This window comes from Antarcticimicrobium sediminis, from assembly GCF_004348975.1.
Classification (GTDB): Bacteria; Pseudomonadota; Alphaproteobacteria; order Rhodobacterales; family Rhodobacteraceae; genus Antarcticimicrobium; species Antarcticimicrobium sediminis.
On sequence record NZ_SMFP01000011.1, the window covers coordinates 1 to 57,671 of the forward strand.

Annotated in this window: 49 protein-coding genes and 2 tRNA genes (1 of these 51 running past the window's edge); 34 read left to right on the top strand and 17 right to left on the bottom strand. The window is 62.6% G+C overall.

The features are described 5' to 3' along the window. Positions 1–26: 26 nt before the first annotated feature. The 5 genes from E1B25_RS15590 to E1B25_RS15610 form a co-directional block, all read right to left on the bottom strand. Positions 27–479 (bottom strand): ABC transporter permease, encoded by a 453-nt coding sequence (locus E1B25_RS15590; protein WP_280960253.1) that lies wholly within the window; start codon positions 477–479, stop codon positions 27–29. A 60-nt stretch (positions 480–539) separates the two neighbouring features. Beyond that, positions 540–2,054: an ABC transporter substrate-binding protein gene (locus tag E1B25_RS15595; protein WP_132830451.1), complete on the bottom strand. Its 1,515-nt coding sequence runs from the start codon at positions 2,052–2,054 to the stop codon at positions 540–542. Then, positions 2,051–3,223 (bottom strand): ABC transporter ATP-binding protein, encoded by a 1,173-nt coding sequence (locus E1B25_RS15600; RefSeq protein WP_132830452.1) that lies wholly within the window; start codon positions 3,221–3,223, stop codon positions 2,051–2,053. The genes E1B25_RS15595 and E1B25_RS15600 overlap by 4 nt, the downstream gene beginning before the upstream one ends. Next, positions 3,220–4,221 carry an ABC transporter ATP-binding protein gene (locus E1B25_RS15605; protein ID WP_132830453.1) on the bottom strand — a complete coding sequence of 334 codons (1,002 nt, stop codon included), beginning with the start codon at positions 4,219–4,221 and terminating at the stop codon, positions 3,220–3,222. Before E1B25_RS15605 ends, E1B25_RS15600 begins: the two co-directional genes overlap by 4 nt. A gap of 155 nt (positions 4,222–4,376) precedes the next feature. Then, on the bottom strand, positions 4,377–5,312 hold the full coding sequence (locus E1B25_RS15610; RefSeq protein ID WP_132830454.1) for an acetamidase/formamidase family protein: 936 nt from the start codon (positions 5,310–5,312) through the stop codon (positions 4,377–4,379). On the opposite strand from E1B25_RS15610, the gene E1B25_RS22185 reads away from it, so the two are divergent. After that, positions 5,298–5,525, top strand: coding sequence for a hypothetical protein (locus E1B25_RS22185; RefSeq protein ID WP_165937640.1), 228 nt, complete (start codon positions 5,298–5,300; stop codon positions 5,523–5,525). The two genes, E1B25_RS15610 and E1B25_RS22185, sit on opposite strands and share 15 nt — an antisense overlap. Beyond that, on the top strand, positions 5,522–7,036 hold the full coding sequence (locus E1B25_RS15615; protein ID WP_132830455.1) for an ABC transporter substrate-binding protein: 1,515 nt from the start codon (positions 5,522–5,524) through the stop codon (positions 7,034–7,036). The genes E1B25_RS22185 and E1B25_RS15615 overlap by 4 nt, the downstream gene beginning before the upstream one ends. 160 nt (positions 7,037–7,196) lie before the next feature. Here the strand turns inward: E1B25_RS15615 and E1B25_RS15625 are convergent, their stop codons facing one another. Next, complete coding sequence (locus E1B25_RS15625; RefSeq protein WP_132830606.1) at positions 7,197–9,023, bottom strand: adenine deaminase; 1,827 nt, start codon at positions 9,021–9,023, stop codon at positions 7,197–7,199. Positions 9,024–9,416: 393 nt separating this feature from the next. Here E1B25_RS15625 and E1B25_RS15630 point away from each other — a divergent pair, with 393 nt between their 5' ends. Continuing rightward, positions 9,417–10,172, top strand: coding sequence for a class II aldolase and adducin N-terminal domain-containing protein (locus tag E1B25_RS15630; RefSeq protein WP_132830457.1), 756 nt, complete (start codon positions 9,417–9,419; stop codon positions 10,170–10,172). Between the two features lie 286 nt (positions 10,173–10,458). Here E1B25_RS15630 and fzlA read toward each other — a convergent pair whose 3' ends face one another. From fzlA to E1B25_RS15655, 5 genes are all read right to left on the bottom strand, one after another. After that, on the bottom strand, positions 10,459–11,124 hold the full coding sequence (gene fzlA / locus E1B25_RS15635; protein ID WP_132830458.1) for an FtsZ-binding protein FzlA: 666 nt from the start codon (positions 11,122–11,124) through the stop codon (positions 10,459–10,461). Between the two features lie 61 nt (positions 11,125–11,185). Continuing rightward, positions 11,186–11,920, bottom strand: a complete 735-nt coding sequence (gene mtgA / locus E1B25_RS15640) for a monofunctional biosynthetic peptidoglycan transglycosylase (RefSeq protein ID WP_132830459.1) — start codon at positions 11,918–11,920, stop codon at positions 11,186–11,188. A gap of 118 nt (positions 11,921–12,038) precedes the next feature. Next, positions 12,039–16,571, bottom strand: a complete 4,533-nt coding sequence (gene gltB / locus E1B25_RS15645) for a glutamate synthase large subunit (protein ID WP_132830460.1) — start codon at positions 16,569–16,571, stop codon at positions 12,039–12,041. A gap of 2 nt (positions 16,572–16,573) precedes the next feature. Beyond that, positions 16,574–17,014: a GFA family protein gene (locus E1B25_RS15650; RefSeq protein ID WP_245510735.1), complete on the bottom strand. Its 441-nt coding sequence runs from the start codon at positions 17,012–17,014 to the stop codon at positions 16,574–16,576. Positions 17,015–17,145: 131 nt separating this feature from the next. After that, entirely contained in the window at positions 17,146–18,585 is a 1,440-nt protein-coding gene (locus E1B25_RS15655; protein WP_132830461.1) for an NAD(P)-dependent oxidoreductase, read from the bottom strand. Between the two features lie 228 nt (positions 18,586–18,813). Here E1B25_RS15655 and E1B25_RS15660 point away from each other — a divergent pair, with 228 nt between their 5' ends. Further along, entirely contained in the window at positions 18,814–19,617 is an 804-nt protein-coding gene (locus tag E1B25_RS15660) for an undecaprenyl-diphosphate phosphatase (protein ID WP_132830462.1), read from the top strand. Between the two features lie 43 nt (positions 19,618–19,660). Here the strand turns inward: E1B25_RS15660 and E1B25_RS15665 are convergent, their stop codons facing one another. Beyond that, on the bottom strand, positions 19,661–20,644 hold the full coding sequence (locus E1B25_RS15665) for a complex I NDUFA9 subunit family protein (RefSeq protein ID WP_132830463.1): 984 nt from the start codon (positions 20,642–20,644) through the stop codon (positions 19,661–19,663). Between the two features lie 211 nt (positions 20,645–20,855). On the opposite strand from E1B25_RS15665, the gene E1B25_RS15670 reads away from it, so the two are divergent. The 9 genes from E1B25_RS15670 to msrA all read left to right on the top strand — a co-directional run bounded on the left by E1B25_RS15670 (position 20,856) and on the right by msrA (position 26,914). Further along, positions 20,856–20,941 (top strand) — tRNA-Leu (locus E1B25_RS15670). 327 nt (positions 20,942–21,268) lie between these two features. Next, complete coding sequence (locus tag E1B25_RS15680) at positions 21,269–21,556, top strand: HU family DNA-binding protein (protein ID WP_132830465.1); 288 nt, start codon at positions 21,269–21,271, stop codon at positions 21,554–21,556. Positions 21,557–21,711: 155 nt separating this feature from the next. Then, entirely contained in the window at positions 21,712–22,599 is an 888-nt protein-coding gene (locus tag E1B25_RS15685) for a cation diffusion facilitator family transporter (protein ID WP_132830466.1), read from the top strand. Positions 22,600–22,832: 233 nt separating this feature from the next. Further along, a complete protein-coding gene (locus E1B25_RS15690) occupies positions 22,833–23,507 on the top strand; it encodes a phosphatidylserine decarboxylase (protein ID WP_132830467.1) in 675 nt (224 codons plus the stop codon). An 11-nt stretch (positions 23,508–23,518) separates the two neighbouring features. Beyond that, on the top strand, positions 23,519–24,271 hold the full coding sequence (gene pssA / locus E1B25_RS15695; protein WP_132830468.1) for a CDP-diacylglycerol--serine O-phosphatidyltransferase: 753 nt from the start codon (positions 23,519–23,521) through the stop codon (positions 24,269–24,271). A gap of 4 nt (positions 24,272–24,275) precedes the next feature. Continuing rightward, positions 24,276–24,896 (top strand): class I SAM-dependent methyltransferase, encoded by a 621-nt coding sequence (locus E1B25_RS15700; RefSeq protein ID WP_132830469.1) that lies wholly within the window; start codon positions 24,276–24,278, stop codon positions 24,894–24,896. Positions 24,897–24,994: 98 nt separating this feature from the next. After that, a complete protein-coding gene (locus tag E1B25_RS15705) occupies positions 24,995–25,873 on the top strand; it encodes a DMT family transporter (protein ID WP_132830470.1) in 879 nt (292 codons plus the stop codon). A 78-nt stretch (positions 25,874–25,951) separates the two neighbouring features. Next, complete coding sequence (gene msrB, locus E1B25_RS15710; RefSeq protein ID WP_132830471.1) at positions 25,952–26,395, top strand: peptide-methionine (R)-S-oxide reductase MsrB; 444 nt, start codon at positions 25,952–25,954, stop codon at positions 26,393–26,395. 3 nt (positions 26,396–26,398) lie between these two features. Further along, the gene (gene msrA / locus E1B25_RS15715; RefSeq protein ID WP_132830472.1) at positions 26,399–26,914 is read left to right on the top strand and encodes a peptide-methionine (S)-S-oxide reductase MsrA; all 516 of its coding nucleotides are present in this window, start codon (positions 26,399–26,401) and stop codon (positions 26,912–26,914) included. Positions 26,915–26,917: 3 nt separating this feature from the next. On the opposite strand, the gene mtaB is transcribed toward msrA, so the two are convergent. Next, positions 26,918–28,180: a tRNA (N(6)-L-threonylcarbamoyladenosine(37)-C(2))-methylthiotransferase MtaB gene (gene mtaB, locus E1B25_RS15720; RefSeq protein ID WP_132830473.1), complete on the bottom strand. Its 1,263-nt coding sequence runs from the start codon at positions 28,178–28,180 to the stop codon at positions 26,918–26,920. Further along, positions 28,177–29,025, bottom strand: a complete 849-nt coding sequence (gene dapF / locus E1B25_RS15725) for a diaminopimelate epimerase (protein ID WP_132830474.1) — start codon at positions 29,023–29,025, stop codon at positions 28,177–28,179. Before dapF ends, mtaB begins: the two co-directional genes overlap by 4 nt. Before the next feature lie 218 nt (positions 29,026–29,243). Here dapF and E1B25_RS15730 point away from each other — a divergent pair. Beyond that, positions 29,244–29,319, top strand: a tRNA-Lys gene (locus E1B25_RS15730). 333 nt (positions 29,320–29,652) lie between these two features. On the opposite strand, the gene E1B25_RS15735 is transcribed toward E1B25_RS15730, so the two are convergent. Both E1B25_RS15735 and E1B25_RS15740 read right to left on the bottom strand, forming a co-directional pair. Beyond that, positions 29,653–32,751 (bottom strand): efflux RND transporter permease subunit, encoded by a 3,099-nt coding sequence (locus E1B25_RS15735; protein ID WP_132830475.1) that lies wholly within the window; start codon positions 32,749–32,751, stop codon positions 29,653–29,655. Positions 32,752–32,777: 26 nt separating this feature from the next. Continuing rightward, positions 32,778–33,941: an efflux RND transporter periplasmic adaptor subunit gene (locus E1B25_RS15740; protein ID WP_132830476.1), complete on the bottom strand. Its 1,164-nt coding sequence runs from the start codon at positions 33,939–33,941 to the stop codon at positions 32,778–32,780. A gap of 142 nt (positions 33,942–34,083) precedes the next feature. On the opposite strand from E1B25_RS15740, the gene E1B25_RS15745 reads away from it, so the two are divergent. From E1B25_RS15745 to E1B25_RS15775, 7 genes are all read left to right on the top strand, one after another. Next, complete coding sequence (locus E1B25_RS15745) at positions 34,084–34,734, top strand: TetR/AcrR family transcriptional regulator (RefSeq protein WP_132830477.1); 651 nt, start codon at positions 34,084–34,086, stop codon at positions 34,732–34,734. 326 nt (positions 34,735–35,060) lie between these two features. Beyond that, positions 35,061–36,713 (top strand): ABC transporter ATP-binding protein/permease, encoded by a 1,653-nt coding sequence (locus E1B25_RS15750; RefSeq protein WP_132830478.1) that lies wholly within the window; start codon positions 35,061–35,063, stop codon positions 36,711–36,713. Continuing rightward, a complete protein-coding gene (locus E1B25_RS15755; protein ID WP_132830479.1) occupies positions 36,710–38,386 on the top strand; it encodes an amino acid ABC transporter ATP-binding/permease protein in 1,677 nt (558 codons plus the stop codon). Before E1B25_RS15750 ends, E1B25_RS15755 begins: the two co-directional genes overlap by 4 nt. Before the next feature lie 132 nt (positions 38,387–38,518). Next, a complete protein-coding gene (locus tag E1B25_RS15760) occupies positions 38,519–40,132 on the top strand; it encodes a cytochrome ubiquinol oxidase subunit I (protein WP_132830480.1) in 1,614 nt (537 codons plus the stop codon). A gap of 5 nt (positions 40,133–40,137) precedes the next feature. Then, positions 40,138–41,295, top strand: a complete 1,158-nt coding sequence (cydB, locus tag E1B25_RS15765; protein WP_132830481.1) for a cytochrome d ubiquinol oxidase subunit II — start codon at positions 40,138–40,140, stop codon at positions 41,293–41,295. A 15-nt stretch (positions 41,296–41,310) separates the two neighbouring features. After that, complete coding sequence (gene cydX / locus E1B25_RS15770; protein ID WP_132830482.1) at positions 41,311–41,430, top strand: cytochrome bd-I oxidase subunit CydX; 120 nt, start codon at positions 41,311–41,313, stop codon at positions 41,428–41,430. Positions 41,431–41,769: 339 nt separating this feature from the next. Next, complete coding sequence (locus E1B25_RS15775) at positions 41,770–42,210, top strand: DsrE family protein (RefSeq protein WP_132830483.1); 441 nt, start codon at positions 41,770–41,772, stop codon at positions 42,208–42,210. A 95-nt stretch (positions 42,211–42,305) separates the two neighbouring features. Here the strand turns inward: E1B25_RS15775 and E1B25_RS15780 are convergent, their stop codons facing one another. Next, complete coding sequence (locus tag E1B25_RS15780; protein ID WP_132830484.1) at positions 42,306–42,914, bottom strand: TetR/AcrR family transcriptional regulator; 609 nt, start codon at positions 42,912–42,914, stop codon at positions 42,306–42,308. A gap of 290 nt (positions 42,915–43,204) precedes the next feature. On the opposite strand from E1B25_RS15780, the gene E1B25_RS15785 reads away from it, so the two are divergent. The 13 genes from E1B25_RS15785 to boxC form a co-directional block, all read left to right on the top strand. Continuing rightward, complete coding sequence (locus E1B25_RS15785; protein WP_132830485.1) at positions 43,205–44,080, top strand: branched-chain amino acid ABC transporter permease; 876 nt, start codon at positions 43,205–43,207, stop codon at positions 44,078–44,080. 4 nt (positions 44,081–44,084) lie between these two features. Then, complete coding sequence (locus E1B25_RS15790; RefSeq protein ID WP_132830486.1) at positions 44,085–45,182, top strand: branched-chain amino acid ABC transporter permease; 1,098 nt, start codon at positions 44,085–44,087, stop codon at positions 45,180–45,182. Then, the gene (locus E1B25_RS15795) at positions 45,179–45,946 is read left to right on the top strand and encodes an ABC transporter ATP-binding protein (RefSeq protein WP_132830487.1); all 768 of its coding nucleotides are present in this window, start codon (positions 45,179–45,181) and stop codon (positions 45,944–45,946) included. The genes E1B25_RS15790 and E1B25_RS15795 overlap by 4 nt, the downstream gene beginning before the upstream one ends. After that, positions 45,946–46,719: an ABC transporter ATP-binding protein gene (locus E1B25_RS15800; RefSeq protein WP_132830488.1), complete on the top strand. Its 774-nt coding sequence runs from the start codon at positions 45,946–45,948 to the stop codon at positions 46,717–46,719. The genes E1B25_RS15795 and E1B25_RS15800 overlap by 1 nt, the downstream gene beginning before the upstream one ends. A 4-nt stretch (positions 46,720–46,723) precedes the next feature. Continuing rightward, a complete protein-coding gene (locus E1B25_RS15805) occupies positions 46,724–48,604 on the top strand; it encodes an AMP-dependent synthetase/ligase (RefSeq protein WP_132830489.1) in 1,881 nt (626 codons plus the stop codon). Positions 48,605–48,642: 38 nt separating this feature from the next. Then, entirely contained in the window at positions 48,643–49,803 is a 1,161-nt protein-coding gene (locus tag E1B25_RS15810; protein WP_132830490.1) for an ABC transporter substrate-binding protein, read from the top strand. Positions 49,804–50,167: 364 nt separating this feature from the next. After that, positions 50,168–51,211, top strand: coding sequence for a TRAP transporter substrate-binding protein (locus E1B25_RS15815; protein WP_132830491.1), 1,044 nt, complete (start codon positions 50,168–50,170; stop codon positions 51,209–51,211). An 88-nt stretch (positions 51,212–51,299) separates the two neighbouring features. Next, positions 51,300–51,884: a TRAP transporter small permease gene (locus tag E1B25_RS15820; RefSeq protein ID WP_132830492.1), complete on the top strand. Its 585-nt coding sequence runs from the start codon at positions 51,300–51,302 to the stop codon at positions 51,882–51,884. After that, on the top strand, positions 51,881–53,377 hold the full coding sequence (locus E1B25_RS15825) for a TRAP transporter large permease (protein WP_132830493.1): 1,497 nt from the start codon (positions 51,881–51,883) through the stop codon (positions 53,375–53,377). Before E1B25_RS15820 ends, E1B25_RS15825 begins: the two co-directional genes overlap by 4 nt. A 268-nt stretch (positions 53,378–53,645) precedes the next feature. Then, positions 53,646–55,184, top strand: coding sequence for a benzoate-CoA ligase family protein (locus tag E1B25_RS15830; protein WP_132830494.1), 1,539 nt, complete (start codon positions 53,646–53,648; stop codon positions 55,182–55,184). After that, a complete protein-coding gene (locus E1B25_RS15835; protein ID WP_132830608.1) occupies positions 55,184–56,011 on the top strand; it encodes an alpha/beta fold hydrolase in 828 nt (275 codons plus the stop codon). Before E1B25_RS15830 ends, E1B25_RS15835 begins: the two co-directional genes overlap by 1 nt. Positions 56,012–56,046: 35 nt before the next feature. Next, positions 56,047–56,472, top strand: coding sequence for a DUF309 domain-containing protein (locus E1B25_RS15840; RefSeq protein ID WP_132830495.1), 426 nt, complete (start codon positions 56,047–56,049; stop codon positions 56,470–56,472). Positions 56,473–56,641: 169 nt separating this feature from the next. Then, positions 56,642–57,671, top strand: partial view of a 2,3-epoxybenzoyl-CoA dihydrolase gene (gene boxC / locus E1B25_RS15845; protein ID WP_132830496.1) — the 5' portion only. 629 nt of this gene lie beyond the right edge of the window; only the first 1,030 of its 1,659 coding nucleotides appear in the window; the start codon lies at positions 56,642–56,644; the stop codon falls past the right edge of the window.

A 57,671-nucleotide genomic window follows, 5' to 3' on the forward strand; every position in this document is an offset into this window, starting at 1 on the left:
GCAAGCAAAGCCCCCAGACGGACTCGCTATATGAGGGCGGCCCGTCTGGGGGCTTTGCCCTCTGAACGACGGGTCAAAATCAAACGCTGAAACCGGGTCAGTTTTGAACGCTCATTGACAGACAGGATTCCGGTCGGAATGCCGATGATCAGGGCAAACGCCATCGCCATCGTCGCCAACTGGATCGTGACAGGAAGCTTCTGTCCGATCAGTTCGAGCACCGGCTGGTTGGTGCGCAGAGAAATACCGAGATCGCCCGTGAGCACCCCGCGGACCCAATTCAGGTACTGCACCGGAACCGGATCGTTCAGGTGATATTTTTCGCGCAGGAACTCCATCGTCGCGGGGTCACGATCCTCGCCCGCCATCGCCAGAACCGGGTCGCCGGGCAGCATCTTTTGCATACCGAATACAAAAAGCGAGATCAGGATGATTGTCGGGATCGCGATCAAGGCGCGGCGCAGAATGAAGGACAGCATGGGTTGACCCCTTGAGAGTTGGTGATGCGAGCGCCGCCGGCGCTCGCATCCGGTGTCGGATTAGTCAGTGGTGCTGACACCTTCCAGCCGGATCATCCCGTCGGGATACGGCGTAAAGCCCTGCACATCCTTGCTCACCGCCCACAGCCAAGTGTCGTGCCAGAGATAGACGATCGGCAGATCCTTATCCAAGATGCCACGGGCCTTTGCGTAATACGCCTTGCGTTCGGCGGTGTCATTCGTGGCGCGGGCATCATTCAGGGCCGTGTCCACCTCCGGGTTGGAGTACTTGGAATCGTTGATGCCGCCACCGGTGGTCATGAACTGGTGAATGTTGCCGTCGGGGTCGATCCGGCCAGACCATCCAACCAGCGTGGCGGTATAATCGCCCGCGGACTGATCGGACAGCATGGTGGCGAATTCCTTGGATACGATCGATATCTCGATGTTTGCTTCGGCGGCCATCGACTGGATGACCTGCATGACCTGCGCGGAATCCGGCGAATTGGGGGCCTGCACCTCCAACGTGACGCCATCCGGGTAACCAGCTTGGGCCAACAGCGACTTGGCCTTTTCGATGTCGCGGGCCGGGACCGGGTAATCATTCGCGTAGAAGGTTGAGCCGGGGGCGTATTGCTGGTTGCCGGGGGTCGTGACACCGTCGAATACGACGTTGCTCAACGCTTGGCGGTCGATGGCAAAGCTCAAGGCCTGACGCAGCAGCTTGCCGTCCTTTCCAAAGGGGTTGTCGGCACGCTCGCCATTGCCCACGTTGAACGTGATGCCGTCATAGCCGAGCGATACCGCGCGTTCCACGTTGATGTTCGGGTCCGCCTCTGCCTGCGCCAGATCTGTGGCGGACAGTCTTTCGATCATGTCCAGATCACCCGATTGCAAATTCGCCAGACGCACGGTGGTGTCAGGGATCGGCAAGTAGGTCACCTTGTCCAGCTTGATCTTGTCGGCGTTCCAGTAGTCAGGAAAAGCCTTGAGCACGATACGGTCCTGCGAAACCCGCTCCACAAAGGAAAACGGTCCCGAACATACCGGATGCAGACCGAAATCGGCACCCGCGCTTGCGGCCGCTTGCGGAGACACCATCATGCCGGCACGGTCGGCAAGCTGTGACAAAAGCGTGGCGTCGGGCGCATCCATGTCAAAGCGGATCTCGTATTCGCCCAAGATCTCGACATTTGTGATCGAGGACAGTTCAGACTTGCGCCGGCTTTCTTCCATGTTCTGAGACCGGTCGATATTGGCGGCGACGGCAGCGGCGTTGAACGGCGCGCCGTCATGAAAGGTCACACCCTCGCGCAGCGTCATGGTCAGCTGGGTGTTGTCGTCGCTCCAGCTCCAATCCGTGGCCAACTGCGGCACGAGGTCAAGCTGTGGCGTGATATCGACCAGCTTGTCGCATAGCGATGCATAGACTATGCGGCCGACAAAGGTTCGGGACTGGTCGGGGTCCAGGATGTCGGGGTCTTCCTGCAGGCCGATCCGCAAGGACTGGGCCTGTGCGCCGATCGCTGTCGCGCTCAACAAGGCAGCGACAAGTGTGAGGGAACGGATTTTCATGTTAGCGTCTCCTTGTGCGAGGGGGTGGCAGCCCTTTCGACGGGCCGTTCTTCTTGGTGTTTGGTGGGTGTTGTCTGGGGTCGTATCCGCGTGCGCCCGGCAATCGCATCGGCATACAATGCAAACCGATCACGGGCCCCATCAGACCGCGGGTTGGATGCGACGTTCGTCGTGACGCTGGCCTGCTGCGCGATCTCTTCTGTAAAGTGGCAGGCTGCGCGATGACCGCGCCCGCTGCCTGCGTCGCGTAAATCCGGCGCGTCGATATGGCAGGCCTCGCGGGCAAACGGGCAGCGGGTGTTGAAGTTGCAACCCTTGGGCGGGGCCATCGGGCTGGGCATTTCACCGGTCAGCGCGATCGTGTTGCGGCTTCGGCCGTATTCAGGGATCGGAATGGCCGACAACAGCGCCATGGTGTAGGGATGGCGCGGATTTTCAAAGATTTGTCGGGTCTCACCCTCTTCCACGATGCGACCCAGATACATCACGGCGACGCGGTCGCTCATGTGACGGATGACTGCCAGATCATGGGCAATGATGATGAGGGTCAGGCCCAATTCGTCGCGTAGATCCGCGAGCAGGTTGATGACTTGCGCCTGCACACTGACATCCAGAGCCGACACGGGTTCGTCTCCTATGATCAGCTTCGGTCCGGAGGCCAGGGCACGCGCGATGCCGATGCGCTGGCGCTGGCCGCCGGAGAATTCGTGCGGATATCTGTCCGCATGTTCGGGCCGCAGCCCGACCTGCGCCAGCAGCGTCCCCACTTTGGCGCGGCGTTCCTTTGCGGACAGCTCCGGCATGTGGGTCTCGATCGGCTCCCCCACCAACCCGCCAACCGACATGCGCGGGTTCAGCGAACTGAACGGATCTTGAAAGATGAACTGCATGTCCCGGCGCAAGGCGGTCAGGGCGTGGCCTTCGATTTGATCGATCTGCTGCCTTTCGAACAGCATTTCACCGGATGTCGGCCTGTCCAGACGCATCAACATCCGCGCCAGTGTGGATTTGCCGCAGCCTGACTCACCGACGACGGCCAGCGTTTCACCGGCCTGCACGGACAACGACACGCCGTCGACCGCACGCAGGCGCTTGGGGGCCTTGAACAGCGATCCGCCAACCATGAAGTCACGGGTCAGGTCCCTCGCGTCCAAGATGCTGTCAGTCATTGCACGCGCTCCAGTTTTTCATTCAGGGGGGCAAAGTGGCACAGCACCCGGTGGCCTTGACCAAAGTCCTGTTCTGACGGCGGCGTGGCGCAGATCGGCTGGGCAAAGGGGCAGCGGGTCGAAAACCGGCATCCCTTTGGCATCGTTTCGATCGTCGGCACCGTGCCTGGCACGGTGGACAACCGTTCGGACGGCCCCGTCATCTTGGGCATCGAGGACATCAGACCGATCGTATAGGGATGCTGCGGGTCGTTGAAAATGCGCTCTGCCGGTCCTGCCTCGACGATGATGCCAGCATACATGACGGCGACCTTGTCAGCGATTTCGGCCACGACGCCCAGGTCGTGGGTGATCATGATCGTGCCCATGCCAGAATCGCGTTGCAGGTTGCGGATCAGGTCAAGGATCTGGGCCTGGATCGTCACGTCGAGCGCCGTCGTCGGTTCATCCGCGATCAGAAGCGCCGGGTCGTTGGCCAGCGCCATTGCGATCATCACGCGTTGGCGCATGCCGCCCGACAGTTGGTGGGGATATTCGCGCATCCGCTGTTCCGGCGCGGGAATGCCGACGCGACGCAACATCTCGATCGCGCGGGCGTCTGCCTCTGCCTCGGTGACATCATTATGGGCGGTCACGGCTTCCGCAATCTGGTTCCCGATGCGGAATGCGGGGTTCAGCGAGCTCATCGGTTCCTGAAAGATCATCGCGATGTCGGATCCCCTGAACCGGCGCATCGCTTTTGTATCGTGCAGGTCCAGCGGGACGCCGCGAAACTGCACATCAGCCTCGTCGATCGTGACGGCACCGGCAGGCAAAAGGCCCATGATCGCCAGCGAACTGACGCTTTTTCCACATCCGCTTTCACCAACGATGCACAGGGTTTCCCCGGCGTCGACGGAATACCGGACCCCCTGCAACAGATTGGTGTCGGACTTGCCGAAGCGAAGGCTTATGGCCCGCACATCCAGCAAGGGGCCCGAAGTGGAAAGTGTCGTCATGTCGTGTGGCCCCCAACCATTCCGTGATTGGTTGAACTTGAAGGACCGCCTGGAAGAGGTCAACACCTATGCTTGGACGCGCGCCCCAAACCGGTCGACTTGCAAATTCACGCGCGCGACTGCCCAAAAAACGGGCAGTCGCAGTCTGGAGACGGTCAGATCAACAGGTTTTTATCCAGCATCATATGAACGCCTTTACATATGTTGACCGTCTGGGTGACTCGCAGATCGCCAGCAAGACTGCACAGGGTATAGGCATCGGCCCAGTTCAACCCCGCCTTGTTTTGGATCAGCGCGATCATGTCGCGCAGGGCCATTTCGACGCAAATATCCAGATCGGGGTTCATACCCATCGTGATCCAGTGCGTCGGCGTTTCTGCCTGTGGATAGGACAGGTCCAGATCATCGCGCACCGTCAAGCGAAAGCTGCCGCGCAGCGCGGTTTCGATTGCTGTGACGCAGACCTCCCCGTCGCCCTGTGCGCCGTGGCCGTCTCCGCAGGAAAACAGGGCGCCCTCGGTCTGGATCGGCAGATAAAGGGTGGTGCCCGCCACCAGTTCCTTGTTGTCAATATTACCACCGTGGACCCGTGGTTGGATGGAGGGGATCAACCCCCATTCCTTTGGCGGCGCGAGGCCCATGACGCCGAAAAACGGATGTAGCGGCAGTTCGAGCCCCCAGGGGAGGCGGGCGGTGTTGGCCGTGCGGTCCAGGGGAATATTGATCAGGCGAGCGTTCGGCACATCATAGGGCAGGGTGCCCGATAGCGGGCGCATCGCGTTATAGCCCCAGTCCTGACGCAGCTGGACGTCTTCAATCGCGACTTCCAGCACTTGACCGGGCAGCGCGCCGCGCACCGCAACGGGACCGGTAAGAATGTGACCCTGCACTGGGCGCGGGCTGCGGGCGTGGATGTCCAGCAGCTCAGGCGGCACCTCAAACCCATCGCCCGGGAGGGCCTCTGGCCCGCCCGATACCGTATCGATTGTCACCAGATCGCCGCTGTCGATGGTCAACACGGGCGCGCGGGCGGCATCGAAATAGCCCCAGGCGCAGGTGTCCACGGATGCGGGCAAATGATGATCTGTCATGGTTTTCCTTTCGGTAAATTCGCCACAGCCAAGGGTTTGGCTGAAAGCTTGCTTATTATCGCGCCGTTCCGCCGCATTTTTTGGCAGGCCGTTCGGGGTGAAGACCCGGCGCAGCCTCCGGTGTTGACCTTGCGCGCAGCTGGGTCACAACTCTGCCATATCCAACCAATTACGGATTGGTTTCAAGCCAAATATCGAATGGAGCTCTCATGACGGCTTTAAAGCTTTTTGCCACGGCATCCCTCATTGCCCTGTCTGCGGCAGTCGCCGCGCAGGCGCAGGAATTGCGGATAGGCCTGCAATCGGACGCCGATGTGCTGGACCCGGACCAGTCGCGCACCTTTGTCGGCGAAATCGTGTTTACCTCGCTTTGTGACAAGCTGGTGGACATCACGCCGGATCTGGAACTCGTGCCACAGCTGGCCACGCAATGGAGTTGGTCCGAGGCCGGCGACGCCCTGACCTTGAAGTTGCGGGAAGGCGTGACCTTTCACGACGGCACCCAGTTCAACGCAGAGGCGGTCGCCTATAACATTGAGCGGTCACAGACGCTGGAGGAAAGCCGTCGCAAGTCTGACTTGGCTTCGGTGGCCGGCACCGATGTGCTGGGGCCCTACGAGATCCGGATCAACCTGACCCGACCCGACGCGGGCATACTGTCGGAAATGGCGAACCGGCCAGGGATGATGATCTCACCCACTGCCGCCAAAGCGGAGGGTGCGAATTTCGGTCTGGCCCCGGTGTGTTCGGGTCCGTTCCAGTTTGCCGATCGTGTGGCGCAGGACCGCATCACGTTGAAGGCCTATCCTGAGTACTGGAACGCATCCGAAATCCATCTGGATAGCGTGGTGTTTCTACCGATCCCCGACACGACGGTACGGCTTGCCAACTTGCAATCGGGCGATATCCAGCTTCTGGAACGTCTTGCCGCGACGGATCTGACCCAGGTAGAGGGCGACGACAGCCTGACCATCAAAAAAGCCACGTCGCTGGGGTATCAGGGCATCACCTTCAATATCGACAACGGGGCTCGGGGGGATAACCCCTGGGGCAACGACAAGCGGCTGCGTCAGGCGTTCAGCTATGCCATCGACCGCGACGTGCTGAACCAGGTTGTTTTCGAGGGGGCGTTCACCCCGGCAAACCAGCCACCGGCGCCGAGCTCTCCTTGGTTCGTGTCTGAGTATCCAGCACCGGCCCGCGACGTGGAAAAGGCAAAATCACTCCTTGCAGAGGCGGGGTATCCCGACGGTCTGACGCTCGAAGTGCAGGTGCCAAACACGAATGAACCGATGCAGCTGATGCAGGTCATCCAGGCCATGGCGTCAGAGGCCGGGATCGACGTGCAGATCACGGCCAAGGAGTTCGCAACGATGCTACAGGACCAGACGGCCGGTGACTTCATCGCGAGCCAAGTCGGATGGTCTGGCTATGTCGATCCGTCGGCCAACCTGCACCAGTTCGTGACAACCGGCGGCGGCATCAACGACGCTCATTATTCCAACCCCGAGGTCGATCGCCTGCTAAACGCCGCGCGATCAACGACGGACACGACCGAACGCAAATCGCTTTATGCGCAGGCGCGTGCAATCCTGGTCGACGAAGCACCTCTGTTGTATCTGTATCACCCCACTTGGCTGTGGACGATGCGCAGAGAACTCAGCGGGTTTGTGCCTTATCCTGATGGCCGGATCCGTTTGGAAGGCGTGCGTTTGGACGGATAAAGAACCGACCCGCATCATATCCCTTTACTGTAGGATATGATGCGGGTTCGATCGGGTGCCGGTGGTTTTCCAGCAGCAGCCCGATCTGTTTAATCAGGAAATTGCGGAACAGATCCGGCGCGGTGACGCTGGGCATTGGCACTGGGCATGTGAAATCAGATCACGTTTGTGGCTCTAACAAGTCGATTTTCTCAAATTTCCGCACATCGACCAGACCCAGATCCGAGATCCGCAACTCCGGGATCACCACCAGCGCCAGCAGCGAATGCTGCATATAGGCGTTGTTCAGATCACAGCCGCAATCGCGCATCGCCTGCATCATCCGCTCGGCCTTTTGCGCCACCTCGCGCGCCGGGGCGTCCGACATCAGCCCGGCGATCGGCAGCTCGACCAACGCCAGTTCCGCGCCGTCGCGGAACACGGTAACGCCCCCACCAACCGAGGCCAGCCGGTTGGCGGCCAGCGCCATCTGCGCCCGGTCAGTACCCACCACGATCATGTGGTGGCTGTCATGCGCCACGGTCGAGGCCATGGCCATCCGCCCGGTATAGCCAAAGCCCGAGACAAAGCCGTTGACCACGCCGCCGGTGCCCCGGTGCCGTTCAACCAGCGCGATCTGACAGACCTCGTCCGGGCCCTTGCCCTCGCCTGCATTCGTGCCCTCGACCAGCCCGTTGCGCACCGGCAAATCGACCTGCAACGCCTTGGTCGGCGCTTGATTTTCGATCACCCCGATCACATTGGCCCGCGCAGTATTGGCGCCCTCGGGCGCTTTGATCTCAAAATCCTCATCGGTCAGAGGATGCCCCAGATGCACGGTGCCCCGCGCGCTGTCGGGCCAATCATAATGTGGGCACTCGACCAGACACTCCCCATGTTCCGCCACCACCCGCCCGCGCGCGAAGACCTGCTCGATCGGCAGGGTCACAAGGTCGGAGGTCAGGATCACATCCGCCCGCCGCCCTGGTGTCAGCGAGCCCAGGTCACGCTCCATTCCGAAATGGGTCGCGGTGTTGATCGTCGCCATCTGCAACGCCACCAGCGGATCGCAACCACAGGCAATCGCATGGCGCACCACCCGGTTCATGTGGCCGTCATTTACAAGCGTGCCAGAATGGCTGTCATCGGTGCACAGGATGAAGTTGCGCGGGTCCAGCCCCTTTTTGGTAACGGCGGTGATCTGGCTTTCGACGTCATACCAAGCGCTGCCCAGCCGCATCATGCTTCGCATCCCCTGCCGCACCCGGGCGATCGCGTCGGCTTCACAGGTGCCCTCGTGATCATCGGCGGGCCCGCCGGCGACATAGGCGGCGAAATCAGGCCCTAAATCGGGCGATGCGTAATGCCCACCCACCGTCTTGCCCGCTGCCTGCGTCGCCGCGATCTCGGCCAGCATCTTGGGATCGGCCGCCGCCACGCCGGGAAAGTTCATCATCTCGCCCAAGCCGACAATGCCGGGCCATGTCATCGCCTCGGCCACGTCCTCGGGTGAAATTTCATGCCCCGTGGTCTCCAGCCCCGGCGCCGAGGGCGCGCAGGAGGGCATCTGGGTCAAGACGTTGATCGGCTGCATCAGCGCCTCGTCATGCATATAGCGCACACCGTCCAGACCCAGCACATTGGCGATCTCATGCGGGTCGGTGAAGATGCTGGTGGTGCCATGCGGAATGATCGCACGGACAAATTCCGCCGGGGTCAGCATACCGCTTTCGATATGCATATGCGCATCGCACAGGCCAGGGATCATAAAGCGGCCATCGGCCTCGACCACCTGCGTGCCCTCGCCGATGCAGTAACTGGCATCAGGCACGACGCAAGCAATGCGCCCCTCGACAATGGCGATGTCGTGATCCGGCAGGATCTCGCGGCTGTGGACATTGACCCACTGGCCCTTGCGGATAACGAGATCAGCGGGCGCGCGCCCAGCGGCGACGGCGATAAGGCGGGGGGCGCATTCGGCCCAAGTTTTTACTGTGTTGTGCTCCATGACGTAGGTTGACACGGGATATTTCGGCAATCAAGCCACCTCGTTTTGAAGCATTTGGTATAGGTGTTTCAAATCTTCCTTGAAACCGGCAGCGCAGAGAGGTTCGACCGCTCGCGCCGGGCCTCGGGCAGCCCCTTTTGCTGCGCAGAAATTGGGCAGTAATTGCCTTATTAGAGACTGTTTGCTAGAGGGATCCACTCAGAAGCCGCAGATGTCACGATCGCGCAATCGCCCCCACATCACAGGGGGTGCGAAAGGTCCCCATCTTGTCCCCGAACCGCAATGCCTGCAAACTGGCCGTCGGAGCACCGCCCCACAAGGCTGACCCGCTTTCCGCTGGTTCTGCGGCGCCCGGACAGGCAGGATGGCCCGGACTGAGCAAAGGAGCCTGACATGACCGTAACCAACCTGCGCCCCAACATGGACAACTGGCCCGAACGCGTCGACCTCGCCGCCGCCTTCCGCTGGACCGCCCGGCTGAACCTGCACGAGGCGGTGGCGAATCATTTCAGCCTGGCCATCAACGAGGAGGGCACCCGGTTCCTGATGAACCCGAACCAGATGCATTTCTCGCGCATCCGGGCCAGCGATCTGATCGTCGTGGACGCGAATGATCCCGACACGCTCACAGGCCCAGACGCGCCAGATCCCACCGCCTGGGGGCTGCATGGCGGCATCCACCGTCATTGCCCGCACGCCCGCTGCGCCATGCATGTGCATTCGATCCACGCCACCGTGCTCGCCAGCCTCGTCGACAGCACCCTGCCGCCGATCGACCAGAACTGCGCCACCTTCTTCAACCGCTATGTGATCGACGACGGCTATGGCGGGCTGGCCTTTGAGAATGAGGGCGAACGCTGTGCCGCGCTGCTCACCGATCCGAAGAAGAAGGTGATGATCATGGGCAATCACGGCGTCATGGTGATCGGGGAAACCGTCGCCGAGACCTTCAACAGGCTCTATTATTTCGAACGCGCCGCCGAGACCTATATCCGCGCGCTGCAAACCGGTCGCCCACTGCGGGTGCTGTCGGACGAGGTGGCAGAAAAAACCGCGCGGGAGTTGGAGGCTTACCCCGAACAGGACACACGGCATCTGGCCGAGCTCAAGGCCATTCTCGACGATGAGGGCTCGAATTACGCGAGTTAGGGTCATTTTTCGACCCGGCGCGGCAAAGGTTTCATGCCTCCGGCGGGAGTATTTTCGGCCAGAAAAAGACGGGGCCAGAAAAAGACGGGGGAAGATCAGCCCCTCCCCCGTCGAAAGGCCGTTTCCGGTCTTTTCCTGGCGTGGTCATCGGCGCTCCCGCCTGTACCGCAGGTCCGAGCTTGCGCGCATATCTGTTAACGCCGGGCTAATCCCGCTCTTTTTCTGGCCGGAAAATACTCTCGGGGGGATCGGGGGGCAGACAGCCCCCCGGCTGCGACGGTCGGGATCAGAAATCCAGATCGGTGTAATGCGGCGGCGGGCGGAACCCCGGCACCTGATCGGCCAGAATAGAGCGAAACGCCGGGCGTGATTTGATCTTGGCGTACCAGTCCTTGACCACCGCCGAACGGTTCCAGTCGACGTCAGAGGTATAGTCAAGCGAGCTCAGATGTGCGGCGGCGGCGAAATCGGCCAGTGTCATGACGTCGCCCGCCAGCCAGCGGCGGTGATCAAGCAGCCAATGCATGTAATCGAGATGATATTTGATCGCTTTTGAGCCGGCCTTGACGTTGCCACTGTCGGGATAGCCCTGGCCGGTGACCTTCTTGTTCACCCGCTCATAGAGCAGTTTCGAAGTCACCTCGCTGTGGAACTTGTCGTCGAACCATCCGACCAGCCGGCGCACCTCCAACCGTTGCGTCGGATCTTTCGGCATCAGCGGCGGATCGGCCCGGGTCTCGTCGAGATATTCACAGATCGCCGAGCTTTCCGCCATGGTCCGCCCGTCAAGTTGCAGGACCGGCACCTTGGCCGCCGGGTTGCGCCGCAGGAAATCCGGGCTCGCCTCCCAATAGCGTTCTTCGATAAGCTGCACTTCGATGCGTTTCTCGGCCAGCGCCAGGCGGACCTTGCGGCAGAATGGGGAGAGGGGGGCGTGATAGAGTCGGGCCATGGCGATCAGCAGTCACTGGTTTGGGGTGCCCGATTACCAATGCCCTGCCACGCGCCGGTTTTCAATCCTCGAAACACTTGGCGCGTCCGTCTGCGCGGATGGTGGCCGCCCCGTCAGCGATCGCCGCAGCCCGCCGCCGCACCCGATCTGAGGGTTTGCGCACCGAGCGGCCTTTCGGGGATGGCAATATCGCGGCGATCAGCGCGGCCTGACTTGCGCTCAACTCTGCCGGTGCAACACCGAAGTATTCCTGCGCCGCGGCGCCAACACCAAACACGCCCTCGCCGGTCTCGGCCACGTTGAGATAGACCTCGACAATCCGGCGCTTGGACCAGACCGCCTCGACCAAGGGTGTGATCGCGGTTTCCAGCGCCTTGCGAAACCAGCTTCGCCCCTGCCAGAGCAGCACGTTCTTGACCACCTGCTGCGACAGGGTCGAGCCGCCGCGGTTTGCGCCCTCGGCGATCGCTGCGCGGATCGCAGCGACATCGAACCCCCAGTGCTGGCAGAAATTGGCGTCCTCGGCCGCCACGACCGAGCGGACCATCACCGGGGCGATCTCCTCAAGCGGTACCCACTCCCGTTCAAGCTTGCCATATTTGCCGTATTCGACCCACATGGTGTGGGTGATCGGCGGGTTCACCACCGTGAAAAGAAACACGAGCACAACCACCAGCACAACCGGCGCCAGCACGAGGCGCAGCAGCCAACGGCGCAGCCAGCGCAGCGGCTGGTACGTCCTGCGGGCGGTCTTGCCGCGCCCTGTTGTTTTCGATTTTGCGTTCCGGTTTCCCACCTGCCCTGCTTGCCCGCAGGACCGGGGCCGGTCAAGACATGAGCGGGCAAGCAGGGTCGGAAAGACGAAAAGGCCCCACCGGATCGGTGAGGCCTCATTTCTCAGGGGCTGTCGCGGCTTATTCCGCCGGCATCGCCCGCTCTTCGCGGCTTAGCGGGGCCGGAAGGTGCTTCAACATCTCCTGCGGACAGACCTGAAGAAAGTTGTCCTTTTCCAGATCCCAGTGCTGCAGGATGTCGGCGGCCTTGCGGCTGCCTGTCTCGGTCAGATGACGCTCGATCAACGCCTTCATCTCACCTTCCCAGTGATCCATTGTCACCGGGCAGGTGACCAGCGTCTCCATGTTCATCAGGGTCTGCGCCTTGCGATCCGGGTCGTACAGATAGGCCATGCCCCCGGTCATCCCGGCGCCGAAGTTGGCCCCGATGGCCCCAAGGATCACAGCGACCCCGCCGGTCATGTATTCGCAGCCGTTGGAGCCGCAGCCCTCGACCACCACATGCGCGCCAGAGTTGCGCACGGCGAACCGCTCTCCGGCGCGGCCAGCGGCAAAGAGATAGCCCGCCGTCGCCCCATAGAGCACGGTATTGCCGATGATGGTGTTCTCATTGGCCACCAGCGGGCTGACCTGCGGCGGGCGCACCACGATGGTGCCCCCGGACAGACCCTTGCCGACATAGTCGTTGGCGTCGCCTGACACCTCCAGCTTCAGCCCCGGCGCGGCGAAGGCGCCCAGAGACTGCCCGGCAGAGCCTTGCAGTTTCACATGCAGGTGATCGGGTTGGAACGCGTTGCGCATCCCGAAGTTCTGCACGATCAGGCTCGATGTGCGCGTTCCCACCGTGCGATGCGTGTTCTGCACCGCATAGGAGAGCTGCATCTTTTCGCCCTCCTTGAGGAACCGCGCGGCATCGCGCACGATCTCGGCGTCCAGCGTATCGGGCACCACATTGCGTGGCTTGTCACGGTTGTAGACGATGTCATGGGCGCCATCGACCGTGATCAGCAGCGGGTTGAGGTCAAGATCATCCAGATGCGCGCTACCCCGGCTGACCTGAGTCAGCAGGTCGGCCCGCCCGATCACGTCCCCAAGTGAGCGCGCCCCGAGCGAGGCGAGAATCTCGCGCACTTCCTGAGCGTAGAAGGTGATCAGGTTGACCACCTTGTCCGCCGAGCCCGTGAACTTGTCGCGCAGCTTGGGATCCTGCGTACAGACGCCCACCGGGCAGGTGTTCGACTGGCATTGACGCACCATGATGCAGCCCATCGAAATCAGCGCGGCGGTGCCGATGCCGTATTCCTCGGCCCCCATCATGGCCGCCATGACGATGTCGCGCCCGGTGCGCAAACCGCCATCCGTGCGCAGTGTCACCCGCTCGCGCAGGTTGTTCATCGCCAGCACCTGATGCGCCTCGGTCAGGCCCATTTCCCACGGCAGACCCGCATATTTGATCGAGGTCGCCGGGCTGGCCCCGGTGCCACCATTGTGCCCCGAAATCAGGATCACGTCGGCCTTGGCCTTGGCCACGCCGGCGGCGATGGTGCCAACGCCAGAGCTGGCCACCAGTTTCACCGTCACCTTGGCGCGCGGGTTGATCTGTTTCAGGTCATAGATCAGCTGCGCCAGATCCTCGATCGAATAGATATCGTGGTGCGGCGGCGGCGAAATCAGCGTCACGCCCTGAGTCGAATGGCGCAGCCGCGCGATCAGTTCGGTGACTTTCATCCCCGGAAGCTGACCGCCTTCACCGGGCTTGGCGCCTTGCGCGACCTTGATCTCCAGCTCTTCGCAATGGTTGAGGTATTCGGCGGTGACGCCGAACCGGCCACTCGCCACCTGCTTGATCTTGGCGCTGGGGTTGTCGCCATTGGGTTCCGGCACGAAATGCGCCGGATCTTCGCCGCCCTCGCCGCTATCGGATTTCGCACCGATCCGGTTCATCGCCACGTTCAGCGTCTTGTGCGCCTCCGGGCTCAGCGCGCCCAGCGACATGCCCGGCGTGACAAAGCGTTTGCGGATCGCGGTGATGCTCTCCACCTCTTCCAGCGGGATCGGCTTGCCCAACGGCTTGACGTCGAGCAGATCGCGCAGATGGATCGGCGGGTTGCTTTGCATCTTGGCCGAATACTGTTTCCACATCTCGTAAGAGGCGCGGTTGCAGGCCATTTGCAGCATATGCATGCCTTGCGCGTCCCAAGCGTGGGTCTCGCCCGATTTGCGCGACTTGTAGAAGCCGCCAATCGGCAACACATGCGCTGGTTCGATCCAGCCGCGCGCGTGCACCGCTTCGGCCTTGCGCTGGATGCCGCTGACACCGATGCCGGAAATCCGGCTGGTCATGCCCGGGAAATACTCGGCACACATGGCGCGCGACAGACCCACCGCCTCGAAGTTGAGACCGCCACGATAGGACGAGATCACGCTGATCCCCATCTTCGACATGATCTTCAACAGGCCCTGATCGACGGCGTTACGATAGCGCAGCATGTTCTCGGTCAGTGTGCCGTCCAGCAGCCCGCGTTCGATCCGATCGGCAAGCGAATCCTCGGCCAGGTAAGGGTTGACCACCGTCGCGCCGCACCCGATCAGCACCGCGAAATAATGCGGGTCGATACATTCGGCCGACCGCACGTTCAGCGAGCAGAAGGTCCGCAGCCCCTTGCGCGTCAGGTGGCTGTGCACCGCGCTGGTGGCCAGGATCATCGGCATCGCGATCTTGTCCGGCCCCGACATGTGATCGGTTAGCACCAGATGCCCGGCGCCGGAGCGCACCGCATCTTCGGCTTCGGCCCGGATCCGTGCCAGCCCCTCGCGCAGGGTGCCTTCGCCGGGGGCAAAGGTACAATCGATCTCGACCAGATCGGCATTGAAGTGGCGGACCAGTTCATCCCAATGTGCGTTGCCGACAAAGGGGCTTTCCAGCACGAGGATCTCGGTCTGCGAGCTGTCTTCATCCAGCACGTTCTTGAGGTTCCCGAACCGGGTCTTGATGCTCATCACCCGGTATTCGCGCAGCGAGTCGATTGGCGGGTTGGTCACCTGGCTGAAGTTCTGGCGGAAGAAATGGCTTAGCGGGCGATACTGTTTCGACAGCACCGCACTGGGCGTGTCATCGCCCATCGAGGCCAGCGCCTCCTTGCCGTCCTCGGCCATCGGCGCAAGGATCTGCTCCAGTTCCTCAAGCGTATAGCCCGCGGCGGCCTGCCGTTTGCGCAGCTCCGCACCGCTGAACAGCGCTTTCTCACTGAGCTGCGCCATCTCTTCGTCGAGATCCTTGATCTTGCCGACCCATTCGCCAAAGGGTTGGCTTGCCGCCAGCTTGTCCTTGATCTCGGTATCGCGGAACAGTTTGCCCTCTTCCATGTCCACGGCAATCATTTGCCCCGGTCCAAGCGCACCCTTTTCGCGCACCGTTGCTTCGTCCACCGGCACCATTCCGGCTTCGGAGCCCGCGATCAGCAGGTTGTCGCCGGTCACCACATAGCGCATTGGCCGCAGCCCGTTGCGGTCCAGCCCGCCACAGACCCAGCGTCCATCGGTCATCGCCAGTGCGGCGGGACCGTCCCAGGGTTCCATCACGCTGTTGCAATAGGAATACATGTCACGCCAGGCCTTGGGCAGCTCCACCGCCTGTTGCGACCAGCTTTCGGGCACCAGCATGGTCTTGGCCATCGGCGCCTTGCGTCCGGCGCGCACCAGCACTTCGAACACCGCATCCAGCGCGGCGGAATCCGACGATCCGCCCGGAATGATCGGTTTGATGTCCTCGGCCATATCGCCAAAGGTCGCCGACGCCATGCGGATCTCGTGGCTTTTCATCCAGTTGATGTTGCCCTTCAGCGTGTTGATCTCGCCGTTATGGGCCAGCATGCGGAACGGCTGCGCCAACCACCATTGCGGAAAGGTGTTGGTGGAATAACGCTGGTGATAGATCGCGAAGGCAGACTCGAACCGGTCATCCTTGAGGTCGGGATAGAACTCCGCCACCTGTTCGGCCAGCATCATACCCTTGTAGATGATCGAGCGGCAGGACAGCGAGGCGATATAAAGCCCGTTGATCCCGGCCGCTGCGGCGGCCTTTTCGATCCGGCGGCGGATCACGTAAAGCTCGCGCTCAAAGGTCTCTTCGTCGACGCCCTTGGAGTTCGAGATGATGATCTGTTCGATCTCGGGCCGGGTGACGTTCGCCTTTTCGCCAAGCACCTCGATATTCACCGGCACATGGCGCCAGCCATAGATATAGTAGCCTTTGCGCAGGACCTCGGTCTCGACGATGGTCCGGCAGGTTTCCTGCGCGCCGAAATCGGTGCGCGGCAGGAACACCTGACCCACCGCCATCAGCTGATCCTGATGCGGCTCGTGCCCGGTGCGCCGGATCTGGTCATAAAAGAAGGGGACGGGGATCTGCACATGGATACCGGCACCGTCGCCGGTCTTGCCATCCGCATCCACCGCGCCCCGGTGCCAGACTGCCTTGAGCGCGTTGATCCCGGCGGCGACGACCTTGCGGCTTTTCTTGCCATCGATCGACACCACCAGCCCGACCCCGCAGGAGGAATGCTCCTCGGTTTCGGAATACATGCCGTTCTCGGCCATCCACTTGCGCTTGGCTTCTTCTGCCAGTGCCCAGTTTTCATCATACTTGGTCATTCTCAGGCTCCTTCTGGCGCTGGCCCGAACTGCGCCATAACCTGCGCTTCGGTCATCACCTCATGTTCGCCGGCAAACGCGAACGCGTCGGGTTTGCGGTCAATGAAGATCTCGCGCGTCATGCGCAGGCCGTCGGCGTTGTCGAACAGGCCGATCGGTATTTCGTAATTTCCCTTGTACGGGCCCTCTGCGGTCACCCTATACCACAGGCCCGAGCCGCAGCGGTCACACCAAGCCCGCTCGGCCCAGTCCGACGACTGGATGCGCCGGATGTGCTCGCTGCCCTGCCAGTCGATATCGTTTTCGTTCACGCTCACCGCCAACAGCGCCGAGCCAGCCCAGCGTTGGCACATCTTGCAATGGCATGCGCCGAACTCCCGACTCGGGTCGTGGGCGGTGAATCGCACCGCGCCGCACATGCATTTCCCGTTTCGATCCGTCATCCTTGGCTTCTCCAGCTTAGGTCACGTCACCTGACTGTTTTGCTGCACTGCAGCAGAAATGCTGCGATGCAGCGGAGTTTGAGCGTTGCCCCGGGGTGCGTTCTCCGAACCCCGGTTTTCGCGGGCTGTCGCTATTGTGCGGCAACCGCCTCCGGGAGGCTGAACCGCTCCAGAATAGCCTGCGCACAATCGCGTCCGTCGCGGATCGCCCAGACCACCAGGCTGGCGCCGCGCACGATGTCACCGACCGCATAGACCCCGTCCAGCGCCGTGGCGCCACTGGTGAACTCGGCCTTGACGGTGCCCCAACGGGTCACCTCCAACGCCTCCGTATCCCAGAGCTTGGGCAGATCCTCGGGCTCGAACCCCAGCGCCTTGATCACCAGATCGGCGTCTTCGACATAATCGGCGCCCTCGATCACTTCGGGGGATTGCCGTCCGGTCACGTCTGGCGCGCCCAGACGCATCTTTTGCACCATCACGCCAGACACTGCGCCATCCTTGTCGGCAAAGCCCTTGGGCGCGCGCAACCATTCGAACACAACGCCCTCTTCCTCGGCGTTCTGCACCTCGCGCTGCGAGCCGGGCATGTTTGCACGGTCGCGGCGGTACAGGCATTTGACCGATGTCGCGCCTTCGCGGATCGAGGTGCGGACACAGTCCATCGCGGTGTCACCGCCGCCGATCACCACCACGCGCTTGCCCTCAGCGGACAGCGCCCCGTTGTCATAGTCTTCCACCGCATCGCCAAAGCTTTTGCGGTTGGATGCGGTCAGGAAATCAAGCGCGCGCACGACCCCCTTGGCGCCACTGCCCGGCATTTCCAGATCGCGCGACTTGTAGACCCCGGTGGCGATGATCACCGCGTCATGCTTTGCACGGATCGCCTCGAACGAGATATCCACGCCGACGGCGCAATTCAGCACAAAGTTGACGCCGCCCGCTGCCAGCAGGTCGTTGCGGCGCATCACGATGTCTTTCTCCAACTTGAAGCCGGGGATACCGTACATCATCAACCCGCCAGCACGGTCAGAGCGGTCATAGACCGTCACCTGAATACCGGCGCGGCGCAGCATGTCCGCCGCCGCCAACCCGCCGGGGCCGGCCCCGATGATGCCAACGCTTTCGGTCCGCTCCTGCGCCGGGTCGATCGGCTGCACCCAGCCCTCGTCCCAGGCTGTATCGGTGATGTATTTTTCCACCGCGCCGATCGTCACGGTGCCGTGGCCCGATTGTTCGATCACGCAGTTGCCTTCGCACAGGCGATCCTGCGGGCAGATGCGGCCGCAGACCTCGGGAAAGGTATTGGTCGCCTGGCTCAGCTCATAGGCTTCTTTCAGTCGCCCGGTCGCGGTCAGACGCAGCCAGTCGGGGATGTTGTTGTGCAACGGACAATGCGACTGACAATAGGGCACACCGCATTGGCTGCACCGGCTGGCCTGTTCCTTGGCCTTTTCGTCCGCGAACTCGGCATAGATTTCATGGAAATCGGTGCGGCGTTGATCCGCAACGCGCTTGACTGGCATGTCCCGTCCGATCTGGACGAATTTCAGCATCGGTTGTTTGGCCACGGGTCAGACTCCATGATTGCTTGGCTGCGCTTGTTTATGAGAAGTCAAAGAGGATTAAAAGTCATAGGTGCTGACCTAGTTTTACTTTTTATTGCCGCACCGCGGCGTCAGGCGAAAGTTTTACCTATTTTTAGGTATCAATCCGGACCCAAATGGGAACTTTTCATTCCGCCACAAACACTTATACATGTTGTGACCACACCCCCTCCCGTCCGGACACATCGCACCATGCCCATCCTACAGCTGTTTCTCGTCGCCGTGATTCAGGGAATTACCGAATTCCTGCCGATTTCCTCATCGGGTCACCTGATTCTTTTCCCCCAACTGACCGGATTGCAGGACCAAGGTCAGGTGATCGATGTGGCCGTGCATATGGGCACCCTCGGGGCGGTGGTCACCTATTTCTGGCGCGACGTGAAGCTGGGTCTTGGCGGATTGCCCCAGCTTTTGCGGGGTCGGGCCGACAGTCCCGGCGCGCGGTTGGCGCTGGGGTTGATCATCGCCACCCTTCCGGTGGTGCTGGTTGGTGTCGTGCTGCATTTCACCCACATTGATGAGGCGATGCGCTCGATCACCGTGATCGGCTGGACCATGCTTATCTTCGGGCTGGTGCTATTCTGGGCGGATCAGCGTGGCGCCAGCACAAAAAGCGCGGCGGACTGGAGCCCGCGTGATGCGCTGATCATGGGGCTTTGGCAGGCGGTGGCGCTGATTCCCGGCACCTCGCGTTCGGGCATCACCATCACCAGCGCCCGCTACATGGGGTATGCGCGAAACGAGGCGGCGCGGCTGTCGATGCTGATGTCGATCCCCACCATCCTCGCCTCTGGTGTGCTGCTGGGAGCCGAGGTCGCGATCGAAGCGAATGGGGCTGTGATCCGCGACGGGGCGCTGGCCGCGTTGTTCGCCTTTTTCTCGGCGCTGCTGGCGCTTACCCTGATGATGCGGTTGTTGCGCAGCGTCAGCTTCACGCCCTATGTGGTCTATCGGGTGATCCTGGGCGTCGGTCTGCTGGTCATCGCCTATTCGTAAGGCCGCACCCGGTTACGGGTGCAGCGTGTTGTAGGGCAACCTGTTATGGGCGCAGCTTGCGGCCAGAGCGCATCAGGTCCGCATATTGACCTGCAGGGCGGAACTTCCACAAGTATTCCGGCAGCACCGATTCCATCGTGGTGGGGATGATCCCCAGCGCGTCAAATCCCCGCGCGCCGTCGTTTACGACATTGTCATGCGCAAGGTTGTGCAGCTGATCGCGGGTCAGAACCTTGTTTTTCAGCAAGCCAAAGCTAACGAACTGGACCAGATCCAGCACCCCGGCCATGATCCCGGCGATCCAGAACGGCAGGCCAAGGACGATCCGACGACGCTGGATTACCTCCAGCAGGGTGGCCATCAGCTCGCGGAAGCTGGCCACGCGCGGCCCGCCCAGCTCATAAACACCGGGCGTGGCTTGACCCAGCAGCGCCAGTTCAGCGGCATGGGCCACATCATCCACATAGACCGGCTGGAACTTGGTCGCGGCCGCCGCGATCGGCAGGAACGGCCCCATCCGGGTCATTGCCCCGAACCGGTTAAAGAACTGATCCTCTGCCCCGAAGATAACCGAGGGGCGCAGGATCACCGCGTCGGGCATGTGGCGCAAAACCGCCGCCTCGCCCGCGGCTTTGGTCCGGGCATAGGCGCTGTTGGACTTGGCATCCGCTCCGATGGCCGAGATATGCACCATCTGCGCAACACCCTGTTCGGCGGCGATCCGGGCAATCCGCTCGGCTCCGGCCTCTTGGATGGCGGCAAAGCTATTCCTGCCCGCTTCGGCCAGAAGACCAACGCAGTTCACGACCGCATCGGCCCCTTGCATCATCGCGGCAACCGACTCGTCGTCGCGGATATTGCACAGCAGCGGCTCGATCTGTCCGACCGCGCCATAGGTCTTTACGAACATCGCCTCGTTCGGGCGACGCACGGCAACACGGATACGCCAGCCGGCTTTTGCCATGCGGCGTACGATATAGCGGCCGACAAAGCCCGATCCGCCGTAGATGGTGACCAGTTTCGACATGGCATCGCTCCTGCTTCTTTGTTCATTCCCGATCTACCGCCCCATGCCCAGCGGAACAAGGTGGAAAAACACCGCAGCCGCCGCCCGCCGCCGCTCTTGGCTGGGGGTGTCCGAACCCCTGTCGCGAGAAAATGAAAAAAGTTCGAAGCGGCGCGGAAAATCCGTTTGACACCCCCCCCGAACATACTTAGAGAACGGCCTCACGACACCTGCCCAGGTGGCGGAATGGTAGACGCGCTAGCTTCAGGTGCTAGTGTCTGTATGGACGTGGAGGTTCGAGTCCTCTCCTGGGCACCATAAAACCAAAAAACCCGTGAAAGCTTCGGTTTTCAAGGGTTTTTTGTTTTTGCCCCCAATTCCTCCCCACAAACTGCCACATGCAGATTTCGCGCCGCTTGAGCGTCGAATTCGGGCGATGGAGCGGTTGCGAACCCTGTCGTTGGGGCGTTTGCACAGCCGGAAATTGGGTTCCTTCGACGAAACCCCTTCCCTGCAAGGGTGAAAACACGCATAAATCGCCGCAATTGGGGTTGACCCGCGCCACTATGCGTTGTGTTTGACCACCATATAACGCTAACATTACGCAATGAGGCCCAAGATCGGGCGGACGAAGGAGACAGAAAAATGTCAAAACCGATGACCAAGACTCAGCTTGTCGCCGCTTTGGCCGAGGAAATGGGCGCCGACAAGAAAGCTGCAGGCACTGCGCTGGACGCGATCACTGCGCTGATCACGCGCGAAGTATCGGGCGGCGGCGCCGTGACTCTGCCGGGCGTTGGCAAAATCTATTGCCGTGAACGCCCCGAGCGCATGGTGCGCAACCCCGCCACTGGCGAACAGTTCCAGAAAGAGGCCGACAAGGTGGTCAAGATGACCATCGCGAAGGCCCTGAAGGACAGCGTGAACGCCTGATTGGCCTGAACGCGAATTCTATTGAACAGGGCCACCGGATCGGGTGGCCCTGTTTCGTTTGTGGGGCCGGTTTTCGGGCGTGATTGACAGAGGGGCCGGTTGCGTTGACCGGGCGTCTCTCATACATCGCGCGGGCGCCCAGAAGGAACCCGCCCGTGAGCCGCATCACCAAAATCGCAATCGGAAGTCTGCTGGTCGGAATCGTCGTCCTGGCGATCAAGCTGCTGGCTTGGCGCATGACCGGCTCGGTCGCGCTGTTGTCGGATGCGCTGGAAAGCATCGTCAATGTGGCCACCGCCGCTGCGGCGTTGGCGGCGGTGCTGTATGCCCGTCGGCCCGCGGATGCGAACCACCCCTATGGCCATCACAAGGCCGAGCTGTTCAGCGCCGTGCTTGAGGGGGTGATGATCGTGGTGGCCGCGCTCGTCATCCTGCACGAGGCTTGGGGCGCCTTTTTTCAGCCGCGCCAGATCACCGCACCATTGGCCGGGCTTCTGGTCAATGGCGTGGCCAGTGTGCTGAACGGGATCTGGTGCTGGGTGTTGATTACCCAGGGCCGCAGCCTGCGGTCGCCGGCGCTGCTGGCCGATGGCAGGCATCTGCGCACCGATGTGGTCTCGTCGGTGGGGGTCGTCTTTGGCGTGCTGGTCGCGGTGGCGACCGGGGTGGCGTGGCTGGATCCGCTGATGGCAGTACTGGTGGCGCTGAACATCCTCTGGGCCGGTTGGGTTGTGATGCGCCAATCGGTGGGCGGGCTGATGGATGAATCCCTGCCTGAGGAAACGCTGCAAGAGGTGCGCACCGTAATCGCGCAAGAGGCCACCGGCGCCTATCAGGCGCATGACCTGCGCACCCGGTCCGCCGGGAGCGCCTCTTTTGTCGAGTTTCATCTGGTGGTGCCGGGCGAGGTGAGCGTGAATCAGGCGCATGAAGTCTGTGACCGGGTTGAGGCGGCGCTGGAAAAGGTACTACCCGGCAGCGTCATCACCATCCATGTAGAGCCCGAGGACAAGGCCAAGCGCACCGGAATCACGGTGCGTTAAAGCTTCGTTAGGCTCTGTTTCGCGGCAATTTGGCCCCGCTTCCAACTTAGGGATCGGTTTAGGCGCACTCCTGCGGCCCTGTTCCGCCAAGAGGGGGCCGGTGATGGGGGCACAAACCGGGGCGGCAACGGGTGGCAATCCAACGCCGGCTTGCCGCAGCTGCACACAAACCCTTTGCAAGCGGGCGCTATCGCCCTATGAGTGTGGCACAATTTGCCCCGAGGGACCCCAACATGCAGATGCTAGGCACTTTCATCAAACCGATGCATCGCGAGGGGATCAAGTTCGTCGCGATTTTTGCCGCCGTCACCGTTGTTCTGTTCCTGATCTCAGAGGTTCTGGGTTGGATCGGCGTCGGCCTGACTGTGTGGTGCTATTACTTCTTTCGTGATCCCGAACGGGTGACACCGCCGCGCGAGGGGCTGGTCGTCAGCCCCGCCGATGGCATCGTGTCGCTGATCGAACCGGCGGTGCCGCCCGCCGAACTGGGGATGCCGGATCAACCGCTGACCCGCGTCAGCGTGTTCATGAGCGTGTTCAACTGCCACGTGAACCGCACGCCGATCGCGGGCGAGATCACCGCCATCGCCTATCGTCCGGGCAAGTTTTTCAATGCCTCGCTGGACAAGGCCAGCGTCGACAACGAACGCAACAGTCTGGCGATCCGCATGGCAGACGGCCGCAGCCTTGCCGTGGTGCAGATCGCCGGTCTGGTGGCCCGCCGCATCGTTTGTTTCACCGAGATCGGCGCCAAGATGCAGACCGGTGAACGGTTCGGCCTGATCCGCTTTGGCTCGCGGCTTGATGTCTATCTGCCCGAGGGGGTGGAGCCGATGGTTGAGATCGGGCAAACCATGGTCGCCGGCGAAACCGTGCTGGCCGATCTGCTTCTCCCTGAGCGAGCATAGAAACGGGCACCATGACAGAGGCACCTGAGAAGATTCGGTCGGAATTCGGGCTGATCCAGCTCCTGCCGAACATGATGACCATCGCGGCGATCTGCGCCGGGCTTTCGGCAATCCGTTTCGGTGTGCATGGGGAATATTCCCTGGCGGTGCGGCTGATTTTGGTCGCCGGGATTTTGGATGGGCTGGACGGGCGGGTCGCACGGCTTTTGCGCAGCGACAGCAAGACCGGGGCCGAGCTGGATTCGCTGGCCGATTTTCTCAATTTCGGCGTTGCCCCGCCGCTGGTGATCTATTTCTGGGCCATGCAGGACATGCGCAACGCCGCGTGGCTGGCGGTGCTGGTCTTTGCGGTGTGCTGCGTGATGCGGCTGGCGCGTTTCAACGTCTCGGCCAAGTCCGAGGACAAGGAAAGCGAGACCGCCTATTTCGTCGGCATCCCCTCGCCGGCCGGGGCGCTGCTGGTGCTGCTTCCGATCATTTTCTCGTTTGCCTTTCCCGCCGCGCCCAAGCTGCCGGATGTTGTGCTGTGTCTTTATATCGTGGCGATCGGCCTTTTGCTGATCAGCCGCATTCCCACCTGGTCTTTCAAAACAACCAAGATCTCGCGTGAGAACGTCAAATTCTTTCTTGTCAGCTTTGCTTTTGTCGCTGCCGGTGTCGTGACCTATGCCTGGATCACATTGGTGGTGCTGTGCCTCGCCTATGTGGGAACGATCATTTGGGCCCTGATCGTGAAGCCCCACCAGACCCACAAAGAAGAGTGATCCCTTGGATATCAAAACCATTCAGACCTCCTATGCGCGTTGGGCGCCGATCTATGACAAGACGTTCGGGGCGATCACCAATGACGGTCGGCGTCGGGCGGTCGGCTATATCAATTCTGGCTCTGGTCATGTGCTGGAGGTCGGGGTCGGAACCGGGTTGTCGCTGGGGCATTATCGGCCCGACATGAAGGTGACCGGGATCGATTTCAGCGAAGAAATGCTGGCAAAGGCCCGCACCAAGGTGCAGGAGGTCGGGCTGCGTCAGGTGGTCGAACTGCGCCAGATGGATGCGCGCGCGCTGGATTTCCCCGATAACAGTTTCGACACGGTGACGGCGATGCATGTGCTCTCCGTGGTACCCGAGCCCGAGCGCGTGATGTCCGAGATTGCCCGTGTGTGCAAACCCGGGGGGCGGGTGGTGATCACCAACCATTTCAAGCGCACCAGCGGGCCGCTCGCGGCGCTCGAGCGGGTCTCGGCACCCTTTGCCAACGTGTTGGGCTGGCATTCCGATTTCGCCATCGAGAGGGTTCTGGGGGAACCGTCTTTGACAGTGGAAGAACGCACCAGCCTGCCGCCGCTGGGGATGATGACCTTCCTGCTGCTGCGCAAGACCGGCGGCTGACGGCGGGCGCAGGGCCTGCGCTGTCGCCTGCGTCCACTTGTCTTCCCTTGACCTAGCGTCTAGCCCTTTTGCGGACATATGACGCAGCCGGAGGCTTCATGGATATTCGTGCAATTGCTATGGGGCTGGCGTTTGCCTTCATGTGGTCCTCTGCCTTTACCTCGGCGCGGATTATCGTGGCCGATGCCTCGCCGCTGTTCTCGCTGGCGCTGCGGTTCCTCGTTTCGGGTCTGTTGGGGGTGATTATCGCCCGTTTCATGGGCCAGAGCTGGCGGTTGAGCCGCAGCCAATGGTACGCCACGATCCTGTTCGGCCTCTGTCAGAACGCGCTTTATCTCGGGCTCAACTTCATCGCCATGCAGACGGTCGAGGCCGGGCTGGCGGCAATCATCGCCTCGTCCATGCCGTTGCTGGTCGCGCTGGCGAGCTGGCTGTTGCTGGGGGAAAAGCTGCGACCCCTCGGTGTGCTGGGGCTGGCGGCAGGTTTTGCCGGTGTCGGGTTGATCATGGGCACCCGGATCAGCGCGGGGGTCGATCTGTACGGCGTTCTTCTGTGCGCCATTGGGGCGCTGGCGCTGGCCTTTGCCACGATGGCGGTGCGCGGGGCCACCAAGGGCGGCAATTTCATGATGATCGTCGGGCTGCAGATGCTGGTGGGCTCGGCGATCCTGTTCGTCGCGGCACCCCTGACCGAGACCCTTCATGTCACGCCAAGCTGGCGGCTGGCGGCGGCGTTCGCCTATACCACGCTGGTTCCTGGGTTGGCGGCAACCTATGTCTGGGTGGTGCTGTTGCACCGGATCGGGGCCACCCGCGCGGCGACCTTCCACTTTCTCAACCCGGTGTTCGGGGTGGCTGTCGCTGCCGTGTTTCTGGGCGAGAAGCTGGGATCGCTCGACGTGGTCGGGGTGTTGATCGTCACCGTCGGCATTCTTGCGGTGCAGCTTGCGCGCCAGCCGGTTCCGGTAAAACCCTGACCGATGCGCCGCTGATTCCCCTTTGCATTTGGCGGGATCGGCCCATCTAATGCCTCAAGCACGCGCAGGAGATCACAGATGACCCAATACGGCAGAACCCCCGACGCCATCGCGGCGCTGTCGCCCGAGGAATATTATGTCACGCAGGAAAGCGGCACCGAACGGCCCGGCACCGGCGCGCTTTTGAACAACACAGAGCCGGGGATCTATGTCGATATCGTGTCGGGAGAGCCGCTGTTCGCCTCGGCCGACAAGTTCGAGTCAGGCTGCGGCTGGCCCAGTTTCACCAAACCGATCACACCGGCCTATGTGAGCGAATTGCAGGACAGCTCGCTCGGCATGATCCGCACCGAGGTGCGATCAAAACACGGTGACAGCCATCTGGGTCATGTGTTCCCCGATGGGCCGCGCGACCGCGGCGGCTTGCGCTACTGCATCAATTCCGCCTCGCTCCGGTTCATTCATCGCGACGAGATGGAGGCCGAGGGCTATGGCGACTATCTGGACCAAGTGGAGGGCTGAGCAATGAGCAAGACCGAACGCGCCGTACTGGCGGGCGGCTGTTTCTGGGGCATGCAGGATCTGATCCGCAAAAAGCCCGGCATTCTGGGCACCCGCGTCGGCTATACTGGCGGGGATGTGCCCAACGCCACCTATCGCAACCACGGCACCCATGCCGAGGGGATCGAGATCCTGTTCGACCCGGCGGTGATCTCGTATCGCGATATTCTGGAATTCTTCTTTCAGATCCACGATCCGACCTCGATCAACCGGCAAGGCAATGATCTGGGACTCAGCTATCGCTCGGCGATCTATTATGTTGATGCAGCGCAGAAAGAGACGGCGCTCGATACCATCGCTGATGTCGAGGCTTCCGACCTCTGGCCCGGCAAGGTGGTGACCGAAGTCGAGCCGGTGGGTGATTTCTGGGAGGCCGAGGTCGAGCATCAGGATTATCTGGTGAAACACCCCGGCGGCTATACCTGCCATTTCGTGCGCCCTGACTGGGTGTTGCCGAAACGCGGACAGGCGGCGGAATAGGGTCTAAACCTCGGCGGTCAGGCGGGTGTCCGTGTGGCCGATGATGCGGGCGGTGACGATCTGCCCCTCGGGCTGGGGCGCGGCGAAATCCACCTCGGTGAAATGCTCGGTCCGGCCCATGTGCGGATTTTCCATCAGCACGTTGTGCCGTGTCCCGACCTGCGCCGCAAGGTGGCGCGCCACCTGCGCGTCGCCCGCCGCGCGCAGCCGCGCGGCCCGCGCCTTGGCAACGGCACCGTTCACCTGATTGGGGATCTTGGCCGCCGGCGTGCCCTCCCGCTTGGAATAGGGAAAGACATGCAGCCAGGTCAGGTCGCAGTCGGTCACCAGCTTGAGCGAGTTCTCGAAATGCGCCTCGGTCTCGGTCGGAAAGCCGGCGATGATATCGGCGCCAAAGGTGATGCCGGGGCGTAGCCGTCGTGCCTCGTCGCAGAACCGGATGGCGTCATCGCGCAGGTGCCGCCGCTTCATCCGCTTCAGGATCAGATCATCCCCATGCTGCAGCGACAGGTGCAGATGCGGCATCAGCCGGGACTCGGTTGCGATCGCCTGCATCAGGTTCTCGTCCGCCTCGATCGAATCGATCGAAGAGATGCGCAGGCGCGCCAGATCGGGCACCAGTTTCAGGATGCGCATCACCAGATCGCCAAGGTGCGGCTCTCCCGGCAGGTCAGCCCCCCACGAGGTCAGGTCAACGCCCGTCAGCACCACCTCGTTATAGCCCTTGTCCACCAGCCGCTTGATCTGGTCCACCACCACACCGGCAGCGACGGAACGGGAATTGCCCCGGCCATAGGGGATGATGCAGAAGGTGCAGCGGTGGTCGCAGCCGTTCTGCACCTGAACATAGGCGCGCGAACGGGTGCCGAATCCGTCGATCAAATGGCCGGCGGTCTCGGTCACGCTCATGATGTCGTCGACCGTCACGCGCTCGGACTCGCCGATAAAATCGGGGGCCATGCGCGCCCATGTCTGGGGCTGCATCTTTTCGGTATTGCCGATCACCCGGTCGACCTCGGCCATGGCGGCAAAGGTTTCCGGCTCGGTCTGGGCGGCGCAGCCGGTGACGATGATGCGGGCGCCGGGGTTTTCGCGGCGCAGCTTGCGAATCTCTTGGCGCGCCTTGCGCACGGCCTCGGCGGTGACGGCGCAGGTGTTGACCACCACCGCGTCAGAAAGGCCGGCTTCGGCGGCCAGTTCTTTCATCGCCTCGGTCTCATAGGTGTTGAGCCGACAGCCCAGCGTGGTGAACTTGGGTGCGCTCATTTTACCGCGTCCAGAAAGGCGGGCGTCAGCGCGCCGCTGAACACATGCATGGTCGCTCCGGTCATCCAGACCCCATCGTCGCGCCAATCGACCTGTAGCGTGCCGCCATCGAGCGTGATGGCCACCTTGCGCCCGGTCAAGCCGCGCCGCGCCGCCGCCACCGCCGTGGCGCAGGAGGAGGAGCCAGAGGCCAGCGTCACGCCCACACCGCGCTCCCACACCCGCATGCGCAGCCGGTCGGGGCCGATCAGGCTGGCAAACTGCACATTGGTGCGCTGCGGAAACAGCGGGTGATGTTCGATCTCGGCGCCGCGCGCCTCCAGATCGACCGCCTCGGCATCCTCCACGAAAAAGGTGCAATGCGGGTTGCCCATGCCGGTGGCCGTCGGGGTGCCCTCGATCGGAAGCTCCAGCGTGTCCATCGCCCGGGCCAGCGGGATCTCAGCCCAGTCCAGCTGGGGTTGCCCCATGTTGACCGATGTCAGCCCATCGCCGGCGTCGCGCGCGTAAAGCGTGCCGCGTTCCGTGGTGAGGGTCAGCGCAGCTTTGCCGCTGTGCTGCATCAGATGGCGGGCGATGCAGCGGGTGGCGTTGCCACAGGCCGCCGATGTCGATCCGTCGGCATTGTAAAAGATCAGATGCGCGTCGGCCCCCCCGGCCCCGGGCCTGATCACCGCGAGTTGATCGAATCCCACACCGAATTGCCGGTGCGCGATGGTCCTGATCAAGGGGACGCCCAACGCGACATCCTGCGCGCGCGCATCGACAATGACGAAGTCATTGCCCAGCCCGTGCATCTTCATGAAGGGCAATCCGGTATCTGTGCGTGTCTGCATGGCGCGCATATAGCGATGCCGGGGCGGGGAATCCAGAGAATCCGAACCGATAGGCATAAACTGCACGATTCGGGCTTGACCGCCCGGCGTGGCTTTTCTAGTTAGCCCCCAACCTGATGCCGGGGATGAAAATTTCCTGCGTCGGGGGGCAATTTAGGCGTTGATCCTTCCGGGTCAATTGGCTTAGAGAGCAACACGGCAACGGGCAGATCCCGAAGCCGAAGAGTGGGCCGTTAGCTCAGTTGGTAGAGCAACTGACTTTTAATCAGTTGGCCGCTGGTTCGAATCCAGCACGGCTCACCACTCTTCCCTTTTTGGGCATGTGAGACAGATTTTCGTCCTGCGGTGCAAATGGACATGCGCTGGGCGCAGTCCCGATTAGCGCCGATGGCGGCAGGTTTCGCCCGTCCACTTACAGCCCCCCCCGAAATGTTTATCAAAGCGACGACGTGCGCCGTGGTCGTCAGCCCTTGGCCAGCGCAGGACATGCCGCGTCGGCGCGTGGCGCGCGTATCTGGAATGTCCTGGGGGCTGCGCATGGCGGGCTGTAAGCCCTTTATGCCGGGCAGGGCGGAGGGGGGGCGTTCTGGGGGCCTGCGAGGGCTCGGGGGGCGGCCTACGCGCCCCCCGGCCCGCTTATTTGGCCTTGCGGCGGAACAGGCGGGTGACGATGACGAAGAACAGCGGCACAAACAGCACGCCCAGCACCGTGGCCGAGATCGTCCCGCCCAACACGCCAGAGCCGATGGCATTGCGCCCTCCGGACCCCGCCCCGGTGCTCAGCACCAGCGGCAGCACCCCGAGCGAAAACGCCATCGAGGTCATGACGATCGGGCGGAAGCGCTGGCGTGCCGCTTCGATCACCGCGTCGAACACAGTTTCACCCTGGGCGTGGCGGTCGCGGGCGAACTCCACGATCAGGATCGCGTTCTTGCCGGTCAGACCGATCACGGTCAGCAGGCCGACCTGAAAGAACACCCCGTTTTCGAATCCGCCCAACCAGGCCCCGGTCAGCGCGCCCAGAACGCCGATCGGCATCGCCAGCATGACGGCAAAGGGAATCGACCAGCTTTCGTACAGCGCGGCGAGCGACAGGAACACGGCGGCCAGTGACAACGCATACAGCAGCGGCGCCTGACTGCCCGATTGCCGCTCTTCCAGCGACAGACCGGTCCAGGCCAGATCATAGCCCCCGCCAAGTTGGGCGGCCAACCGCTCCATCTCGGCCATCGCTTCGCCGGTCGAGACCCCGGGCGCGGGAGAGCCCTGAATCTGCAGCGCTGGAACGCCGTTATAGCGATACAGCCCCTGCGGCCCATATTCCCAGTTGCCCTCGGCAAAGTTGGAAAAGGGCACCAAGCCGCCGGTGGCATTGCGGACACGCCATTTCTCGATATCGCTCGGCGTTGCGCGGGCATCTGCCTCGCCCTGAATATAGACCCGCTTGATTCGACCCTGATCAAGAAAATCGTTGACGTAAGATCCGGCCCAAGCCACCCGCAGCAATTCGCCGACGGCGGTGGGGGTCAGGCCCATCGCCCCGGCCTTGCGCCAATCGATATCCAGATTGAACTGCGCCGCATCCGACAACCCGCTGGGCCGGACCGAGGCGATCAGCGGGCTTTGCGCCGCCATCCCCAACAGCTGGTTGCGCGCCGCCGTATGGTCCTCGTGCGACTGGCCGCTGCGGGCCTGCAGATAGAAATCAAAGCCTGACACGTTGCCCAATTCGATTACCGAAGGCGGCACGATGGGAAACACCATGGCATCCTGAATCTGGCTGAAGGCGCCAAAGGCCCGACCGGCCAGCGCCTGAACGCCTTGGTTTGGCAACGGGCGCTCATCCCAGCTTTTCAACTGGATAAAGCCCAGCCCCATGTTTTGACCCTGCCCCGCGAACGAGAACCCGACCACGCCGAACATGGATTTTACCACGTCGGTCTCCTGCGTCAGGTAATAGTCTTCGACCTGTTTCATCACTTCGCGGGTGCGCTCGGCGGTGGCCCCGGTGGGGGCCTGGACGATGGTGAACAGAATGCCCTGATCTTCGTCTGGCAGGAACCCGGTAGGCGTGCGCATGAACAGCCCGACCATCACCCCGGCCAGGATCAGGTACACGATCCCCGAGCGCAAGGGGCGCCGCAGGCTCCAGCGTACCGTGCCGGCATAGCCACGCGTGACCCCGTCAAAGCCGGTGTTGAACCAGCGAAAGGGGCCGCGGCGGGCGCCGTGATCCGAACTGCGCAGCAGCGAGGCGCAAAGCGCCGGGGTCAGCGTCAGCGCCACCACCACCGACAGCGCCATGGCCGAGGCGATGGTGATCGCGAATTGCTGATAGATCACCCCGGTCGAGCCGGGAAAGAACGCCATGGGCACGAACACCGCCGAGAGCACCATGGCGATGCCGATCAGCGCGCCAGAGATCTGGCCCATGGACTTATGCGTTGCCTCGCGCGGGGAAAGCCCCTCGTCGCGCATGATCCGCTCGACGTTCTCGACCACCACGATGGCGTCATCCACCAACAGGCCGATGGCCAGCACCATCGCCAGCATGGTCAGCGTGTTGATAGTGAACCCGGCCGCCGCCAGAATCCCGAAGGTGCCCAAAAGCACGACCGGCACCGCCAGCGTGGGGATCAGCGTGGCGCGCAGGTTTTGCAGGAACAGCAGCATCACCAGAAACACCAGCACGATCGCCTCGAACAGGGTCTTGATCACCTCTTCGATCGAGATCTCGACAAACGGCGTGGTGTCATAGGGGATCACATAGTCGATCCCCTCGGGGAAGAAGTTGGCGAATTCTGCCACCCGCGCCTTGACCGCCTTGGCGGTATCCAGCGCGTTGGCGCCCGAGGCCAGACTGATCGCCATACCGGCAGAGGGCGCGCCGTTGAACCGCGCAATGGCGGAATAATCCTCGGCCCCGATCTCGACCCGTGCCACATCGCCCAACAACACCAACCCGCCATCGGTTTCCGCGCGCAGAACGATCTGGCGGAAATCCTCGGGCGTGCTCAGCAGCGACTGCGCGGTGATCGTGGCATTCAGCTGTTGCCCCGACACGGTTGGACGTGCGCCAAAGGAACCGGCCGAAATCTGTGCGTTCTGCGCCGAGACGGCGGCGACCACATCCGAGGGCGTCAGCTCGAACGCGGCGAGTTTTGACGGGTCCAGCCAGATCCGCATGGCGTATTGGCCACCAAAGACCCGCACATCCCCGACGCCTTCGATCCGGCTCAGCTCGTCCACAAGGTTGGTGACCAGATAGTCGGACAGGTCCACCTGTTCATAGGTGCCATCGGGCGAGATCAGGCTGACCACCATCAGGAACCCGGCCGAGGATTTCTGTACGGTTATGCCCTGCCGTTGTACGGTTTCGGGCAGCAGCGGCGTGGCCCGCGACAGTTTGTTCTGGACCTGCACCTGCGCGATGTCGATGTCCGTCCCGGTCTCGAAGGTCAGAGAGATCTGGGCGCTGCCCGATGAGTTGGAATTGGACGAGAAATACCGCAGCCCGTCGAGCCCGGTCATCTGCTGTTCGACCACCTGGGTGACGGTGTTGGACACGGTTTCCGCCGAGGCGCCCGGATAGCTTGCCCGGATCGTGACCGAAGGCGGTGCGATCTGTGGGTACTGGGCGACAGGAAGGCTGGTGATCGCCAAGATCCCCACCCCCATGATGAGGATGGAAATCACCCAGGCAAAGACCGGGCGGTCGATGAAAAAACGGGCCATGCGTGGCGGTCCTTATTAACTGTCGTTCAGTTCGAGTCGTCCGCAGCAACGGCGGCGCGCTCTTGCGGCGTGACGGTGGCGCCCGGCGCTGCCTTCTGGAAGCCGGCGACCACAACCCGGTCCCCGTCTTTCAACCCGCTGTTGACGACCCAATGGTTGCCTTGATCCTGCAGAATCGAAAGCGGGCGTTCCTCGATCACGTTGTCGGCGCCCACCACCCAGGCGATGGGACGACCACGACGGTCGCGCAGCACCCCTTCCTGCGGTACAAGAAAAATACCCTCGGCGGCTTCGACCGGCATGTCGACCTGCACATACATCCCCGGCAGCAACAGCCGGTCGGGGTTGGCGAATTCCATCCGCAGGGTGACCACACCGGTCAGCGGATTGACCTTGGGTTCGGCCGCCGTCAGCTTGCCGGTTTCGCGGTATTCGGACCCGTCGGCCAGTGTCAGCCGCACGGTGCGGTCAGCATCGCCCAACTGGGCCTCGGTCTCGCCGCGACGCCAGCGCAGCAGGTCAGCGGCGGATTGGGTCACGTCCACATGCACCGGGTCGATATCGCGGATCACGGCCAGCGGCTGGGCCTGACTGGCGGTGACCAGCGCGCCCGGGCTGGACTGCGACAGGCCGATCTGCCCCGAGAGACGGGCGCGGATGACCGTATGCGACAGCTCGATTTCGGCCGAGTTCAGCCCGGCGCGGGCGACCTCCACAGCCGCTGCGGCGGAGTCGCGCGCGGCTGTCGCGTCGTCGAGCGCCTGATCGCTTGCCACCTTGCGCTGATGCAGCTCGTTGATCCGGTCGGCTTCACGTTGTGCGGTGCGCAACTGGGTCTCGGCCTGGGTCACGCCGGCGCGCGATTGCTGCACGATGGCCTCATAGCTGGCCGGGTCAATCCGGAACAGCGGATCACCGGCGCTTACCTCGGCCCCTTCCGGGAACAGGCGTTCGGTGATGATGCCGTTGACCTGCGGGCGCACATCGGCCTCTGACGAGGCGGCGACGCGGCCCGGCAGCGCCGAGGTCAGCGTGATGGTCTGCGGCGCGACCGTGACGACGGTCACGGCAGCGGGCGGGCGGCCTTGCTGCTGGGCGGTGGCGGACGCAGTCAGCAGGCCGACTGCGAGGGGAGCGGCGAAAAGAGCGGCGAAAAGACGGGTCAGGGTCAGGCGCAAGAACACGGTCATGACGGGGCTTTCAGGAAAGAGGATTGGCATGGTCGCATGAATGGCTTAGGAAACTGTGGCGTTTCTATAATCAGTCAAGTGGTCGGATGACAAGCGGTCTTTGCGCGGATCGTATCACGCCGGCGTGAACACTGGAGCGGACATGACGAATGCTGAAAAATGCGTAGCTGCCCCCCGGCGCGGTCGTCCGATTGTGTTGCTGCCGGAAGAGCGGCAGAAACGCATATTCGAGGCGCTTGAGGCCGTCTACAGCGAAAACGGGCTGGACGGGGCCAGCATGGATGCGCTGGCCAGCCGCGCGGGCATGTCCAAGCGCACGATCTATGGGATATTTCCCAGCCGCGCCGCATTGTTGCAGGCCTATCTGGAGCAATATGGCGGTGGCTTCATCCGGCCGGTCCCGGAGGGGATGTGCGACCGCCCCCTTGTGGAACGGCTGCACCTGACGCTGCCTTCTGAGTTTGGCGCGTGCGGGTTCGGTCTGCCGTTGGAGATCCTGCGTGGCTTAGTTGCAGAACGGCCCGCCGCTCCCGCTGTCGCCTGCGAGATGCTGGAGCGCACCACCGACGCCTATCGCCGTATTCTGGCCGATGAGCTGCAACGGGGCTGTGCCCGCGGCGAGGTCGAGATCGACGATGTGGAGGCTGCTGCGGCGCTGTTGTTTGACATGTTGCGTCCCTGGCCGATCGAAACGCTGCTCGATCCCGGGCGTTTGCCCGATGAGGCAACGATGGCCGCGCGGCTGGATATGGCGATTTCGATCTTTCTGCATGGAACTGCGCCGCGCGGGTAAACCGGGGGCTGCGGCGGTGAATTTCCTTGCCGGGCGCTTGCGCCTTGTGGGCGGATGGGGACATCTTGGCCGCAGGCTGTGTGCCGCAGGCTGTGTGCCGCAGGCTGTGTGCCGCAGGCGCTGGAGCATTTTCGGGCGGCGAAAAAGGTTATGGCTGAACAACAGGATGACTGAGCCCGATACAGGATGTCGCAGGATCGGGGCTGGAAACGGGGTGGCGGAAAATAATACACATATTAAATAGACCATATAACCCGCATCCAAATCTGCGCCCTCATCTGGGCCAGTCCAGATAGCCTGCGCCAGTCCAGCGATCGAGCAAGCCCGTGTCCGCAAAAAAAACTCCTTCCAGCCGTCTGATTACCGAGCGGCCGCGCCAGCTGTTGCGCGCGGCCTCGATTTGGAGCGCGTTTTCGGGGGTGCTTTGGCCGGTGCAGGCGGCGCTGATCGCTTGGGTCATTCAGGGCTGGGCCGCAGGCGGAATTGGCGCGGCGGGATGGGCGGCTGCGGCGGGGTTCGCCCTGTTGGGCCTGCTGCGCGCGACGGCGGACCGGGTCGCCGGGCGGCGCGCTTTTGCGGCGGCGGATCTGGTTGTCGCGGCCGAGCGCAAGGTGCTGCTTGACCGCGAGAGCCTGCGCTCTGACCGGGCGGTATCCTCGGCCGATCTGGCGGCGCTTTTGTCGGAAAAGCTGGCGCTGCTGATGCCCTATGTGTCGCGCTATCGTCCGGCGATGGCGCGGGTGATGGTGCTGCCGCTGCTGTATCTGGCGCTCACCGCATCCCTGTCCTGGGCGGCGGCGCTGGTGCTGCTGCTGGCGGGCCCGCTGATCCCGGTGTTCATGGCGCTGGTGGGCATGGCGGCGAAAGAGGCCAGCGCCCGCCAGATGGTCGAGATCGGCGATATGAACACCTTGTTGATCGACCGGATCGCGGCGTTGCCCGATATTCGCATTCTGGACGCTACCGAGAAATCGCGCGCCGATTTCGCCGCCCTCGCCGAAGGGGTGCGGCGGCGCACCATGGTGGTGCTGCGGGTGGCATTCCTGTCCTCGACCTTGCTGGAGCTGTTTTCCGCCATCGGGGTGGCGATGGTGGCGGTCTATGTCGGCTTTTCGCTGTTGGGCGAGATCACCTTTGGCACCTATGGCGCGCCGCTCACTTTGGGCGAGGGGGTGTTTATCCTGCTGCTGGCGCCGGAATTCTTTCAGCCGCTGCGCGATCTGGCAGCCGCTTGGCATGACAAGGCCGCCGCCGAGGCCGTGGCCGAGGAGTTGGAGGCGCGCGCGTCGCGCGTCGCGGCGCAGGTTCTGGGCGCAGGCGCCCGGGTCGATCGGCTGGGCGGGCCGGCAACGCTGGAGATGACCGGGGTGCGCGTGCGGCGCGGTGGGCTGGTGCGGGCAATGCCCGACCTGTCGGTCGCTGCCGGCGAGAGTGTGGCGCTGCGCGGGCCGAGCGGGACCGGGAAATCGACGCTGCTGGATCTTGCTGCCGGGCTGCTGCGCCCGGAGGCGGGGCAGATCACGGTGGCGGGGCGACCGCTGGACGATGACAGCGCCGATGGTTGGCGCGCGCGGCTCGCCTTTGTGCCGCAGTCGGTGCATGTGCCCGATGTGACCCTGCGCGACTTTCTCGACCCGCACGGCCAGGGCGCGGATCTGGCGGCGGCGCTGGACAAGGCGCGGGCGGGCTCGATCGTTGCGGCGCTGCCCGAGGGGCTGGACACACGGCTGGGCGAAACCGGCGCTGGCGTGTCGGGCGGCGAGGCGCGGCGGCTGTTGTTGGCGCGGGCGTTTCTGACCGGGGCCGATGTTATCTTGGCGGACGAGCCGACCGCCGATCTCGATACCGGGACGGCGGGCGAAATTATCGCGGCACTGGTCGCGCTGGCGGAGGCGGGGCGCACGGTGATCGTGGCCACCCATGACATGCGACTGGCGGCGGCGATGGGCCGGGTGATCGAGCTGGAGGGCGCGGCATGAGGGCGATTTGGCAGATCTTTCGGCTGCTCTGGGCGGCGGATCCGCACGCGATGTGGCGCGGCGCGGCGTTGAGCGTGGTGGTCCTGATCATGGGCGCGGCGCTGTTGGGGCTGTCGGGGTGGTTCATCACTGCGACGGGGCTGGCGGGCGTCGCCGGGATCGGCATCGCCTTTGACGTGTTCCGCCCCTCGGCGGGGGTACGGTTTCTGGCGCTGGGCCGGGCGGGCGCGCGCTATGGCGAGCGGGTGTTGACCCATGACGCCACCCTGCGGGCGCTGGCGGCCTTGCGGATCACCCTGATGCGGCGGCTGGAGATCTGGCCGATCGAGGCGCTGCGGCAGCTGCGCGGTGGTGCCGCGCTGACGCGGATTACGGCAGATGTGGATGCGCTGGACGGTGTTGCGCTGCGTCTGGCGCTGCCGGTGGCGGCGGCGCTGGTCACCCATGTGGTGGCTTTCGCGATGCTGTTCTGGTTGGTGACGCCCGCGGTCGCGGTGGCGATTGCGCTGGGCTATCTGCTGGGCGGGTCGCTGATTCTGCTGCGGGTGGCGTTGCGCACCTTTGCCCCCTCGACCGAGGCCGAGGCGGCGATGCAGGCGTTGCGGCGCCGCGCCATCGACCTGTTTCGCGGCCAGCGCGAGGCGATCCTGCAGGGGCTGTTGCCCACGTGGCGCGCCCGGATCGAGGCCGAGGATTCCCGCACCCGCGCCGCGCAAGACCGACTGGACCGGATCGACACCGGTGCCGGGCTGGTGCTGTCGGCGGTGGTGGCGCTGGTCACTGCGCTGGTGCTGGGCCTGTCGGGTGGGTTGATCGCGGCCGGGCGAATCGACCCGGCGCAGGCAGCAATCGGGGTTTTCGTCGCGCTGGCGCTGGCCGAAACCATCCTGCCGCTGCGCCGGGGTCTGGCCGAGATCGGGCGCATGCGCGATGCTGCCGAACGGGTTCTGGCACCGCCGCCGGCGGGGGCGCGACCGTTGCCCGCCGTGGGCCCGGCACCGCAGTCGGACCGGGCCGCCGGGCTGGAGGTTTGCGATCTGTCGCTGACCCGTCCGGGGCGGGATGTGGCGCTGCTCAGCGGGGTAAGTTTTGCCGTCGCACCGGGCCAGATGCTGGCCATCAGCGGCGCCAGCGGCACCGGAAAAAGCACGCTTTTGGATGCCTTGGCCGGGATTGCGCCGCTGCGCGCCGGATCGGCGCGCCTGCTTGGCGTGCCGCTGGGGGAATGGCCCGAACCCGCGCTGCGCCAACATCTGACCCTGTTGCCGCAGCGCACGGCGTTGTTGGGCGGCACCATCCTGGAAAATCTGGAGATCGCCAGGCCAGGTCTGACCGAGGATGAGGCCCAGGAGGTGCTGCGCGCCGTGGCGCTGGATGGCGTGATCGCAGAGCGCGGCGGGCTGGAGGCCCGTCTGGACGAGGGCGGCGCCGGGCTTTCGGGGGGCGAATCGCGTCGGCTGGCGTTGGCACGGGCACTGTTGCGCCGACCGGACATCCTGTTGCTGGACGAACCGACCGAGGGGCTGGACGCCGAAACCGCGCGACGTGTGGTCGCTGGCATCCGGGCCTATCTGCCGACGGCCGCGATCGTCGCGGCGACTCACCGCGAGGCCGAGAAAGACATAGCCGATATGCATCTGGATCTTAAGGATTTCGTTCAGAATCAACAGTAGCCTTGACGCAGATCAAGTATCTGTGAGGCCCGTCGGGTGTAGCAAGATCGGAATGATGTATTTTTCAAGCAGGTATTGGCGACATGATTGAGTCGCCAATACCTGCGAACCCAAACCGAGGAGATGCGCATCATGGAGATTGATGTCGTCGAGCTGTCACGCCTCCAATTCGCGATGACAGCCATGTATCACTTCCTCTTTGTGCCGTTGACGTTGGGCCTGTCGGTGCTCGTCGCGATCATGGAGACGGTCTATGTGATGACCAACCGCCCGGTGTGGCGCCAGATGACGAAATTCTGGGGCACGTTGTTCGGGATCAACTTTGTGCTCGGCGTTGCCACGGGCATCACGATGGAATTCCAGTTCGGCATGAACTGGTCCTACTACAGCCACTATGTCGGTGACATCTTCGGCGCGCCGCTGGCGATCGAAGGGCTGATGGCCTTCTTCCTCGAAGCGACCTTTGTCGGGCTGTTCTTCTTCGGCTGGGACAAGCTGAGCAAGCGGGCGCATATGGTCGTGACCTGGATGGTCGCGATCGGGTCGAACTTTTCGGCGCTGTGGATCCTGATCGCGAATGGCTGGATGCAAAACCCGGTCGGCTCGCAGTTCAATCCCGACAGTATGCGGATGGAGATGACCTCGTTCTTTGAGGTGATGTTCAACGAGGTGGCGCAGGCCAAATTCGTACACACGGTATCCGCCGGTTACGTGACGGCGGCAGTCTTTGTTCTGGGGGTTTCGGCTTGGTACCTGCTGAAGGGGCGCCATGTCGAACTGGCCCGCAGGTCGATCGCGGTTGCCGCAACCTTTGGCTTGGCGTCCGCGCTGTCGGTCGTGGTGCTGGGGGATGAATCCGGCTATTCGGCCAGTCACACCCAGAAAATGAAACTCGCCGCGATCGAGGGCATGTGGGAAACCCATGATGCGCCTGCGTCCTTTACCTTGGTCGGCTTCCCCGACAAGGAAGCGCGCGAGACCCATTACGCGCTGGAAATTCCATGGGTGATGGGGCTGATCGGGACACGGTCGCTGACCCAGCAGATCCCCGGCATCAACGATCTGGTCGATCAGGCCGAGGAAAAGATCCGCAACGGTCTTATCGCCTATGATGCGCTGATGACGATCCGGACCGAACGCGCAAGCACACCCGATGAGGTGCGCGCGACCTTCGAGGCCCATTCCGAGGATCTGGGGTTTGCCCTGCTGCTGAAACGCTATGTGGATGACCCGCGCACCGCGACGGAAGAGCAGATCAAGACCGCTGCCGCCGATACCATCCCCGGTGTGGCCTCCTTGTTCTGGGCGTTCCGCCTGATGGTCGGGCTTGGCTTCAGCTTCATCGCGGTGATGGCCTATTTTGCCTTCATGGCCAGCTTCCGTGGCATGCGGTTCCCGCGTTGGGCGCTGTGGCTGGGTGTGATCATCATCCCGACGCCTTGGCTCGCAGCAGAACTGGGCTGGTTCGTGGCAGAATTTGGTCGCCAACCCTGGACGGTTGACGGGGTGTTGCCCACCGCGCTTTCGGTAAGCCACCTGAGCGTTGCCGATCTTCTGATCACGCTTGCGGGCTTTGTCACCCTCTACACCGTTCTCTTCATCATCGAGATGGGGCTGATGCTGAAATATATCCGCAAAGGGCCTTACGAGGATGTCGAGGAAACAGAAACCTGGATGGCGCGTCATGAAGACCGGTTGCGCGCCAATGACGACAAGGGCCCGTTTGCGCCCGAGCCAGCGGAGTAAAAGCGATGATCCTGTTTGAATTGATCGACTTCGATATCCTTCGCGTCATGTGGTGGGTGCTGCTAGGCGTCCTGTTGATCGGATTTGCCGTGACCGACGGGTTTGACATGGGGGTCGGCGCATTGCTGCCCTTCGTGGGCAAGACCGACGTGGAACGCCGGATGGTGCTCAACACCGTCGGGCCGGTCTGGGAAGGCAACCAAGTGTGGTTCATCCTGGGCGGCGGCGCCATCTTTGCCGCTTGGCCCCCGCTTTATGCGGTCAGCTTCTCGGGCTTTTACCTGGCGATGTTTGCCGTTCTGGCGGCGCTGATCCTGCGGCCGGTTGGCTTTACCTACCGCTCCAAGCGCGACAGCCAAAGCTGGCGCAATGGCTGGGACTGGGCGTTGTTCGTGGGCGGCGCGGCACCGGCGCTGTTGTTCGGCGTGGCCGTTGGCAACGTTCTGCTGGGTGTGCCGTTTTACCTGACCGAGGATCTGATGCCGATGTATGACGGCAACTTCTTCATGAAGTTCATCGGTTTGCTGCGGCCCTTCGCGATCGTGTCGGGGGTGGTGTCGCTGTCGATGCTGCTGATGCACGGCGCGGCCTGGCTGACGCTGAAGACGGAAGGGCCGGTCCAGATGCGGGCACGCACCATCGGCACCTATGCCGGGATCGTGGCGGCGCTCGCCTATGCGCTGGCCGGTGTCTGGCTTGCCTTTGGCGTGGACGGGTTCCGGATCGTCAGCGATGTGGCGGCCAATGGTCCGTCCAACCCGCTGTATTCCGAGGTGGCGCGCGGTGGCTCGTGGATTGAAGCCTATAGCATCCGTCCCTGGATCGTGATCGCCCCGATCATGGGCTTTGTCGGTATCGCGATGGCGGTGCTGGGTCTGCGCGCCGGGCGCGAGGTTTCGACGCTGCTGTGGTCCAAACTGGCGATCACCGGTATCATTTCCAGCGTCGGTTTGACCATGTTCCCGTTCATCCTGCCCTCGATCGTTGATCCCAACAGTTCGCTGACCGTCTGGGACAGCTCGTCCTCGCATCAGACGCTGTTCGTGATGCTGGTGGCGGCGGTGATCTTTGTGCCGCTGATCCTGGCCTATACCGCATGGGTGTACAAAGTGCTGTGGGGCAAGGTGACAGAAGACGACGTCACCAGCGGCCATAGCTATTAAGGAAGGAAGACAACGATGTGGTATTTTGCTTGGCTGCTTGGCCTTCCCTTGGCTGCGATGGTCGCTGTGTTGAACGCGATGTGGCTTGAAATGCGCGAAGATGCGCGGCTGACCGAAGAGGACGGCAAGAGCTAATCTCTCCCGAGAACGTCCCCGGGAGGGGGCAGACCGGGACGGGCGCCTTTCGGGGCGCCCGTTTCCGTTTGGGGGAGGGCGATCATATCGCACATAAAAATACATCCTGAATACAGGTTATTGATCTGCGTCAAATCCCGGCATCCCGTCGCATGCGATAAACGCAATGTGAATTGCAGGGCACGGACCATATGATCACCCAGACCAGTTTTCCCAATTGCCACCGCCGTTTCCTTGGAGGCGTTGCGCTGGGCGACGTGGCCGTTGTGCCCAAGGGCAAGACAGCGCCCTGAAGCCCCGCGCGTTAATTCAAACCAATCCTGACAAATGGAGTTCCAGATGAAGCGCCTTTTGACTGCCGCCGCCCTGGCCGCACCCGTCCTGACCACCGCCCCGGCCCATGCCGAGGCTCCCGAAACGCTGGTAACCGTGCTGACCGCGCCCGAGGCGCAGACGCAGCTGATGGCGATGGTGCTGGCCATGCAGGCGGCGCAGCAGGGGGTGACCCCGCATATCATGCTCTGCGGTCCGGCGGGGGATCTGGCGCTCAAGGATGCGCCGGCAAGCGCCACCGCAGGCCAGCCGCCCAAGAACATGAGCCCGCAGGGCTTGATGCAGATGATCATGAAGCAGCCCGGTGCCAAGGTCGAGGTTTGCGCGATCTACTTGCCGGGCAGGGGGGCTGACATGTCGGTCCTGCTGGACGGCGTCGGCGTTGCCAAACCGGGCGAGATGGCAGCCGCCATCATCGACGAAAACGCCCGTGTGATAAGCTACTGACACCGGCGCGCCGTGTCTGTGCGACCAGCCGTCGTGACCTTATGGTCGCGGCGGCTTTTTCATGTTTCGTAATATGTGATCAGAATCCCCCGTGATCAGATCAGCGCGGCCAGCCCCATATCGGCCAGTTGCCGCGCCACCTGGGCGGTGAACCCCTGTGGCTCGTCCGGGCGCGGCGAATACCAGAACACCGGTGCGTTCAGCAGGATCAGCACGCTGTGCAGGGTCACAGACAGGTTCTGACAGCGAAACTCTCCGCTTTGCATCCCGGCGTGGATCACGCTGCGGAACAGATCCTCATAGCCGCGTTTTGCGTCCCGGATACGGGCTTCCATCGCGCGGTCGGATTCGGTGGCGGATTTGCCCTCCAGCCCGGTGTAATGTTGCAGAACGACCTTGTGATAGGGCAGGGTTTCAAACACGGCGGCGATATGGGTCAGCGCCATATTGTGAAAGTTCTGGCTTGGCGACAGGTTGTCATCCATCACCGGCGCAACCGCCCGGCGGGTGAATTCCGGTGCCTGCAGTCGCACCGCGCCCAGAAGCGCGCCGCGCGAGGCGAAATGGTGGTAAATCCGCCCCTTCGTCGACCCCAGACTGTGCGCGATATCATCCACCGATGCCGCGTTCACCCCCAGCTTCATGAAGCATTTGGCGGCGGCATCCAGAATTTCGTGGTGAGAGTCTGAGATCTGTTCTGACATTGGTGGCCGGGTGTTGTGGCGTGAGGGACGAGGGTCTGGCAGCGCCTCCGCAGGCGGGGACCAAGGGGGCCACCTGCCACGAGGCGGCCAAAAGGTTTCTTCTTGCTCTGTGGTGGCTCGAAAAGAAATATTAATGCGTTTCAGTGATTGACAAGACAGGTACATACCGCGTGGTATGTTAGAAAGCAATAAAGCTGGCTTCGTGTGAGGACGCGAACCGGCGGTGCGAGACCGGGGGAGGATGAGGCCGGTTCGCGTCGTGACGCCATAATGGCGAGGGGGAGGAAAATTTGGACGTTTTGCAACTGCTGGTCAGCGGTCTGGCGAACGGCTGTGTATACGGTCTGATCGCGCTGGGCTTCGTTCTGATCTACAAGGCGACCGAGGCGGTGAACTTCGCCCAGGGTGACCTGATGATGCTGGGCGCCTTCGTGACGCTGGGCCTGACCAATGCCGAATATGTCGGCCTGCCGTTCTGGGTCGCCGCGCCGCTGTCGATCGCGCTGATGGCGCTGATCGGTTATCTGCTGGATCTGCTGATCCTGCGCCACCTGTCCGGGCAAAGCCAGACCTCGGTGGTGATCCTGACCATCGCCATGGGGTTCGTGCTGCGCTTTGTCGCTGGGGCGATCTGGGGCCACGAGCCGCAGACGCTGCACAGTCCGCTGGCGCTGGGCGATTTCCAGGTCGCCGGCGTGGTGCTGGGCATGGCCGACATGGCGGTGATCGTCGTTACCTTTCTGTTGACGCTGTTTCTGTACCAGTTCTTCCAGCGCACGCGACTGGGGCTGGCGATGCAGGCGGCATCGCAGAACCAGATGGCCGCCTATTACATGGGGATCCCGGTGAAAAGGGTGCAGGGCATGATCTGGGGTCTGTCCGGTGCCGTGGCCGCCGTGGCTGGCATCCTGTTCGCCTCCAAGGGGGCGATTGATCCCAATGCCGGGCTACTGGGGATCAAGGCCTTTGCGGCGGCAGTCATCGGCGGCTTTGGCAGCCTGCCCGGTGCCTTGGCGGGGGGGCTGATCGTGGGGGTGATCGAACCCTTTGCCTCGCGCTATCTCGCCGCCGGATATTCGCAGGTCGCGCCCTATGCGCTGTTGCTGTTTGTTCTGGTGTTCCGTCCGCACGGCCTGTTCAGCCAGGTCCGCACGAAAAAGGTCTGACACCATGCGCATTCATTTCAAGACATCCTATGAGAACGACATCCGTCTGTTCCCTGACCGCTGGAGCTTTTTCGTCTATGCCGCGCTGGTGGCGGGGGCCATCATCCTGCCGTGGCTGCTGGACGATTTCTTTCTGGGCGAGGTCACCAACGTTCTGATCTGGGCGATCGCCGGGCTTGGGCTGATGCTGCTGACCGGGCAGACCGGACAGGCAAGCCTGGGGCACGCGGCGTTTCTTGCGCTGGGCTGCTATTCCTGCATCATCTTGATGGAGCACGGGGTGCCGTTTCTGCTGGCCTTTCCGCTGGCCGGGGTGATTACGGGGATCTTCGGCACGCTGTTCGCGATCCCTGCGGTTCGGCTGCATGGCATCTATCTGGCCATCGCCACCATGGCGCTGTCGATTCTGGCCGACGACATCATCGTGATGCTGGCACCCTGGACCGACGGGGTCAGCGGCAAGTTTGCCCCGACCATCACCATTTTCGGGCTCGAGATCGAACGCTGGACGACGCCGGATCGGTTCTACTGGCTGGTCCTCGTGGTGACGATCCTGTGCACGCTGGCCTATCGCAACCTGTTGCGCGCGCCGCTGGGCCGGGCCTTTGCCGCTGTGCGCGATTCCGAGGTTTCGGCCACCGCCATGGGGGTGCATATCGCCTTTACCAAGGCGGCGGCCTTTGGCCTGTCCTGCGCGATCACCGGGCTCGCCGGGGCGCTGATGGGGTTCTATGCCGGCGCCTTCAACAACGAGACCTTTTCGGTCGTGATCTCGATCAGCCTGTTGATGATGATCGTGATCGGCGGCTTGGGGTCGATCCACGGGGCGTTCTTCGGGGCGATCATCATCGCCTTTCTGCCGCAAGCGCTGTCGATGGCGAGCGATACGATCGGTGGCCTGTTGGGCGCCAACAACGTCGCGATCCCGGGGCTGGAAACCGGCGTGTTCGGGGCCATCCTGATCCTGTTCATCATGTTTGAGCCGATGGGCATCTATGGCCGCTGGCTCAAGATTCGCACCTGGTTCGAGCTGTTCCCCTTTGCCCGCAAGGACATGTTCAAGCGTCAGAAAAGCTACCTCAAGACGGAGCGTCTGAGATGAGCCTGCTGGAGATCAAGAACGCCACGCTGAAATTCGGTGGCGTGGTGGCCGTCAACGACCTGAGCTTTTCGGTCGAAGAGGGCGAGGTCTATGCCATCGTGGGGCCGAACGGGGCGGGGAAATCCACCGTGTTCAACCTGATATCCCGGTTCTACGATCCCTATTCGGGCAGCATCAGCTTTGATGGGGCAAACCTGTTGGATCGCCACGCCGATGCGGTGGCCGATCTGGGGATCGCGCGCACCTTCCAGAACATCGAGTTGTTCGATCATGCCACGGTTCTGCAAAACCTGCTGGTGGGCCGTCACCGCCACCGCAAAAGCAACATGATCCAAGAGCTGCTTTTCACCCCCCGGGTCCGGCGCGAAGAGCATGTGCATCGCGAGGCGGTGGAGCGGGTGATCGATTTCCTCGATCTGCAACCCTATCGCAACAAGATGATCGCGGGGCTGCCCTATGGCGTGCGCAAGGTGGTGGAACTGGGCCGCGCGCTGGCCTCGGATCCCCGGCTGCTGTTGCTGGACGAACCGGCCTCGGGGCTGTCGGTCGAGGAAACGCAGGACATGCGCTGGTGGATCGACGACATCCGCAAACAGATGGGGATCACGGTCCTGATGGTGGAACATGACATGGGGCTGGTCTCGGGCGTGTCCGACCGGGTGCTTGCGTTGGCCGACGGTGCCAAGCTGGCCGAAGGAACCCCGGCCGAGGTGCAGGCAGATCCGGCAGTGATCGCGGCCTATCTGGGCACGGGGGCGGTGTGATGGGGCAGACCGTTTTAGAAATCAAGAATCTGGAAAGCTTCTATGGCCCGATCATGGCGATCCGGGGCGTCAGCCTAAAGGTCGGGCAAGGGCAGGTCGTGACGGTGCTGGGTGCCAATGGCGCCGGAAAATCCACTCTGCTCAAGACGATCTCGGGGATCATGGAGCCGGAAAAGGGCAAGATCCTGTTCGAGGGCGAAGAGATTCAGGGGATGGAACCGCACCAGATCGTCAATCGCGGCATCGTCCATGTGCCCGAGGGGCGCGAGGTGTTCCCGCTGCTGAGCGTCGACGAGAACCTGAGCCTTGGCGCCTATACCCGCAATGACCGCGTCGAGATCGAGCGCGACCGCCAGATGGTGTTCGACTATTTCCCGATCCTCGCCGAGCGGCGCACGCAAGAGGCCGGGACGCTTTCGGGCGGGCAACAGCAGATGTTGGCGATCGGGCGGGGCCTGATGCGGCGACCCAAGATCATGCTGCTGGACGAACCCAGCCTCGGGCTGTCACCGCTTTTGGTGCAAGAGATCTTTGGCATCCTGCGGCGGCTGAACAGCGACGAACATGTGACCATGATGCTGGTCGAACAGAACGCGCGGGTGGCGCTGGATCTGGCGGATGTGGGTTACGTGATGGAGATAGGCCGGATCGTGATGGAAGGCTCCGCCGATCGCCTGATGGAGAGCGAGGACATTCAGGCGTTCTACCTTGGCCATCAGGAACAGAGCCAGCGCGGCGAGAGACGCTGGAAACGCAAGAAGACCTGGAGGTGAGGCGATGAACCTGCAATCGACCGACCAGATCGAGGTGAATGGCGTCATGCTCAACGCGGTGCCGGGATCGCGCCCGGCGCTGGTGGATGGCTGCGACACGGTGGTCAAACTGTTCGCCCGGCGCTGTGCCGAGATGGGCCACAAGACCGCGCACCGGGAAAAGGATCTGGGCATCTGGCAATCGCACAGTTGGCGCGACTATTGGGACCATGCCAAATGGCTTGGGCTGGGCCTGCGCGCGCTGGGGCTGAAACGGGGCGAGGTGGTTTCGATCCTGTCCGAGGATCGTAAGGAATGGCTGTACGCCGATATGGGCATTCAATGCGTCGGCGGCATTGCCTCGGGGGTCTATACCACGGACTCGGCCAGCCAGCTGGAATATATACTGCGCGATTCCGACAGCCGGTTCCTGTTCGTCGAGGGCGACGAGCAGCTCGACAAGTTTCTCGAAATCGAGGATCTCGCGCCGCAGGTGCTCAAGGTCATCATTCTGGAGCAAGAGGGGCTGCACGACCTGCGCCACGACAAATGCGTGTTTCTCGACGAGCTGTACGAGACCGGCCGCGTGTTCGAGGCCGAGAATCCCGGGTTTTTCGAGGCCGAGATCGAACAGGTACAACCCGGCGATACCGGGCTGTTGATCTATACTTCGGGTACCACCGGCGCGCCCAAGGGCGCGATGCTGAGCCAGGAAAATATCATCGGGGCCGTGGTCTCTGGCGCGCATGCGCTGCCGACGCTGCCCACCGATCAGCAGCTGTGCTTCCTGCCGCTCTGCCATATTCTGGAGCGGGATGTTTCGGTCTATTTTCCGCTGGCGGCGCGGGCGACGGTGAATTTCGCCGAAAGCCCGGAAACCGTGTTCGACAACCTGCAGGAGGTGTCCCCGTCGCATTTCACCGCCGTGCCTCGGGTGTGGGAAAAGATCTATTCCCGGGTGCTGGTTCTGGCGCAGGAGGCCACACCGGCGGGGCGTCTGGCGTTTCATCTGGCGCAAAGGGCCGGGGCCAAGCGGGCCGATTATCTGTTGGCGGGCAAGACGCCGCCGGCATTGGTTTCGGCGTATTATGCGGTTTGGGATTTTCTGGTGCTGCGCAACCTGCGCCGCATGCTGGGCATGGACAAGATGCGGCGCGGGGCGACCGGCGCGGCGCCGATCTCGCCCGAGCTGATCAAATGGTACTGGTCCATCGGCGTAAAGCTGATCGAAGGCTATGGCATGACCGAGAATGCGGGGCTGGCCACGGTCAACCTGCCCGGTGACAACAAGCTTGGCACTGTGGGCAAGCCGGTGCCGGGGTTTCATGTGCGCATCGCCGAGGATGGAGAGATCCAGACCTTTGGCCTCAACAATTTCCAAGGCTACTGGCGTAACAACGAAAAGACCGCCGAAACCTTTACCGAGGACGGCTGGCTGCGCACCGGCGATGTCGGGCGCGTCGACGAGGATGGTTTCCTGACCATCACCGGGCGGCTCAAGGACATCATCATTACCGCGGGCGGCAAGAACATCACCCCCGCCGAGATCGAAAGCCGGCTGAAATTCAGCCACTATATCTCGGATGCGGTGGTGATCGGGGACCGGCGCAAATACCTCAGCTGTCTGGTCATGATCGATCAGGAAAACGTCGAGAAGTTTGCGCAGGACCAAAAAATACCGTTCAGTGATTTTGTATCTCTCTGTGCCGCGCAGGAGGTGATTGATTTGATCGGCCGCGAGGTCGAGGCGGTCAACAAGGAGTTCGCGCGGGTGGAGCAGATCAAGGATTTTCGCCTGATCAACGTGCTTCTGACGGCAGAGGATGAGGAGCTGACCGCAACCATGAAGCTCAAGCGCAGCTTGGTGGAAAAGAAACATAAGGCGCTGATCGACGAGATGTACTGAACATGGTGTGAAACGTACAATTCTTTGGGAGGAGAATCATGAAGAAACTGACAAAGGCCCTGGCCGCTGCGGCGTTTGCCGCCGGTCTTGCCGGCAGCGCTGGCGCCGAGACCCAGGGTGTGAGCGATACCGAGGTGGTGTTCGGCTCGGTCAATGACCTCAGCGGCATTTTTGCCGCAGTGGGCGTCCCGGCCGTGCACGGTGCCAACCTGCGCTTTGACGAGGCGAACGCGGCGGGCGGTGTGCATGGCCGCATGATACGCTTCGTGGTCGAGGACAACGGCTATCAGATTCCGCGCGCGATGCAGGGCTATAACAAGCTGCTGAATCGCGACAAGGTGTTCGGGATGCTGCTGTCGCTGGGCACACCGATGAACCTGGCGGGCTTCAAGTTGCTTGATCCCAAGGGGATTCCGAATATCGGGCCGCTCACCGCCGCGCGCGACATGTTGCAGGAGCCGATGCACAACAAGTTCGTCGGGTTTTCCAGCTATTGGGACCAAGTGCAGGAAGGGGTGAAATACCTTGCCGCCGAGAAGGGCGCCAAGAACATCTGTTCGATGTACCTGCCCACCGATTTCGGCAAGGAAATCGGCGACAGCACAAAGGATGTCGTCAGCACGCTGGGGCTGACCTTTGCGGGGGAGACCACGCACAAGCCCGACGAGCTGGATTTTGTCGGCTCTCTGACCAAGCTGAAGGCTGCCGAATGCGACCTGATCACGCTGGCTTTGGGCGTGCGGCAGGCGATCACGGTGGTCGGCACCGCCAAGAAACTGGGCTGGACCGACGTGATGTTCCTGAACACCTCGGCCGGTTTTCTGGACGTGGTGGCAGCGGTGCCCGGTGGCGTGACCGACGGGCTCTATGCTGCGGCCGGTTGGGTCGATCTGAAATCGCGCGCCGATGTGCCAGCGGTGGCCAAGTTCATGGCCGACTACAACGCCAAGTACAATCAGGACGCTGGCGGGTTCTCGATGCTGGGGTATTCCGCAGCCGATACGGTGGTGCGTGCGCTGGAAGCGGCGGGGCCGGATCTGACGCAGGAGAGCTTCATCAAGGGGATGGAGACGCTCGAATATCGGGATGAGCTGGCCGACGCCCAGATCACCTATGGTCCTGACGACCACCAAGGCGCCGATGAGGTCATGATCTCGGTTGTCGAGAACGGCGAGTGGAAGCTGCTCAGCCGCCAGTGATACAGGCGCGAACAGGCTGATATACCCAAACCGGCGCGGTCTTCGCGCCGGTTTTTTTATTGGCAGGATGGGCTGGACGGGCCAGTGTGATATGGTCGCGAACAGGCGAATTGCCGCAGGATCGCGCCGCCACCGGCGGGCAAAAAGACTCGCGATCTCAAACAAATTCGAATAGGCGTTACCGGAAACCTGACTTGCACGAGGTTTTCGTTACATTAGACAAGGTGAGAGGGCCTGTCGGCCTTGGGAGTAATATTGTTTCGCGTGTTGGAGGCAGGCACAGGGCGAAAGAATAGGCAATATATTGCATTGCCGCGGGAGAGCGGCATTATATTGCTTGAGACGGTCAAAAGGGAGGAATCACATGACCAAACGGAGAAGTGTTCTGGGCTTGGTGGGCGGCGTTGCCGTTGCCGCGCTGATGGCGAGTTCGGCGATGGCGCAAGACGTGACGCTGAAGCTCCACCAGTTTCTGCCGGCGCAGGCCAACGTGCCGAAGCTGATTCTGGATGTCTGGGCCGACAACGTGGAGAAGGACTCCGGCGGTCGCATCAAGGTTGACCGGTATCCCTCGATGCAGCTGGGTGGCAAGCCGCCTGAGTTGCTGGACCAGGCGATCGACGGCGTGGCGGATATCGTGTGGACCGTTGTGGGCTATACCCCCGGCCGGTTCCCCGGCACCGAAGTGTTCGAATTGCCCTTCATCATGACCAATGCGCGCGCCACTTCGCGGGCCTATTGGGAAATGTTCGAAGAGCACTGGAAAGACTCTGATTTTAAGGACGTGCACATTCTGGGCACCTGGGTTCATGGCCCCGGCCTGATCCACTCGGCCGATCCGGTCGAGACCCCGGATGACCTGCAGGGCATGAAGATCCGCGGCGGCTCGCGCTCGGTCAACGCACTGCTGACCGAACTGGGCGCAACCCCGGTTGGCATGCCGGTTCCGGCGATTCCCGAGGGCCTGTCCAAGGGCGTGATCGACGGCACCACCATCCCGTGGGAGGTGACCACGGCGCTGAAAGTGCCGGAGTTGGTCGAGAACCATACCGAGTTCACGGGCAACGCGCTGTATGTTCTGACCTTCGTTCTGGCGATGAACAAGGAAAAGTATGACAGCCTGCCCGATGACCTGAAAAAGGTGGTCGACGACAATTCGGGGTTGGAATTCTCGATCTTTGCCGGCGGCACCCAAGCCGATTCCGATGGTCCGGCGCGCCAGATGGCCGTGGACATGGGCAACAACATCATCACGCTGGACGAAGAGCAAACCGCCGTTTGGCGGGCCGCGTCACAGCCGATCTATGATGCGTGGCTCAAGGACATGGACAGCAAGGGCATCGACGGTCAGGCCCTGCTTGACGAGGCGCAGTCCTTGATCGCCAAATACACGCCAATGTACGAATAACATTCGGCGGTATCGTGATCCGGCCGCAGCGGCTTTGGTGCCGCTGCGGCCCATTCATTCAGACCACTGGCAAGCCGAAGGGGAAGGCATGCACGCATTGTTCACCGCTCTGTCCAGGTTCATGGCGATATTGGGCGGCATCGTCCTGTCTGTATTGATCCTGTTGACCTGCGTATCCATTCTGGGGCGGAGCCTGAACGGCATTCTGCACAGCGATTTCGTCATGGGCATCATGCCCGGTTTTGCGCAATGGCTGATCGACATCGGCGTCGGGCCGGTCAATGGCGATTTCGAACTGGTCGAGGCCGGTGTGGCCTTTGCCATCTTTGCCTTTATCCCGCTGTGTCAGATCACCGCTGGTCATGCCTCGGTCGATATCGTGGCCAATGCGCTGCCGCGCGGCGTCAACCGGTTCCTGCGCATGGTGACCGAGGTGATCTTTGCAGCCGTTCTGGTGCTGATCGCCTGGAAACTGGGTGACGGGATGCTGTCCAAAAAGGGCTATGGCGAGACCTCGTTTCTGCTGCAATTCCCGGTCTGGTGGGCCTATGCGGCCAGCCTGTTCGGGGCCGTGGTGTCCGCCATCGTGGGAACCTACATGGCTGGCGTTCGGGTGACCGAATTCCTGACCGGCCGCATAATCATCTGGGACGGGGTGGAGACAGATCAATGAGTACGCTTGAAGTCGGGATTGCGTCCTTTCCCGCCCTGATGGTCCTGATCTTTCTGCGGGTGCCGATCGGGCTGGCCATGTTCGTCGTCGCGCTGGTCGGGCTGGTCACCGTCACCGGCGACACCACGGTCGCCTTCGCGCGGCTGAAAAGCGAAACCTATACGACCTTTTCCAGCTATTCGCTGACCATCGTGCCGATGTTCCTTTTGATGGGGCATTTCGCGACGCTGGGCGGCATGTCGAACGCGCTGTTCAAGGCGGCCGAGGGCTGGTTGGGGCATCGCAAGGGCGGTGTCGCAATGGCCTCGATCGGCGCCTGTGCCGGGTTCGGCGCGATCTGCGGCTCGTCGCTGGCCACCGCCGCCACCATGGGCCGCGTCGCGCTGCCCGAGTTGAAGCGATATGGCTATGCCGGCGGGTTTTCGACCGCGACGCTGGCCGCTGGCGGCACGCTGGGCATCCTGATCCCGCCCTCTGTGGTGCTGGTGATCTATGCCATCCTGACCGAGCAGAATATCGCCAAGCTGTTTCTCGCGGCCTTTATTCCGGGTCTGTTGGCGGCGCTGGGCTATGTTCTCGCGATCTCAATCTATGTCCGGCTGTACCCTGAATCGGCGGGCATCCGGCCGCGTGTGCCCTATGCGGAGCGGTTCGCCGCGCTGCTGCAGGTCTGGCCGGTTCTGCTGGTCTTTGCGCTGGTGGTGGGCGGTATCTATCTGGGCTGGTTCACGCCGACCGAGGGTGCGGCCGTGGGGGCCGCGGGCACGGGGCTGATCGCATTGCTCAATGGCGGGCTGACCCGGGTAACGCTGGTGGACAGTTTCTTTGTCACCGCGCGCTCGACCGCGATGATCTTTTTCATCGTTCTCGGCGCGGGGTTCTATAACGGATTTCTGGCGCTGACGCAGGTGCCGCAAGAACTGGCTGACTTTGTGGTCAGCCAGGGGTTCTCGCCTTGGCTGGTGTTGACGTTGATCCTGATCTTCTACCTCGTGTTCGGCTGCCTGATGGACAGCCTGTCGATGATCCTGCTGACGATCCCGATCTTTTATCCGGTGATCAGTGTGATGGATTTCGGTCTGGTCTCGCTGGCCGGATTGCAGGGCGACGCGGCGATGGAGGTGCTGAGGCACGGTGTGCCGGATGGCATGACGACGGATATGCTGGCGCAGATCAAGAATGCGATCGCCAGCGGTGCCGAGCTGACCCGCGATCAGATGAAGGCGCTGGACATCCGCATGACGCGCGGCATGGCCAACCGGATCGAGACCGAGCATGTGGCGATCTGGTTTGGCATTCTGGTGCTGATCGTGGTCGAGGTTGGCCTGATCACGCCGCCGGTGGGGATGAACCTGTTCATCATCAACGCGATGGACCGCAAGACGCGGATGGTCGACACCTACAAGGCGGTGATGTTCTTTGTCGGCTCCGACCTTGTCCGGGTGGTCATTCTGGTGGCCTTCCCATCTATCACGCTGTTCTTGTTGCGATAACGGGCGCACAGCGAGCTAAATATTGGCCCGGTCCCCGGTTTGGGGGTCGGGCCTTTTTCGTTTCCGTCTCGTTGCCCTGTCGTTGCATTTTGGCTCCCGTGACCTCGGATCGCGGCAGGATTTGTGCAAAATAATGCCAAATATATTAGCATTATCTTGCATACACATGATGGAAATGCATGATGAGCCACAGCGAGTCCCGGGCCGCGCGGAGGAGCGTTTGCTGGCGGTCGGGACGGGCAGGCAGGACCGAGAGGGAGGAGAACCCATGCACGCATCGGGGAACGCGGCGATCTATTTTGTGGATCGTCACATTGACGAAGGCCGGGGCGACAAGATCGCCTTTCGTGAGGCGGACGGGGACAGGCGCAGCCTGACCTACGGCCAACTCGCTGAGGAGACCGCGCGCTTCGCCGGTGCGCTGGATCGCCATGGCGTGCGGCGCGAAGAACGGGTGGCGATGATCGTGCGCGACCAGATCGAATTTCCGGTGGTGTTCTGGGGGGCGCTCAAGGCGGGCGCGATCCCGGTGCCCCTGAACACGCTGCTGTCCACCGACATTTACGAGGCGGTGCTCAACGATAGCCGTGCCTCGATCCTCGTCGTCTCGCAGGAGCTGTGGGAGGTCGTCGCCCCCGCCGTGGCCGACAACCGGTTTCTGCGCGCGATCCTCGTGATCGGTGACGCGCCCAAGGGCACCGAAAGTTATCGCGCCTTTGTCGAAGGCGCCGAACTGGCCGACACGGTCGAGGCGCATGAGGATGAACTGGCGTTCTGGCTCTATTCCTCGGGCTCGACCGGGTTGCCCAAGGGGGTGCGGCACGTGCATTCCAGCCTCAGGGCCACCGCCGACACCTTTGGTGCGCAGGTGCTGGCGATCGACGAGGGGGATACGGTTTATTCCGTGGCCAAGCTGTTCTTTGCCTATGGGCTGGGCAACGGCATGTCCTTTCCGATGTCCGTGGGGGCCACCACGGTTCTATTCGGGGGCCGTCCGACCCCGGATGCGGTGTTTGACATCATGAAGACCGAACGCCCGACCATCTTTTGCGGGGTGCCGACGCTCTATGCCGCCGTGGTCGCCGCGCAAGAGGCCGCTGGCGGGATGCCGGACCATACGATCCGCATCTGCACCTCGGCGGGCGAGGCGCTGCCGCGCGAGATTGGCGAGCGCTGGGAAAAACTTTGGGGCGCCGAGATCATCGACGGCGTCGGCTCGACCGAGATGCTGCATATCTTTCTGTCGAATCGGCCCGGTGACGTCGTCTATGGCACCTCTGGCATTGCGGTGCCGGGATACGAGGTGCGTCTGGTCGATGAGCATGACGAGGATCTGCCCGATGGCGAGGTCGGCGAGTTGTTGGTGCGCGGCCCCTCCTCGGCGGATGGCTATTGGAACCGGCGCAACAAGTCGCAATCGACCTTTGCGGGTCACTGGACCAGAACCGGCGACAAATACGAGCGTACGCCAGATGGCCGCTATGTTTACTGCGGGCGCACCGACGACATGTTCAAGGTGTCCGGCATCTGGGTTTCCCCGTTCGAGGTGGAGCAGGCGCTGATCGAACATCCCGCCGTGCTGGAGGCCGCCGTTGTGGCCCGGGCCGATGAAAAGGGGTTGGATAAACCGGCCGCCTATATCGTGCTCAAGACCGGGGCTGATCCGAGCATCGCGGGCGATCTGAAGGATCTGGTCAAGGACAAGATCGGCATGTGGAAATACCCGCGCTGGATCGAGGTGGTGGACGAACTGCCCAAGACCGCGACCGGCAAGATCCAACGCTACAAGCTGCGGGGCGCGGCGTGATGGTGGCGCTGGACTGGTCCGAGGTCCCGAAAACCCCGTTGGTGGTGGACGGGGTAACGCTGGAATACAGCTGCTTCGGCCCCCCGCCACAGCAGGCGCCAACCATCGTGATGCTGCACGAGGGGCTGGGCTGCGCCGCGCTGTGGCGTGATTTCCCCGCGCGGGTGGCGGCGCGCACCGGCATGGGCGTGCTGGTCTATTCGCGGCAGGGCTATGGCCAGTCGGACCCGGCCAAGCTGCCGCGCCCGCTGGATTTCATGACGCGCGAGGCGGTGGATGTGCTGCCGCATGTGCTGGATCAGGCGGGGATTGCCCGCTGTATCCTGTTCGGCCATTCCGACGGGGCAACCATCGCCGCGATCTATGCCGGCAGCGTCGAGGATTTTCGCGTGCGCGGGCTGATCCTGATGGCGCCGCATTTCTTTACCGAAGAGATGGGCCTGAAAGAGATCGCCAAAGCGCGCGAGGTCTTTGCGCGCACCGATATGAAGGAGCGGATGGCCAAGTATCACAAGGATCCGGAAAATGCCTTTCGCGGCTGGAACGACACCTGGCTCGATCCGGGGTTCAAGGCGTGGAACGTGGGCGAGGTGATCGACTATCTTCGTATTCCGGTGCTGGCGATACAGGGGCGTGACGACCAATACGGCACGCTGGCGCAGATCGAAGAGATCGAGAGCCGGTCCTATGCGCCGGTCGACACCGTGATCCTTGAGGATTGCAAGCATGCCCCGCATCAGGAGCAGTCGGAACAGACGCTTGATGCCGTGGCCGAGTTTACCGCCCGGTTGGAACGGATCGAGGCGGCCGAGGTGGTGCCAAGCTGACCCGCCCGCGCTATCCAGACCCGCCGCATGCCTATGTGCCGGGGCAAAATGCCCGCCATCCCGAGGGCGCGTTCGAGGACGTGACCCGAACGGCGCGACCGGGCATGACGCCCGCCGCGCTGGCCGCGTCCGAGGCGTGGCGCACCGGGTGGAGATATCTTGAGACCGGCTATTTCTGGGAAGCGCATGAGCTGTTCGAGCCGGTCTGGCGGGCGCTGCCGCCGAATTTACGCGCGCGCGCCTTTGTTCAGGGGGCGATCCAGATCGCCAATGCGGCGCTGAAAGCGCGGATGGGCCGCCCCCGCGCGGTGCTGCGGCTGTGCGATTTGGCGCAGGCCCATCTGGACGCCGCCGGCGTGCTCGGAGCCGCCGCGATGCAGGGGGATCGCGATTGGCTGGTGTCGAAAGGGGTGCGGATGCGGGCGGTCGCGACTCGCGCGCTGGAAGAGGATGCGAAATAGTGCATAATATTGCACGTGCGCCTTGGGGGAATCCGCGATATATTACGCATGATCTGGTAAGATGTTGATTTGCTGCACAACAGCATGCGCACTATTATGCACAAATCTGTTTACGCCAGCGGGTGAATGACATAAGTTGCACCAACTCAGATTTTCTCAGGAGCGCGACATGGGCAAAGTGATCGACTTTCAGACTGACCCCTCCAAATACCGCCATTGGCGGGTCGAGTATGATGGAGAGGTCGCCAATCTTTTCATGGATGTGGATGAGAATGGCGGCCTGTTTGACGGCTACCAACTCAAGCTCAATTCCTATGATCTGGGCGTGGACATCGAACTGGCCGATGTCGTGCAGCGGATGCGGTTCGAACACCCCGAGGTCAAGGTCGTGGTGATGCAGTCGGGCAAGGACAAGGTGTTCTGCGCCGGGGCCAATATCCGGATGCTGGGTGGGGCGGCCCATGCGCACAAGGTGAATTTCTGCAAATTCACCAACGAGACGCGCAACACCTTCGAGGCCGCCGAAGAGGATTCCGGTCAGAAATACATCGCTGCGGTCAAAGGTGCCTGCGCGGGTGGCGGATACGAACTGGCGCTGGCCTGCAACTATATCATGTTGACCAATGACAGCACCTCGTCTGTCGCGCTGCCCGAGGTGCCGCTGCTTGCGGTTCTGCCGGGCACCGGCGGGCTGACTCGTGTCACCGACAAACGCAAGGTGCGCCGCGATCTGGCCGATGTGTTCTGTTCGGTCGAAGAGGGCGTCAAAGGCCAGCGCGCAGTGGATTGGCGTCTGGTGGACGAGGTTGTGCCAAATTCGAAATTCAACGCGGTGGTGCAGGAACGGGCGCGCGAATTTGCCGCCAGTTCGAAAAAGGCATCGGGCGCGACCGGCATCGCCTTGACCCCGCTGGATCGCACCTTCGGCGAAGACAGCGTGACCTATTCGCTGGTCGAGGTCGCCATCGACCGCGCCGGGCGCAAGGCCACGATCACCCTGTCGGGCCCGGATACGGATGCGCCGGGCAGCATGGACGCGGTGCAGGCGCAGGGCTGTGACAGCTACATGCTGCGGCTGGCGCGGGAACTGGACGATGCGCTTTTGCATCTGCGCCTGAACGAGCGCGAGATCGGAACGCTGGTGTTTCGCACCCAGGGCGATCCGGAAAAACTGATCGCGCATGAAAAGCTGTTGATCG

Excerpts from the sequence above, each read along its gene's own strand:
- E1B25_RS15600 (WP_132830452.1), bottom strand. The coding sequence starts at position 3,223 with ATGACTGACAGCATCTTGGACGCGAGGGACCTGACCCGTGACTTCATG.
- E1B25_RS15830 (WP_132830494.1), top strand. The coding sequence starts at position 53,646 with ATGCACGCATCGGGGAACGCGGCGATCTATTTTGTGGATCGTCACATT.
- E1B25_RS15605 (WP_132830453.1), bottom strand. The coding sequence starts at position 4,221 with ATGACGACACTTTCCACTTCGGGCCCCTTGCTGGATGTGCGGGCCATA.
- E1B25_RS15795 (WP_132830487.1), top strand. The coding sequence starts at position 45,179 with ATGAGCCTGCTGGAGATCAAGAACGCCACGCTGAAATTCGGTGGCGTG.
- E1B25_RS15650 (WP_245510735.1), bottom strand. The coding sequence starts at position 17,014 with ATGACGGATCGAAACGGGAAATGCATGTGCGGCGCGGTGCGATTCACC.
- E1B25_RS15810 (WP_132830490.1), top strand. The coding sequence starts at position 48,643 with ATGAAGAAACTGACAAAGGCCCTGGCCGCTGCGGCGTTTGCCGCCGGT.
- E1B25_RS15790 (WP_132830486.1), top strand. The coding sequence starts at position 44,085 with ATGCGCATTCATTTCAAGACATCCTATGAGAACGACATCCGTCTGTTC.
- E1B25_RS15625 (WP_132830606.1), bottom strand. The coding sequence starts at position 9,023 with ATGGAGCACAACACAGTAAAAACTTGGGCCGAATGCGCCCCCCGCCTT.
- E1B25_RS15760 (WP_132830480.1), top strand. The coding sequence starts at position 38,519 with ATGGAGATTGATGTCGTCGAGCTGTCACGCCTCCAATTCGCGATGACA.
- E1B25_RS22185 (WP_165937640.1), top strand. The coding sequence starts at position 5,298 with ATGATGATCTGTCATGGTTTTCCTTTCGGTAAATTCGCCACAGCCAAG.
- msrA (WP_132830472.1), top strand. The coding sequence starts at position 26,399 with ATGAGCAAGACCGAACGCGCCGTACTGGCGGGCGGCTGTTTCTGGGGC.
- mtaB (WP_132830473.1), bottom strand. The coding sequence starts at position 28,180 with ATGAGCGCACCCAAGTTCACCACGCTGGGCTGTCGGCTCAACACCTAT.
- E1B25_RS15590 (WP_280960253.1), bottom strand. The coding sequence starts at position 479 with ATGCTGTCCTTCATTCTGCGCCGCGCCTTGATCGCGATCCCGACAATC.
- gltB (WP_132830460.1), bottom strand. The coding sequence starts at position 16,571 with ATGACCAAGTATGATGAAAACTGGGCACTGGCAGAAGAAGCCAAGCGC.
- E1B25_RS15775 (WP_132830483.1), top strand. The coding sequence starts at position 41,770 with ATGAAGCGCCTTTTGACTGCCGCCGCCCTGGCCGCACCCGTCCTGACC.
- E1B25_RS15610 (WP_132830454.1), bottom strand. The coding sequence starts at position 5,312 with ATGACAGATCATCATTTGCCCGCATCCGTGGACACCTGCGCCTGGGGC.
- E1B25_RS15805 (WP_132830489.1), top strand. The coding sequence starts at position 46,724 with ATGAACCTGCAATCGACCGACCAGATCGAGGTGAATGGCGTCATGCTC.
- E1B25_RS15665 (WP_132830463.1), bottom strand. The coding sequence starts at position 20,644 with ATGTCGAAACTGGTCACCATCTACGGCGGATCGGGCTTTGTCGGCCGC.
- E1B25_RS15615 (WP_132830455.1), top strand. The coding sequence starts at position 5,522 with ATGACGGCTTTAAAGCTTTTTGCCACGGCATCCCTCATTGCCCTGTCT.
- E1B25_RS15835 (WP_132830608.1), top strand. The coding sequence starts at position 55,184 with ATGGTGGCGCTGGACTGGTCCGAGGTCCCGAAAACCCCGTTGGTGGTG.
- E1B25_RS15800 (WP_132830488.1), top strand. The coding sequence starts at position 45,946 with ATGGGGCAGACCGTTTTAGAAATCAAGAATCTGGAAAGCTTCTATGGC.
- E1B25_RS15780 (WP_132830484.1), bottom strand. The coding sequence starts at position 42,914 with ATGTCAGAACAGATCTCAGACTCTCACCACGAAATTCTGGATGCCGCC.
- E1B25_RS15660 (WP_132830462.1), top strand. The coding sequence starts at position 18,814 with ATGCCCATCCTACAGCTGTTTCTCGTCGCCGTGATTCAGGGAATTACC.
- E1B25_RS15740 (WP_132830476.1), bottom strand. The coding sequence starts at position 33,941 with ATGACCGTGTTCTTGCGCCTGACCCTGACCCGTCTTTTCGCCGCTCTT.
- cydB (WP_132830481.1), top strand. The coding sequence starts at position 40,138 with ATGATCCTGTTTGAATTGATCGACTTCGATATCCTTCGCGTCATGTGG.
- E1B25_RS15595 (WP_132830451.1), bottom strand. The coding sequence starts at position 2,054 with ATGAAAATCCGTTCCCTCACACTTGTCGCTGCCTTGTTGAGCGCGACA.
- msrB (WP_132830471.1), top strand. The coding sequence starts at position 25,952 with ATGACCCAATACGGCAGAACCCCCGACGCCATCGCGGCGCTGTCGCCC.
- E1B25_RS15755 (WP_132830479.1), top strand. The coding sequence starts at position 36,710 with ATGAGGGCGATTTGGCAGATCTTTCGGCTGCTCTGGGCGGCGGATCCG.
- E1B25_RS15815 (WP_132830491.1), top strand. The coding sequence starts at position 50,168 with ATGACCAAACGGAGAAGTGTTCTGGGCTTGGTGGGCGGCGTTGCCGTT.
- E1B25_RS15825 (WP_132830493.1), top strand. The coding sequence starts at position 51,881 with ATGAGTACGCTTGAAGTCGGGATTGCGTCCTTTCCCGCCCTGATGGTC.
- E1B25_RS15690 (WP_132830467.1), top strand. The coding sequence starts at position 22,833 with ATGCAGATGCTAGGCACTTTCATCAAACCGATGCATCGCGAGGGGATC.
- pssA (WP_132830468.1), top strand. The coding sequence starts at position 23,519 with ATGACAGAGGCACCTGAGAAGATTCGGTCGGAATTCGGGCTGATCCAG.
- E1B25_RS15630 (WP_132830457.1), top strand. The coding sequence starts at position 9,417 with ATGACCGTAACCAACCTGCGCCCCAACATGGACAACTGGCCCGAACGC.
- dapF (WP_132830474.1), bottom strand. The coding sequence starts at position 29,025 with ATGCGCGCCATGCAGACACGCACAGATACCGGATTGCCCTTCATGAAG.
- E1B25_RS15735 (WP_132830475.1), bottom strand. The coding sequence starts at position 32,751 with ATGGCCCGTTTTTTCATCGACCGCCCGGTCTTTGCCTGGGTGATTTCC.
- E1B25_RS15820 (WP_132830492.1), top strand. The coding sequence starts at position 51,300 with ATGCACGCATTGTTCACCGCTCTGTCCAGGTTCATGGCGATATTGGGC.
- fzlA (WP_132830458.1), bottom strand. The coding sequence starts at position 11,124 with ATGGCCCGACTCTATCACGCCCCCCTCTCCCCATTCTGCCGCAAGGTC.
- E1B25_RS15745 (WP_132830477.1), top strand. The coding sequence starts at position 34,084 with ATGACGAATGCTGAAAAATGCGTAGCTGCCCCCCGGCGCGGTCGTCCG.
- E1B25_RS15680 (WP_132830465.1), top strand. The coding sequence starts at position 21,269 with ATGTCAAAACCGATGACCAAGACTCAGCTTGTCGCCGCTTTGGCCGAG.
- E1B25_RS15705 (WP_132830470.1), top strand. The coding sequence starts at position 24,995 with ATGGATATTCGTGCAATTGCTATGGGGCTGGCGTTTGCCTTCATGTGG.
- cydX (WP_132830482.1), top strand. The coding sequence starts at position 41,311 with ATGTGGTATTTTGCTTGGCTGCTTGGCCTTCCCTTGGCTGCGATGGTC.